58 protein-coding genes are annotated in these 57076 nt (G+C 52.3%); 20 read left to right on the plus strand and 38 right to left on the minus strand.

Features of this window, described 5'->3' with window-relative positions:
• Nucleotides 1-119 precede the first annotated feature (119 nt).
• The 6 genes from hemG to ubiD form a co-directional block, all read right to left on the minus strand.
• On the minus strand, nucleotides 120-680 hold the full coding sequence (hemG, locus tag SJI19_RS04525; protein ID WP_323477083.1) for a menaquinone-dependent protoporphyrinogen IX dehydrogenase: 561 nt from the start codon (nucleotides 678-680) through the stop codon (nucleotides 120-122).
• A 12-nt stretch (nucleotides 681-692) separates the two neighbouring features.
• On the minus strand, nucleotides 693-2144 hold the full coding sequence (trkH, locus tag SJI19_RS04530) for a Trk system potassium transporter TrkH (protein WP_323477084.1): 1452 nt from the start codon (nucleotides 2142-2144) through the stop codon (nucleotides 693-695).
• Nucleotides 2145-2193: 49 nt separating this feature from the next.
• Nucleotides 2194-2805 carry an IMPACT family protein gene (locus SJI19_RS04535; protein WP_323477085.1) on the minus strand — a complete coding sequence of 204 codons (612 nt, stop codon included), beginning with the start codon at nucleotides 2803-2805 and terminating at the stop codon, nucleotides 2194-2196.
• The gene (gene pepQ, locus SJI19_RS04540) at nucleotides 2805-4136 is read right to left on the minus strand and encodes a Xaa-Pro dipeptidase (RefSeq protein ID WP_323477086.1); all 1332 of its coding nucleotides are present in this window, start codon (nucleotides 4134-4136) and stop codon (nucleotides 2805-2807) included. The genes SJI19_RS04535 and pepQ overlap by 1 nt, the downstream gene beginning before the upstream one ends.
• Before the next feature lie 127 nt (nucleotides 4137-4263).
• Complete coding sequence (fre, locus tag SJI19_RS04545) at nucleotides 4264-4965, minus strand: NAD(P)H-flavin reductase (protein WP_323477087.1); 702 nt, start codon at nucleotides 4963-4965, stop codon at nucleotides 4264-4266.
• Between the two features lie 51 nt (nucleotides 4966-5016).
• Nucleotides 5017-6504: a 4-hydroxy-3-polyprenylbenzoate decarboxylase gene (ubiD, locus tag SJI19_RS04550; protein ID WP_323477088.1), complete on the minus strand. Its 1488-nt coding sequence runs from the start codon at nucleotides 6502-6504 to the stop codon at nucleotides 5017-5019.
• A 191-nt stretch (nucleotides 6505-6695) separates the two neighbouring features.
• Here ubiD and rfaH point away from each other — a divergent pair, with 191 nt between their 5' ends.
• Complete coding sequence (gene rfaH, locus SJI19_RS04555; RefSeq protein WP_323477089.1) at nucleotides 6696-7187, plus strand: transcription/translation regulatory transformer protein RfaH; 492 nt, start codon at nucleotides 6696-6698, stop codon at nucleotides 7185-7187.
• A gap of 207 nt (nucleotides 7188-7394) precedes the next feature.
• On the opposite strand, the gene tatC is transcribed toward rfaH, so the two are convergent.
• The 10 genes from tatC to SJI19_RS04605 all read right to left on the minus strand — a co-directional run bounded on the left by tatC (nucleotide 7395) and on the right by SJI19_RS04605 (nucleotide 16132).
• Complete coding sequence (tatC, locus tag SJI19_RS04560; RefSeq protein WP_323477090.1) at nucleotides 7395-8189, minus strand: Sec-independent protein translocase subunit TatC; 795 nt, start codon at nucleotides 8187-8189, stop codon at nucleotides 7395-7397.
• A 3-nt stretch (nucleotides 8190-8192) separates the two neighbouring features.
• Entirely contained in the window at nucleotides 8193-8807 is a 615-nt protein-coding gene (gene tatB, locus SJI19_RS04565; protein WP_323477091.1) for a Sec-independent protein translocase protein TatB, read from the minus strand.
• Between the two features lie 3 nt (nucleotides 8808-8810).
• Nucleotides 8811-9092: a Sec-independent protein translocase subunit TatA gene (gene tatA / locus SJI19_RS04570; RefSeq protein ID WP_323477092.1), complete on the minus strand. Its 282-nt coding sequence runs from the start codon at nucleotides 9090-9092 to the stop codon at nucleotides 8811-8813.
• 52 nt (nucleotides 9093-9144) lie between these two features.
• A complete protein-coding gene (gene ubiB / locus SJI19_RS04575) occupies nucleotides 9145-10782 on the minus strand; it encodes a ubiquinone biosynthesis regulatory protein kinase UbiB (RefSeq protein WP_323477093.1) in 1638 nt (545 codons plus the stop codon).
• Nucleotides 10779-11378, minus strand: coding sequence for a ubiquinone biosynthesis accessory factor UbiJ (locus SJI19_RS04580; protein WP_323477094.1), 600 nt, complete (start codon nucleotides 11376-11378; stop codon nucleotides 10779-10781). Before SJI19_RS04580 ends, ubiB begins: the two co-directional genes overlap by 4 nt.
• A gap of 12 nt (nucleotides 11379-11390) precedes the next feature.
• On the minus strand, nucleotides 11391-12149 hold the full coding sequence (ubiE, locus tag SJI19_RS04585) for a bifunctional demethylmenaquinone methyltransferase/2-methoxy-6-polyprenyl-1,4-benzoquinol methylase UbiE (protein ID WP_323477095.1): 759 nt from the start codon (nucleotides 12147-12149) through the stop codon (nucleotides 11391-11393).
• Between the two features lie 74 nt (nucleotides 12150-12223).
• Entirely contained in the window at nucleotides 12224-13843 is a 1620-nt protein-coding gene (gene rmuC, locus SJI19_RS04590; protein WP_323477096.1) for a DNA recombination protein RmuC, read from the minus strand.
• 207 nt (nucleotides 13844-14050) lie between these two features.
• Entirely contained in the window at nucleotides 14051-14815 is a 765-nt protein-coding gene (gene udp / locus SJI19_RS04595) for a uridine phosphorylase (RefSeq protein WP_323477097.1), read from the minus strand.
• Nucleotides 14816-14930: 115 nt separating this feature from the next.
• Complete coding sequence (locus tag SJI19_RS04600; protein WP_323477098.1) at nucleotides 14931-15440, minus strand: hypothetical protein; 510 nt, start codon at nucleotides 15438-15440, stop codon at nucleotides 14931-14933.
• A gap of 173 nt (nucleotides 15441-15613) precedes the next feature.
• A complete protein-coding gene (locus tag SJI19_RS04605; protein ID WP_323477099.1) occupies nucleotides 15614-16132 on the minus strand; it encodes a hypothetical protein in 519 nt (172 codons plus the stop codon).
• Between the two features lie 518 nt (nucleotides 16133-16650).
• Here SJI19_RS04605 and SJI19_RS04610 point away from each other — a divergent pair.
• A complete protein-coding gene (locus SJI19_RS04610) occupies nucleotides 16651-17478 on the plus strand; it encodes a dienelactone hydrolase family protein (RefSeq protein ID WP_323477100.1) in 828 nt (275 codons plus the stop codon).
• Nucleotides 17479-17520: 42 nt separating this feature from the next.
• Here the strand turns inward: SJI19_RS04610 and metE are convergent, their stop codons facing one another.
• Nucleotides 17521-19797: a 5-methyltetrahydropteroyltriglutamate--homocysteine S-methyltransferase gene (metE, locus tag SJI19_RS04615; RefSeq protein ID WP_323477101.1), complete on the minus strand. Its 2277-nt coding sequence runs from the start codon at nucleotides 19795-19797 to the stop codon at nucleotides 17521-17523.
• 101 nt (nucleotides 19798-19898) lie between these two features.
• Between metE and metR the strand changes: the two genes are divergently transcribed.
• Nucleotides 19899-20834, plus strand: a complete 936-nt coding sequence (gene metR / locus SJI19_RS04620; RefSeq protein WP_323477102.1) for an HTH-type transcriptional regulator MetR — start codon at nucleotides 19899-19901, stop codon at nucleotides 20832-20834.
• On the opposite strand, the gene SJI19_RS04625 is transcribed toward metR, so the two are convergent.
• Entirely contained in the window at nucleotides 20740-21639 is a 900-nt protein-coding gene (locus SJI19_RS04625; RefSeq protein WP_323477103.1) for a carboxylate/amino acid/amine transporter, read from the minus strand. The genes metR and SJI19_RS04625 overlap by 95 nt on opposite strands.
• Nucleotides 21640-21893: 254 nt before the next feature.
• Between SJI19_RS04625 and SJI19_RS04630 the strand changes: the two genes are divergently transcribed.
• Complete coding sequence (locus SJI19_RS04630; protein ID WP_323477104.1) at nucleotides 21894-22190, plus strand: DUF2756 domain-containing protein; 297 nt, start codon at nucleotides 21894-21896, stop codon at nucleotides 22188-22190.
• Between the two features lie 53 nt (nucleotides 22191-22243).
• Here SJI19_RS04630 and ugpQ read toward each other — a convergent pair whose 3' ends face one another.
• The 5 genes from ugpQ to ugpB form a co-directional block, all read right to left on the minus strand.
• Nucleotides 22244-22993 (minus strand): glycerophosphodiester phosphodiesterase, encoded by a 750-nt coding sequence (ugpQ, locus tag SJI19_RS04635; RefSeq protein ID WP_323477105.1) that lies wholly within the window; start codon nucleotides 22991-22993, stop codon nucleotides 22244-22246.
• A complete protein-coding gene (locus SJI19_RS04640; RefSeq protein ID WP_323477106.1) occupies nucleotides 22993-24066 on the minus strand; it encodes a sn-glycerol-3-phosphate import ATP-binding protein UgpC in 1074 nt (357 codons plus the stop codon). The genes ugpQ and SJI19_RS04640 overlap by 1 nt, the downstream gene beginning before the upstream one ends.
• 6 nt (nucleotides 24067-24072) lie before the next feature.
• Nucleotides 24073-24918, minus strand: a complete 846-nt coding sequence (gene ugpE, locus SJI19_RS04645) for a sn-glycerol-3-phosphate ABC transporter permease UgpE (protein WP_323477107.1) — start codon at nucleotides 24916-24918, stop codon at nucleotides 24073-24075.
• Nucleotides 24915-25805, minus strand: coding sequence for a sn-glycerol-3-phosphate ABC transporter permease UgpA (gene ugpA / locus SJI19_RS04650; protein WP_323477108.1), 891 nt, complete (start codon nucleotides 25803-25805; stop codon nucleotides 24915-24917). The genes ugpE and ugpA overlap by 4 nt, the downstream gene beginning before the upstream one ends.
• A 66-nt stretch (nucleotides 25806-25871) precedes the next feature.
• Nucleotides 25872-27191 carry a sn-glycerol-3-phosphate ABC transporter substrate-binding protein UgpB gene (ugpB, locus tag SJI19_RS04655; protein WP_323477109.1) on the minus strand — a complete coding sequence of 440 codons (1320 nt, stop codon included), beginning with the start codon at nucleotides 27189-27191 and terminating at the stop codon, nucleotides 25872-25874.
• A 107-nt stretch (nucleotides 27192-27298) separates the two neighbouring features.
• Here ugpB and SJI19_RS04660 point away from each other — a divergent pair, with 107 nt between their 5' ends.
• The gene (locus tag SJI19_RS04660; protein ID WP_323477110.1) at nucleotides 27299-27436 is read left to right on the plus strand and encodes a hypothetical protein; all 138 of its coding nucleotides are present in this window, start codon (nucleotides 27299-27301) and stop codon (nucleotides 27434-27436) included.
• A 145-nt stretch (nucleotides 27437-27581) separates the two neighbouring features.
• Here the strand turns inward: SJI19_RS04660 and livF are convergent, their stop codons facing one another.
• The 5 genes from livF to SJI19_RS04685 all read right to left on the minus strand — a co-directional run bounded on the left by livF (nucleotide 27582) and on the right by SJI19_RS04685 (nucleotide 32461).
• Nucleotides 27582-28301, minus strand: a complete 720-nt coding sequence (gene livF, locus SJI19_RS04665) for a high-affinity branched-chain amino acid ABC transporter ATP-binding protein LivF (RefSeq protein WP_416347502.1) — start codon at nucleotides 28299-28301, stop codon at nucleotides 27582-27584.
• Nucleotides 28301-29080 carry a high-affinity branched-chain amino acid ABC transporter ATP-binding protein LivG gene (gene livG, locus SJI19_RS04670; protein WP_323477111.1) on the minus strand — a complete coding sequence of 260 codons (780 nt, stop codon included), beginning with the start codon at nucleotides 29078-29080 and terminating at the stop codon, nucleotides 28301-28303. Before livG ends, livF begins: the two co-directional genes overlap by 1 nt.
• Nucleotides 29077-30348 carry a high-affinity branched-chain amino acid ABC transporter permease LivM gene (locus tag SJI19_RS04675; protein ID WP_323477112.1) on the minus strand — a complete coding sequence of 424 codons (1272 nt, stop codon included), beginning with the start codon at nucleotides 30346-30348 and terminating at the stop codon, nucleotides 29077-29079. The genes livG and SJI19_RS04675 overlap by 4 nt, the downstream gene beginning before the upstream one ends.
• Complete coding sequence (livH, locus tag SJI19_RS04680; protein ID WP_323477113.1) at nucleotides 30345-31271, minus strand: high-affinity branched-chain amino acid ABC transporter permease LivH; 927 nt, start codon at nucleotides 31269-31271, stop codon at nucleotides 30345-30347. Before livH ends, SJI19_RS04675 begins: the two co-directional genes overlap by 4 nt.
• 80 nt (nucleotides 31272-31351) lie before the next feature.
• Nucleotides 31352-32461, minus strand: a complete 1110-nt coding sequence (locus SJI19_RS04685) for a branched-chain amino acid ABC transporter substrate-binding protein (protein WP_323477114.1) — start codon at nucleotides 32459-32461, stop codon at nucleotides 31352-31354.
• A gap of 437 nt (nucleotides 32462-32898) precedes the next feature.
• Here SJI19_RS04685 and panM point away from each other — a divergent pair, with 437 nt between their 5' ends.
• The gene (gene panM, locus SJI19_RS04690; RefSeq protein ID WP_323477115.1) at nucleotides 32899-33300 is read left to right on the plus strand and encodes an aspartate 1-decarboxylase autocleavage activator PanM; all 402 of its coding nucleotides are present in this window, start codon (nucleotides 32899-32901) and stop codon (nucleotides 33298-33300) included.
• 253 nt (nucleotides 33301-33553) lie between these two features.
• Here panM and SJI19_RS04695 read toward each other — a convergent pair whose 3' ends face one another.
• The 5 genes from SJI19_RS04695 to ftsY form a co-directional block, all read right to left on the minus strand.
• On the minus strand, nucleotides 33554-34111 hold the full coding sequence (locus SJI19_RS04695) for a hypothetical protein (RefSeq protein WP_323477116.1): 558 nt from the start codon (nucleotides 34109-34111) through the stop codon (nucleotides 33554-33556).
• 158 nt (nucleotides 34112-34269) lie between these two features.
• On the minus strand, nucleotides 34270-35127 hold the full coding sequence (rpoH, locus tag SJI19_RS04700) for an RNA polymerase sigma factor RpoH (protein WP_323477117.1): 858 nt from the start codon (nucleotides 35125-35127) through the stop codon (nucleotides 34270-34272).
• 181 nt (nucleotides 35128-35308) lie between these two features.
• Nucleotides 35309-36283 carry a permease-like cell division protein FtsX gene (gene ftsX / locus SJI19_RS04705; RefSeq protein WP_323477118.1) on the minus strand — a complete coding sequence of 325 codons (975 nt, stop codon included), beginning with the start codon at nucleotides 36281-36283 and terminating at the stop codon, nucleotides 35309-35311.
• Nucleotides 36273-36941, minus strand: a complete 669-nt coding sequence (gene ftsE / locus SJI19_RS04710) for a cell division ATP-binding protein FtsE (RefSeq protein WP_323477119.1) — start codon at nucleotides 36939-36941, stop codon at nucleotides 36273-36275. The genes ftsX and ftsE overlap by 11 nt, the downstream gene beginning before the upstream one ends.
• A gap of 47 nt (nucleotides 36942-36988) precedes the next feature.
• Complete coding sequence (gene ftsY, locus SJI19_RS04715; protein ID WP_323477120.1) at nucleotides 36989-38434, minus strand: signal recognition particle-docking protein FtsY; 1446 nt, start codon at nucleotides 38432-38434, stop codon at nucleotides 36989-36991.
• A 226-nt stretch (nucleotides 38435-38660) separates the two neighbouring features.
• Between ftsY and rsmD the strand changes: the two genes are divergently transcribed.
• Both rsmD and SJI19_RS04725 read left to right on the plus strand, forming a co-directional pair.
• Nucleotides 38661-39266 carry a 16S rRNA (guanine(966)-N(2))-methyltransferase gene (gene rsmD / locus SJI19_RS04720; RefSeq protein WP_323477313.1) on the plus strand — a complete coding sequence of 202 codons (606 nt, stop codon included), beginning with the start codon at nucleotides 38661-38663 and terminating at the stop codon, nucleotides 39264-39266.
• Nucleotides 39256-39534: a DUF1145 family protein gene (locus SJI19_RS04725; RefSeq protein WP_323477314.1), complete on the plus strand. Its 279-nt coding sequence runs from the start codon at nucleotides 39256-39258 to the stop codon at nucleotides 39532-39534. The genes rsmD and SJI19_RS04725 overlap by 11 nt, the downstream gene beginning before the upstream one ends.
• A 12-nt stretch (nucleotides 39535-39546) precedes the next feature.
• On the opposite strand, the gene SJI19_RS04730 is transcribed toward SJI19_RS04725, so the two are convergent.
• Nucleotides 39547-39870 (minus strand): DUF1820 family protein, encoded by a 324-nt coding sequence (locus SJI19_RS04730; RefSeq protein ID WP_323477121.1) that lies wholly within the window; start codon nucleotides 39868-39870, stop codon nucleotides 39547-39549.
• A 223-nt stretch (nucleotides 39871-40093) separates the two neighbouring features.
• On the opposite strand from SJI19_RS04730, the gene SJI19_RS04735 reads away from it, so the two are divergent.
• A complete protein-coding gene (locus tag SJI19_RS04735) occupies nucleotides 40094-40720 on the plus strand; it encodes a lysoplasmalogenase (protein WP_323477122.1) in 627 nt (208 codons plus the stop codon).
• 2 nt (nucleotides 40721-40722) lie between these two features.
• Here the strand turns inward: SJI19_RS04735 and tusA are convergent, their stop codons facing one another.
• On the minus strand, nucleotides 40723-40965 hold the full coding sequence (gene tusA, locus SJI19_RS04740) for a sulfurtransferase TusA (protein ID WP_323477315.1): 243 nt from the start codon (nucleotides 40963-40965) through the stop codon (nucleotides 40723-40725).
• Nucleotides 40966-41188: 223 nt separating this feature from the next.
• Between tusA and SJI19_RS04745 the strand changes: the two genes are divergently transcribed.
• Together SJI19_RS04745 and SJI19_RS04750 are read left to right on the plus strand one after the other, a co-directional pair.
• Nucleotides 41189-41854: a 7-cyano-7-deazaguanine/7-aminomethyl-7-deazaguanine transporter gene (locus SJI19_RS04745; RefSeq protein WP_323477123.1), complete on the plus strand. Its 666-nt coding sequence runs from the start codon at nucleotides 41189-41191 to the stop codon at nucleotides 41852-41854.
• Nucleotides 41855-42020: 166 nt separating this feature from the next.
• On the plus strand, nucleotides 42021-42578 hold the full coding sequence (locus SJI19_RS04750; protein ID WP_323477124.1) for a DcrB family lipoprotein: 558 nt from the start codon (nucleotides 42021-42023) through the stop codon (nucleotides 42576-42578).
• A 236-nt stretch (nucleotides 42579-42814) separates the two neighbouring features.
• Here the strand turns inward: SJI19_RS04750 and SJI19_RS04755 are convergent, their stop codons facing one another.
• Nucleotides 42815-44029: an MFS transporter gene (locus SJI19_RS04755; RefSeq protein ID WP_323477125.1), complete on the minus strand. Its 1215-nt coding sequence runs from the start codon at nucleotides 44027-44029 to the stop codon at nucleotides 42815-42817.
• A 409-nt stretch (nucleotides 44030-44438) separates the two neighbouring features.
• Here SJI19_RS04755 and aegA point away from each other — a divergent pair, with 409 nt between their 5' ends.
• From aegA to SJI19_RS04775, 4 genes are all read left to right on the plus strand, one after another.
• On the plus strand, nucleotides 44439-46451 hold the full coding sequence (gene aegA, locus SJI19_RS04760; RefSeq protein ID WP_323477126.1) for a formate-dependent uric acid utilization protein AegA: 2013 nt from the start codon (nucleotides 44439-44441) through the stop codon (nucleotides 46449-46451).
• Between the two features lie 18 nt (nucleotides 46452-46469).
• Complete coding sequence (locus tag SJI19_RS04765) at nucleotides 46470-46997, plus strand: 4Fe-4S dicluster domain-containing protein (protein WP_323477127.1); 528 nt, start codon at nucleotides 46470-46472, stop codon at nucleotides 46995-46997.
• Nucleotides 46998-47068: 71 nt separating this feature from the next.
• Nucleotides 47069-47965, plus strand: a complete 897-nt coding sequence (locus tag SJI19_RS04770; RefSeq protein ID WP_323477128.1) for a LysR family transcriptional regulator — start codon at nucleotides 47069-47071, stop codon at nucleotides 47963-47965.
• A 130-nt stretch (nucleotides 47966-48095) separates the two neighbouring features.
• Nucleotides 48096-49286 (plus strand): MFS transporter, encoded by a 1191-nt coding sequence (locus tag SJI19_RS04775; RefSeq protein WP_323477129.1) that lies wholly within the window; start codon nucleotides 48096-48098, stop codon nucleotides 49284-49286.
• A gap of 82 nt (nucleotides 49287-49368) precedes the next feature.
• On the opposite strand, the gene SJI19_RS04780 is transcribed toward SJI19_RS04775, so the two are convergent.
• Entirely contained in the window at nucleotides 49369-49836 is a 468-nt protein-coding gene (locus tag SJI19_RS04780; protein WP_323477130.1) for a GyrI-like domain-containing protein, read from the minus strand.
• A gap of 433 nt (nucleotides 49837-50269) precedes the next feature.
• On the opposite strand from SJI19_RS04780, the gene SJI19_RS04785 reads away from it, so the two are divergent.
• A complete protein-coding gene (locus SJI19_RS04785; protein ID WP_323477131.1) occupies nucleotides 50270-51514 on the plus strand; it encodes an ATP-binding protein in 1245 nt (414 codons plus the stop codon).
• Between the two features lie 49 nt (nucleotides 51515-51563).
• On the opposite strand, the gene SJI19_RS04790 is transcribed toward SJI19_RS04785, so the two are convergent.
• Entirely contained in the window at nucleotides 51564-52166 is a 603-nt protein-coding gene (locus SJI19_RS04790; protein WP_323477132.1) for an FMN-binding negative transcriptional regulator, read from the minus strand.
• A gap of 328 nt (nucleotides 52167-52494) precedes the next feature.
• Between SJI19_RS04790 and SJI19_RS04795 the strand changes: the two genes are divergently transcribed.
• The 4 genes from SJI19_RS04795 to SJI19_RS04810 are packed head-to-tail and all read left to right on the plus strand — an operon-like array spanning nucleotide 52495 to nucleotide 56935.
• Nucleotides 52495-53619, plus strand: a complete 1125-nt coding sequence (locus SJI19_RS04795; RefSeq protein WP_323477133.1) for an FIST N-terminal domain-containing protein — start codon at nucleotides 52495-52497, stop codon at nucleotides 53617-53619.
• Entirely contained in the window at nucleotides 53612-54712 is a 1101-nt protein-coding gene (locus SJI19_RS04800) for a sensor histidine kinase (RefSeq protein ID WP_323477134.1), read from the plus strand. Before SJI19_RS04795 ends, SJI19_RS04800 begins: the two co-directional genes overlap by 8 nt.
• Complete coding sequence (locus tag SJI19_RS04805) at nucleotides 54703-55800, plus strand: HDOD domain-containing protein (RefSeq protein WP_323477135.1); 1098 nt, start codon at nucleotides 54703-54705, stop codon at nucleotides 55798-55800. The genes SJI19_RS04800 and SJI19_RS04805 overlap by 10 nt, the downstream gene beginning before the upstream one ends.
• On the plus strand, nucleotides 55793-56935 hold the full coding sequence (locus SJI19_RS04810) for a response regulator (RefSeq protein ID WP_323477136.1): 1143 nt from the start codon (nucleotides 55793-55795) through the stop codon (nucleotides 56933-56935). The genes SJI19_RS04805 and SJI19_RS04810 overlap by 8 nt, the downstream gene beginning before the upstream one ends.
• The last annotated feature ends 141 nt before the right edge of the window (nucleotides 56936-57076 follow it).

Genomic DNA, 57076 nt, shown 5'->3' on the forward strand with positions numbered 1-57076 from the left:
TGGCGTCGCGTTAGCGTTTGTTCCCGGTCAGTGGAGGCGCATTATAGGGAATTAATGATGCGAGACAAGGGCTAATTGCGTATTTTGGTTTGATTGGTTTTTTTTTCAACAAACTGCAGCTATTCAGGTCGATTTCCCGTGGTTTTAGCCGTGAGTGAGGCGAAATCCTTGGCAAAGTTATTTACCTGTTGCCAATCGGTATACTCCACGTCTTTCGTCGCATCGGTTTCGCCGCCGGTCATCCGCATGATCAACTGGATCATGACGCGATCAAGCCAGCCATAGTGAGGATAGCGTAGCGCGCCGGCGAAAACCTCGCATCGATCGGGCCGCCAGGCACTTGATGCAAGAAATTTACGCGTGTACACATTGGTTTGTGGAGTGTGTTTCCCCACCTTGCGCGCCGTCAGATTAACCGAAAAAAAACCGCTGGGTACCGAATTAAGCCACACCAGGTGACGTTTGATAAAAACAGGTAGTGCGGCGGCAAAATGGCCGTAACGGATTGATGCGCCTATTAGCACCCGGTCGTAGCGCGGTAAATCAAGCTGTTCAGCTGCGGCCAAATCCAACACATCGCAATGACTGCTGCCGCTGGAGAGGTCAGGCTGCTCAGCGATAAATTGGGCAATTTTCCGCGTTTGTCCATCCCGGCTAGAATAAAGAATCAGTGTTTTCATAAGCATCCCATTTTACTCGCGCCAGAACGTTGGCGTGAACAAAACCAATAAGGTAAAAACTTCCAGTCTCCCGAACAGCATAGTCAGGATCAGTATCCATTTGGCCACTGAATTCATGGCGGCGAAGTTTTCTGCGACCACACCCAACCCAGGGCCAAGATTATTCAAGGTCGCAGCAACTGCGGTAAAAGCGGAGAAGTTATCAACGCCGGTGGCGATAATGGCCAGCATGCTGATGATAAAGACTAATACATAAGCGGAAAAGAATCCCCATACTGCTTCCACAATACGCTCGGGCAGCGCCCGGTTGCCGAGTTTAATAGTATAGACAGCATTAGGATGAACCAGCCGTTTCAACTCTCTGGAGCCCTGAAGGTATAACAGTAAAATGCGGATAACTTTCAGACCGCCGCCGGTGGAACCGGCGCAACCCCCGATAAATGCGGAGCATAGCAGCAATAGGGGCAAAAATAGTGGCCACTTGGAGATGCTGTCGGTGGCAAAACCGGCAGTAGTGGCCATGGAGACCACCTGGAAAAAAGCATGATTCAGCGTTTGCAACCCACTTTGATAGACATCATGGCGCCACAGGATCAACGTGCAAATCAACACCAGCACAAATTGTACGGTGATAAACATCCGGAACTCTGGATCACGCCAATAGACCCGCAGGTTGCGTCCGCTCAACATGGCAAAATGCAAACCATAATTGCAACCGGAAATCAATAGGAACACCGCCACAATCGTATTGATCATTGGACTGTGAAAATACCCGATACTGGCATCATGGGTAGAAAAACCGCCCAAAGCAATCGTTGAGAAACTGTGGCCAATGGCATCGAAAACGGACATACCCGCGCCCCATAATGCCAAGGCGCACAAGATGGTCAGCCCAATATAAATCAACCACAGCGTTTTCGCTGTCTGTGCAATACGCGGGCGCATTTTGTTATCTTTTAGCGGCCCGGGCATCTCGGCGCGATAAAGTTGCATACCACCGACCCCGAGAATAGGCAGAATGGCTACCGCCAGTACGATGATCCCCATACCACCAAACCATTGGAGCATTTGGCGATAAAACAGGATGGCTTTCGGCAAGCTATCAAGCCCCACCAGCGTGGTTGCACCGGTGGTGGTCAGGGCGGAAAACGATTCAAAAAAGGCGTCGGTTACCGGCAAATCAGGACGTTCGGCAAACAGGAATGGCAATGCACCAACACTTCCCAGCACCGTCCAGAACAAAACGACAATCAAGAAGCCTTCTCGCGGCTTAAGCTCATTCTTCTGCTGGCGATTTGGCAACCAAAGCACCAAACCAATTAATAGGGCGAAAAAGAATGTCTGTGTAAAAGCGCTGCCAGCGCCATCCCGGTAGATCAACGCCACCAGGCCAGGAACAATCATGGTCCCGGAGAACAGCATGACGAGCAGACCGACAATACGGGTAATGGCGCGAAAATGCATTTCAGCACAATCCTTAATGTGTTATCTAACTTGCCCAAGAATGGAACATTTATGGCACGGGCGTTAATTGCAATGCGCCGCGACTGATGGCACGCAGCTTTTCTTCCGCCAGCACAACACGGCTAAAAGGAATTGCCACCTTCAGTATAATGGATTCGCCATAATCGCCGTGTACAATCCTGCCCTCCATCTGTTTAATCACAACCTCTATCGCGGGTTGCTGGTCATATCGACATGACACCATAAATTCCAATAGCGGAATCTTCTCTACGCGGTTAAGCAGCTTCAATGCTTGCTGCACCCCGCCGCCGTAGGCCTTAACCAGCCCACCGGTTCCAAGTTTTACGCCACCATAGTAGCGGACCACCACCGCAACAACGTGCCCAAGACCCGAGCCGGATAAATGCGCCAACATCGGCTTGCCCGCCGTGCCTGGAGGTTCACCGTCATCCGAAAAACCATACTGTTGTGAGTCCCATGGCGCGCCGGCAATAAAAGCCCAACAGCAGTGCGCGGCCCCAGGGTGTTGGGTACGGGTTTGCTGGATATAGGCCTTGGCGGCGGCAATGTCCGGAGACGGTTCCAATAATGTAATAAAGCGGCTTTTTTTGATCTCAACGGCCACCGTAACCGGCGCCGCAGGGACAAAATAGGCGTGCATTATGCCAGTTTCAGATCGCGGGTCATGTTCTCGAACTGCTTTTCATGGATCACAATATTATCTTCAATACGGATGCCACCATACCTTTTGAACATCTCGATACGTTGCCAGTTAAAGTGACGACTCTGAGAACTGTTGCGCCATGGTGCCAGCAGGGTCTCGATAAAATAGAGTCCCGGTTCGATGGTCATCACCATCCGCGGCTGCATGGTACGTGTACAACGCAGATAAGGATAGAGGGCAGGCGCCGCCAGGTGGGCACCGAAATCGTCTTGCAAGAACCCGCCGACATCATGCACCTGTAGCCCAAGCGAATGACCTAATCCATGAGGGAGGAACGGGCCAGTAATATTTTCAGCCACCATAGCTTCCTCACTGAGGTCGGTGACGATGTCGTATTGGTGCAAGAGTTTGGCGATACGCCTATGCATCTGAATATGATACTCGATGTAGTTAACACCCGTTTCGATGGTGCCGATAAGTGCCTGTTGTTCGGTATTCATGGCAGCGACCAATTCGGCAAATTCAGAATCCGGGCGCGCCGCATAAGTACGGGTCAGATCTGCCGCGTAGCCATTATATTCCGTACCGGCATCAATCAAAAAGCTGTATGACTTTTCGGGCAATTGCTGATCGAGCTTGGTGTAATGTAATACTGAGGCATGTTCATTCAGCGCGATGATATTCCCATAGGGTACGTCAAAATCACGATGACCGGTGGCGGAAAGGTAGCTGTTATTGATATCAAATTCACTCATGCCCGAGAGAAACGCTTCATGCGCGGCTCGATGGCCCAATACCGCAGTTTTCTGCGCTTCCCGCATACATGTCAGTTCATAATCGGTCTTATAGGCGCGGTGGAAATGCAGATAGTCCAACACCGGTTGTGGATTGATCCGATCGGTCGCCAGCCCGAGGCTTCTCGCCCGTGCCGGGGCAGAACCCAGATAGGCTACCCGCTCACGCGCTGAGGGCAATAACCCGTCAATATGATCGGGTTGATTGAACGCGATAACATCGACAAAGGGCGTCCAGAAACTCTCCGGCATTGGCTCAACGCTATACCAATAATCCACTGGCGAATAAAACCAGAGTTTGGGCTTGTTAATACCATCTACCCATAGCCAGCAGTGCGGTACGTTGGTTACCGGTAGCCAGGCTTTGAACTGAGGGCTAACTTTAAAAGGATAATCACAATCGTCTAAGAACGCCGTAATCGGCTCGCCGGAGTGAATCAACAACCCATCCAGTTTATGCCGGGAGAGAATTTCGCGAGTCCGCTGCTGTAATGTTGCGAGATGGTCTTGATAAAGAGTAGAAAAAGAGTCCATAAAATGACCTTACTTATACCACTAAATTGTCGCCATCTTAGCATAGCGCCCAGACGGGAACAGCTTAACAGTAGTCAATAAGGATCATTTGGCCCTGCGTTGACCGCAGGGGGGCCTGGAGCCTGGTTCAGATAAAGGCAAAAGCATCGCCGAAAATTCGGCCCGGGGTGGCATCCCGCTCGGCGCAAAAGCGCTCGCGGGCGATTTTGGCCATTTCGAAACGACCAGCGATATAGATATCGTAGTTTTCTAAAGAACCGTAATCCTGTAATACCGCGCTCAGCACCGTGCCGGTTCTGCCCTGCCAAACATCATCGGGTTGCTCGACCACCGGTACGACTTTAAGATGCGGATACTGCAACGTCAGGGTTTCCAATTCAGAGAGATCATAAAGGTGCTGTAGCTCTCTACCCCCCCAATAAATAGCCACTTCACGCTCTGGCTGTTTCTCCAGGACGGTCAGCAGAATTGAGCGCGCGTAGGAAAAACCCGTACCACCGGCAATCAGGATGATTGGCCGGTCGGTATCTTCACGTAACCAAGCCTCGCCATAAGGAATATCAACGGTAATCTCATGATCTTTCAAGATGCGATCCATCACCGCCATCGCATAAAGGTTCAACTCGGAAGCCCCGATATGCAGCTCAATAGTACGGTTTTCCATTGGGGTCGACGCCAGGGAAAAGGGGCGCTTATCGCGCTCATCCATCACTACCATCAGATACTGACCGGCGCGAAAATTAAAAGCCGCTCCCGGTACCAAACATACCCGATATACCGTATCGGTGATGGCATCTACGGAAGTGACCTTACAGGTCAATGTTGTCATGCATTTCCTCTGTCGGGCTGTTAAGCAAAACGGAATAGAGAGCCAGGGAGATCACAGCCCCTTACCACTATCTTTTAATATGGCCAAATCTTCCCAGATATCATCTATACGCGAGCGAACGCCCTGATCCATTTCTATGGGGGTACCCCACTCGCGCTGTGTTTCTCCTGGCCATTTATTGGTGGCGTCCATACCCATTTTGGAGCCTAATCCGGAAACCGGTGAGGCAAAATCCAGATAGTCTATCGGCGTATTTTCCATAAGCACCGTATCGCGCACGGGATCCATCCTGGTAGTGATGGCCCAAATGACGTCTTTCCAATCACGTGCATTAATATCATCATCGCATACGATGATAAATTTGGTATACATGAATTGACGCAAGAAAGACCATACTCCCATCATGACCCGTTTGGCATGACCCGGGTACTGCTTTTTGATCGTCACCACCGCCAGACGATAAGAGCAGCCTTCTGGCGGCAGGTAAAAATCAACGATCTCCGGGAATTGCTTTTGCAAGATCGGCACAAAGACTTCATTAAGCGCTAAGCCCATAACCGCCGGTTCATCCGGTGGCCGGCCGGTATAAGTGGAGTGATAGATAGCATCCCGGCGCTGGGTAATATGGGTGATGGTGAACACCGGGAAGTGATCTTGCTCATTGTAATAGCCAGTATGATCGCCATAAGGTCCTTCGAGCGCTGTTTCGCCGGCCTCAATATAACCCTCAAGAACGATTTCGGCGCTGGCAGGAACCTCAAGATCACAGGACAGGCATTTCACTACCTCGGTTTTGTAACCTCGCAGCAGGCCGGCGAAAGCATATTCCGACAAACTGTCCGGCACCGGCGTAACGGCGCCGAGAATCGTGGCCGGATCAGCACCAAGGGCCACCGCCACCGGGAACCGCTTGCCGGGATGTGCCAATAACCACTCCTGGTAATCCAGTGCACCACCGCGATGCGCTAGCCAACGCATGATAACCTTATTTTTACCGAGCACCTGCTGGCGGTAAATACCTAGGTTTTGCCGCTCTTTGCTCGGCCCGCGGGTAACCGTAAGGCCCCAGGTAATTAACGGCGCAGCGTCGCCTGGCCAGCAGTGCATAATCGGAATGCGACCAAGATCGACATCGTCCCCCTGCCAGATTTGTTGCTGACAGGGCGCTGAGTGCAGCCGTTTAGTGGGCATATTCAATACTTGTCGGAACTGGGGAACCTTATCCAGCAGATCGCGAAAGCCTTTTGGCGGCTCAGGTTCTTTCAGGAAAGCCAGAAGTTTTCCGACCTCCCGCAAAGCCGAAACATTCTCCTGCCCCATGCCCAGGGCTACCCGTTCGGGTGTGCCGAACAGATTGCATAACACCGGCATGGCATAACCTTTAGGGTTTTCAAACAATAATGCCGGGCCACCCGCACGCAAAGTGCGATCGGCGATTTCCGTCATTTCCAAATAGGGATCGATGGGCAGTGTAATCCGTTTTAATTCACCTCGCTGCTCCAGCAAGGAAAGGAAATCGCGCAAGTCTCGATATTTCATAGCGTTGTCAGGTGCCTGGTGAGTAATACATTATAAAGGCTGTTTACCAGCCATGCCGCCTTTTTGTCAAAATTCACTGTAAATTTGCCGTTTTTTTTGCAAAGCATCCCCTATAGAATACCTGGTAGCAGCTATTTATCCCTAAAGGCATTTGATATGCTGGTTTACCGGTAAAATGGGTATTTAAGATTATGGAAGCATGGTATTTATTATATTGTAAACGGGGTCAAATGATCCGTGCTAAAGAACATTTGGAAAGACAGGCGGTCGCCTGCCTTAGCCCCATGGTCACGCTGGAGAAAATCATCCGAGGCAAGCGTGCTGCTATCACTGAACCCTTGTTTCCCAATTATCTCTTTATCGAATTCGATCCTGAACACATCCATACCACCACCATCAGCGCCACGCGCGGGGTCAGCCATTTCGTTCGTTTTGGCAACCTGCCGGTAACCATAACATCGGCGGTTATCGATGAACTTCGCGATCATACCTATGAGGGTGTGACCGATCCCCAAACGCCGCAGATTGGCGACCGGGTCATCATTACCAACGGTGTATTCGAGGGTATAGAAGCCATATATACCGAACCCGACGGTGAAGCCCGCTCGATGCTATTACTTAATTTTCTTAACAAACAGGTGTGCCAAAGTCTGCACAATCGCCAGTTTCAAAAAATAGAGTAATTCTCGTTTCAATACTAACGCAGACCCTGAGCACGACCCTGTAGGTCGGTTATTATCCTCTTCGATGATCATCATGCAGCCACTGCACCACTTTTTTGAGAAGTTACGCATTCGTTAGCAAAACGGCTCGACCACCCAACGGTGGTTCAAGTCTCTGAATATGTTACTACCTGGGCAAGTATCACGGGAACCAAAACCCTTGGACTATTAGGAGTCCTTGGGATCGTCTGTCCTTGCCGACTCGTCTGAATCGTCCGTATCCGTATTTTCCTCGCTACGACGACCTTTGCCGACATAAAAACGCGCGAAGAACAGTCCGATTTCAAACAGCATGTACATAGGAATAGCCAACAGCGTCTGGGAAAAAACGTCCGGAGGCGTAAGCAGCATGCCTACCACGAATGTCCCCACTAGCACGTAGGGTCGTTTTTTCTTCAGTACGTCGGGCGTCACCACCCCAGTCCAACACAGCAACACTATGGCAATTGGTACCTGAAATGACACGCCAAAAGCCATAAATAGTGCCATGACAAAATCAAGATAGTTGTTTATATCAGTGGCTATCTGTACGCCCCGTGGTGCGGTCTGGGTAAAAAAAGTAAAAGCCAGTGGAAATACGATAAAATACGCAAAAGCCATGCCTGCATAAAATAGCAGCGTACTGGAGAACAACAGCGGCATCATCAACCGCCGCTCGTGCTTATACAAAGCCGGGGCGATAAATGCCCAGATTTGATATAACAGCAACGGTGCCGATATAAACACCGAGACGATGATGGTTAACTTAATGGGTGTAAAGAATGGGGATGCCACATCGGTGGCGATCATACTGGCACCGGCCGGCAAATGTTTAATCAACGGTGCCGACACGATCTGGTAGATATCATTGGCGAAATACACTAACGCCAGAAACACTACCACAACGCTGACGATGCAGTTTAATAATCGCTTACGCAGCTCGATTAAATGGCTGATAAGTGGTTGGGTATCTTCAACGGCCATGTTTTAGCGATCATTATGTGAAGGAGGAGTGGGCACCGACGCCGTTTTCTCCAGCGTTGGTTTCGTTGTCACGGGTGGTTCATGCTGTTCGGCGCCGGTGGGCGACGGTTTCGTTGTCACGGGGGGTTCATGCTGCTCATCGCCTGCGGGCGATGCTGTCAACGGCAATTCCGGTGTGGCGCTGGCGAGCTCAGATGGTGCCATTGCCGGCGCGTCAACGTGGTTGGCACCGTCAGCCGGCGTAACACCGTCGTGAACCGCATCGAGATCGTTCATCAGCGGATTATGGATTGTTTGCGGTGGCTGAGCGTCCGGAACCATTTTACTGTTGAAACTCTTTTTCATGGAGTCAGCCGCTTCGCGTAGTTCCTCCATGGAGGCTTTAAGCTCTGGGGAAAGGTTATCCTTGCTGGCTTGTTCGACTTTTTTCAGGCTGTCTTGAAGCTCCTGGAGTTTAAGCTCCTGGCTGATTTCATTTTGCACCGTTAACGCCAGCCCACGCAGTGCCTTAACCCACCCCACCACAGTGCGCACCGCCACCGGTAAACGCTCGGGGCCAAGAACCACCAAGCCGATGACAAACACCAGCGCCAGTTCACCAAATCCAATATCGAACACAGCTTATACCCGCTTGTTATCTTTATTTACCGGTTCTTCCGGCTGGGGCTGTTCAGGTTGCTGCGGTTTTTCTGCGGTGATTTTAGCCGCAAAATCGGCATCCTGCCCCGCGTTTTTTTCCTCAGCGGGTGGCGCGGTGGGTTTGTCGTCGTCTCCCATCGCTTTTTTAAAACCCTTGATGGATGCGCCCAAATCGGACCCCATGCTACGCAGCTTGTTGGTACCAAACAGCAACACCACAATCACCGCGACGATTAACAATTGCCATATACTGATGCCGCCCATAATTTCACCTCTTTCCTAGGGTTGATTGGGGTAGACGTCGAACCCAAGATAATCAAGCTGTCCGCTTCCAGCCGACAATCCAGCTAACAATGCCGGCAGCCATTAACCAGGCAGGGATGGATGACATCTCGTTTCCCAATGATAATAAAAAAGTTCCGCAGAGCAACAAGGTTGCTCCAATACCGAATAAAAACCGCGCTTGTCCTTGCTTAACATGCTGACCTTTTAACTCAACAGTCAGCTTATCCACGCTTTTTTGCAATGACTTATGACGCTTGAGCCCGTCATAAATCAATTCAGGCAGTTCAGGCAACTTCTCAGCCCAAAATGGGGCCTTTTCCTTAAGCGCGCGTAACACCGCCGGAATGCCTACCTGATCTTTGATCCAGGATTCCAGGAACGGTTTGGCTGTCTTCCAAAGATCAAGCTGAGGATAAAGCTGCCGGCCAATCCCTTCTATATACAACAGGGTTTTCTGTAATAACACTAACTGGGGCTGCACTTCCATATTGAAACGGCGAGCAGTATTAAACAGATTTAACAACACATGGCCAAAAGAGATATCCGCTAAGGGCTTCTCGAAAATAGGCTCACAGACGGTGCGGATAGCAAACTCAAAATCTTCCACGTTGGTATCAGGAGGAACCCACCCCGAGTCTACATGAAGTTCCGCCACCTTGCGGTAATCGCGATTGAAAAAAGCGATGAAATTTTCAGCCAGGTAACGTTTATCTTCTTTATTTAACGACCCGACGATACCGCAATCAATACCGATATATTGCGGATTTTCCGGGTGTTCAAAGCTGACAAAAATATTGCCAGGGTGCATATCCGCATGAAAAAAACTATCACGAAACACCTGGGTAAAGAAGAGCTGTACACCACGTTCGGCTAATAATTTCAGGTTGGTACCCTGTTTTTCCAACGCTGCAACGTCGGAAACCGGCACACCATAAATTCGTTCCATGACCATCATGGTTTCACTGCAATAATCCGGGTAGACCTCCGGGATATACAGCATGGGACTGTTTTCGAAATTACGCCGCAGTTGGATGCTATTGGCTGCCTCGCGCAACAGATTCAGTTCATCAAGTAAGGTTTTTTCATACTCCAACACCACTTCCACCGGTCGCAGTCGGCGTCCATCCGGTAGCAGGCGAGGTAACCAACTGGCCAGGCGGTACATCAGTCGCATATCGGCCTTGATAAGCGGCATGATATCCGGGCGGATCACCTTGATGACCACCTCTTTACCATTGGATTTTAATCGAGCGGTGTGCACCTGGGCGATAGACGCAGACGCCAGCGCAACTGGTTCAAAATCGTCAAACCACGCTTCCAGAGGTTGCCCCATGGCTTTTTCGATATGCTTACGGGCCAGCGCACCATCAAAGGGTTTTACCCGATCTTGTAGCATCGCAAGTTGATCGGCAATGGCCGGAGGGAAGAGATCGCGCCGAGTCGACAGCATCTGACCGAACTTAATCCATACCGGGCCGAGTTCCTGCAGAGCTAGGCGCAATCTTACCCCCAGCGGCTCGTCAATATGCTGATTGGGCAACCAAAAAAACAGTTTTCGTCCGAGGCGTAGCGGAAGGGTTAAACGTATCTTGGGGATCAGCTCGTCCAGTCCGTAGCTGAGCAAAACCCGCATAATACTATAAAAGCGGCCTATCTCTCCCACAATCATCGACTCTGCTCCAATTTGTCCAGGCGAGCCGCCAGACGTGTTCCGGCCCGATCAATCACGTCCACTTCGTCGCTAAACCACGCTATTTCCAAGGTCGAAGGGCACAACCGCCACTCTTCGCTCACCGCTTGTCCCAACCGGGCGCGATGTTCAAGCAAGCGACGCCGCAACCCGCAGAACTGTGCATGAACCTTTTGCGTCAAACCTTCGGCAACGATATCACCTAGATAGGGGGCCAGTATTTCAGCAGGATCCTGCTCTGCCATATCAAGCAACGCCGCGAACTGCTGGACCACCTGCAAATCACCTTCGACATCCAGATCCCCTTGCTTGATAAGCGCAGTAAGTCGTTGGCGCAACGCCGGCAGCGTGGCAATATGGGTTTTCAGCGTACAGTCTGCCACCGCATCCCATGCCGTCAGCACATCGACCTGCATTTCGCCGAACACCAGGATCAGCGGGCTGTCCAGTTCTGCCAACTCCATGCGCAGCACTTTACCCTTAAGCCGCTGGCGGGCTGGTTTCATTACACTATCTTGATATAACAAACGGTTCAGTCCGGCTTCCAGCACCGCAGTAACCCATAACATCAACATGTTATTTCCCGATCAAAATTTATATCCGCGATGCAGGGCAACGATCCCTCCGGTCATATTAAAATATTCCGCAGAATCGAAGCCGGCATCGAGCATCATGGCCTTGAGGGTTTCCTGGTCAGGATGCATACGGATGGATTCAGCCAGATAACGATAGCTGCCAGCGTCGCGTGCTATCATCTCGCCAATGCGCGGCAAGACGTGAAAAGAGTATAAATCGTAGGCTTTGTTCAGAGGTTTGAACAATGGTGTGGAAAATTCCAGGATCAGCAGTCGTCCACCCGGTTTTAAAACGCGGTACATGGAACGCAGTGCTTGTTCTTTTTCGGTGACATTACGCAAACCAAACGAAATGGTAATGCAATCAAAGGTATCATCCGGGAAAGGTAATGCCTCGGCGTTGGCTTGTACGTAACGCACATTGCCAATCACGCCTTTATTGCGCAGCTTCTCGCGCCCGACTTTTAACATCGAGTCATTAATATCAGCCAGCACCACTTCGCCTTCCTCACCGACCAGGCGGGAGAACTTGGCGGTCAGATCGCCGGTTCCGCCGGCCAGGTCCAGCACTTTCTGGCCACGGCGCACACCGCTGCAGTGAATGGCAAAACGTTTCCACAGACGATGGATGCCAAACGACATCAGGTCATTCATGAGATCGTATTTTGCCGCGACGGAATGAAAGACATCCGCCACCATGACCGCTTTTTCGTCTTTAGCTACAGTGCGGAAGCCGAAATGAGTCGTTTCACGCTTGTCTTCATCTGCCATGTTTTAGCCCTGCGTTATCAGTTATCAGAGAAGTGTAACAGAAGCGCGCTGAAAGCCCCACTTTGGGCCATCGCTTACCGCTGAGGGGACTGTTCACGCACCCGTGAAGAAGTGTCCCCCTGCGAGACGCCGTCGTCAACCGACGGTGGGAATTGTTCCCCCTCCACCCGGTCTGCTTCCCCGGTCATCACGGTTTCTGGTACCGGGGCGGGCCCAGCGTCATCTTCTGCGCCGGGCCCGTCGGCGTAGAGATGTTCTTGCGCCAGCCCGGACAAGGAAGGATCGATTGGCCGCTTGATTTCCACGCCCAGTTCCCGAAAACCTTCCGCCTGGCTGATGATGTTTCCCCGGCCCTGTGCCAGTTTATTCATCGCCACCCGGTAAGCGGCCTGCGCTTTGTCCAAGCCCGAACCGATGGCCGACATATCATCGACAAACAACCGCATTTTGTCATACAGTCGCGCCGCCCGCTCGGCAATGTGCTGCGCGTTGCGGCTCTGATGTTCATAGCGCCACAAGTTATTAATCGTGCGCAGTGCCACCAGTAGGGTGGTAGGGCTGACCAGCATGATATTTTGCTTTAACGCTTCGTCAATCAATTCAGGCTGCCGATCGATAGCCAGCATAAAGGCTGGCTCAATAGGGACAAACATCAACACATAATCCAACGAGCGTAAACCGGGTAATTGTTGGTAATCTTTTCTGCCCAGCAACCGCATATGGCCACGCAGTGAATTAATATGTTCCAGCAGTGCTGATTGCCGCTCACCATCGTCATCGCTGTTAAAAAAACGTTCATAGGCCACCAGCGACATTTTGGCGTCGATGACCACATCTTTACCCTGGGGCAAACGCACAATCACATCTGGCTGCATGCGGTGGGTGTCGTCGAGTTGAATATTCACCTGAGTCTGATATTCGTAGCCTTCACGAAGGCCGGACGCCTCAAGGACCCGGCTCAATACCACCTCGCCCCAGTTACCCTGGGTTTTATTATCGCCTTTCAGCGCGCGAGTCAGGTTCACCGCCTCACGGGCCATCTCGGCGTTAAGCTGTTGCAAGTTGCGGATTTCATGGGTCAGGGTATGACGTTCGCGCGCCTCCTGGCCAAAACTATCCTGGACCTGGCGCCGAAAACCGTCCAACTGCTCACGCAGGGGGACCAGTAACAGATCCAGGCTCTGGCGATTGAGCTCATCCACCTTGCGCCCGCTTTGCTCGAAAATCCGGTTGGCCAGATTCTCAAACTGCCCGGAGAGTCTTTGCTCGCTATTGATCAGCAAACGTTGTTTTTCTTCAGCGCCCAGACGAGTCTCTTCAAGGCGAATGGTCACTTCGCGCAGCTCCGCTTCCTGGGCGCTGTTCACCTCCCGTTGCGCCCGGAGCTCCTGGTCCAGTTGTTCACACTCCTGGCGCCAATGCGCCAACGGCGCCAGACGCTCCTCGGCGGTGGCCAGGCGCGCGTAAAGATCGCGCATCTCCCGCTCGCCGGTCCGTAGCTGTTGCTCACACTGGAGATAAGCGGACTGCGAGCGTTCAAGTTCCTGCTGCGTTGAGGCCAGCAACTGCGCCTGCAAACGCAGCTCGGTGCGATCTTGTCCCTGCCGTTTCTGGCTGCCGATAACCGCAACCCACCACCCCACCAGCGCGCCGATGGTCGCACCACCGACGGCAAATAACAGGTCAAAATCCATATTACCTCCGCCTAAATAATTCTGACCATCACGGTAAGAGGTAACTGTATAAATGTCCAGCGTATTTTACCAGGCAAACAACAGGGCAAACAATTGAATGCCAAGCGTGCCCGGGGCCAGCAAAGCCAAGGCTCAGACCACGGCGAGCGCCAAATTTGCGACCAGTCAAAACATACCGGCCGCAGGTGATGTTATATTAAGCGAAGATTAGGCTAACAGCAGGCGTGCGGCCGCCACAACGATGGCCACGGCTTGGCTTTCGGTTTGTTGCATCGCTTCGGTGCTGGGAATTTCCTGTTGCGTACGGTTGACTATCACGCCCGCCACCATGCCAGCCCGGAGCCCCTGAGTGGCGCACATGGTGAGCAACGTGGCGGATTCCATTTCATAGTTCATAACACCCAGGTCTTGCCACTCCTGCATGGAGCCTTTAAACCGTCTGATTACCCGGCCGGAGTAGGTGTCATAGCGCTCCTGGCCTGGATAAAAAGTATCCGACGAGGCGGTAATGCCGATATGAACCTTGGCATTGGCGGTATTCGCTGCCGTCACCAGTGCGGTGGTGCAGCTAAAATCGGCCACTGCGGGGTACTCCAACGGCGCGAAATGCTGGCTGGCACCGTCGAGGCGCACAGCAGCAGTGGTGACCAAGACATCACCCACGGCGATGTGGGATTGTATGGCCCCGGTGGTTCCTACCCGAAGGAAGGTCCTAATCCCCAATTGCGCCAGCTCCTCAACGGCAATCGAGGTGGAAGGACCACCAATGCCGGTCGAACAGATGATAACCGGCTTACCAGCCAACTCGGCTCGCCAGGTGGTAAACTCCCGGTGAGTCGCCAAATGGGTCGGTTTGTCCATCAGCCGGGCGATTTTTTCGACCCGCTGGGGATCACCAGGCACGATGGCCAAACTGGCACCCTGTAAATCGGCATGGGTGAGGCCAAGATGGAAAACGTCGGATAAAGACATAGCAGATACCTCGGAAATTAAGCTGTTAGTGCGTAAATAAGCCTGTGATTATCCCCGTTTCAGCTGATAAAGTCCTGTAGACGCTTCACAAACAAAGCGCAATACCCGTTGACTGTCAAACGGCGATCACGTTGGCGAATAAACCGGTAAACATGTTTTTGATTCGAGGATTATCCAACACCGCCCCGATCAGGCTTTTTAACGCCTCGTAGGGCGTCATGTGATACCAGTTATCGTACATATCGTTTAACCAAGCGCCCAGAATCGGCAACGTCTCGTCTTTTAACAGTGACCAGACCTCCATACACAACTGACTGATACCATAGCTGGCCATCTTGAGTGTCGAGTCATAAAGTTCCAGGTAATTAACCTCTCCGGTTTTCCCGATACCGAATAAGTCGGTCACGACATTTCCCGCCGCCTTAAGACCGGCACCGATTTTTTGTAGCCCACCCCAGACAAAACCCGTGATGGACCAGCAGGCGGAAGGTTCCACCTTTAGGTCTTCCGGTGTGTTAGCCGCTGACGTCAGTCGGTCAGTGAATGACTTGTTACCTGCCTCAGGCTTTACTGTTGGATTGAGTAATATTAAGCTGTTTTCAGAGATAACGTTTGATATTGTCATGATTATCCTTCCGTTATGTTGATAACTATTTAAAGTGCTATTTAAATATAGCTATTAATTTTCAGAATAATCATTTTCTAGCTACGTTATTACGGAATAACAATTTCACCTTTATTAAATAGGAAGTTAATTATTAATATACATAATATAGAATACAAAAGACTATTTTATTATTAACGCTGTGTGGGCAAACGATTAAAACGTAAACCGACTTTCAACAATACTTTTTTAACAGAGGGCACAACGTTGCGCTTACATTGCTCGATGGCGCTGACGGCCCCCTTCTTTACAGTGGTTGCCATAAAGCCGGTGATACTCCAGAGCGCGTTTATGATTTTTTTTCGCGCGGCGATCAGCAGCAGACCGGCATTCGCTTTGGCGATATTGCGATAATCCGCCAGACAATCATTGAGTAACTCCGCCGCTTGAGCCGTTGGCGTTTTTGGCACGCTAGCATGCACCCTTGCCTCGGTCGCCATCTTCTCTTGCGCCCTCCCTGCCTGGGGTAAACTTTCGGCGGTTTTCATGGTGTTAACTACGGTGGATAAGCCTTTCTCATGATAATCACTGATCAAAAAACCGATTCCCGCCAGGGTGATGGCGACATTCCTGGCGCCCGCAAAGAATTGAGCAAAAGACCCATATTCCCGCTTAATGCAGAGTTGTTCCATCTCAGATAACAAGTCAGTCATAACGCATATATCCTGGGTGCCGCTTTTTACGTGGTGATAGAAGCCTTCCGTCGCCACTTTGCGTTGTTCATTGGCGATATTCACTACTGCTGTTAGGTTAATTAATAATTTAGAAATAATATTATAAATATTTGATTCCCCTTCAACCTTAACCGGGGCGGGGCATGGACAAGCCGAATGCAGAAAAACATTACTCATCATTTTATCCTTATAGAGAGAATTAGCGGGTATCAATGAATTTACGTGCCGCGATTGTAATATTTTATTACACTTAAACCAATAAAGATTTTAATCTCATTACAAGCCAAGCAAAAATTCAACGAGCAGGTTAAAAACACGCATTGCGCGTGACGCGCGGCTGAGTGAAAATGCCTCAGCAAAAGCGCTTTTTTCTCACGATATTCGTTTATGCTCAATCGATGTCGAGTTGCGCTTAAGTACCGCCTTTACCCCGCACCAGATAAGATAACGGGTCTATACTCAACGCTGTGTGGCTGAAAAATAACAAAGGTAACCCTATGGATAGTGAAAAGTCTTTGGCTGTACCCACAGGTTCTGATGGTTTTGCGCAATCCGCTGGCACACCGGCCGGTACCGTGATTCACACCGATGAGGTGGATTTGGTCGCAGGTTATACCACTATCGCCACCCAAGGCGATCGGATGCCGGCGTATTTGGCCAGGCCTGCCGGGCAAGATCAGCATTTGCCGGTCATATTGGTCATCCAGGAGATCTTCGGCGTACATGAGCATATCCGTGATCTCTGTCGGCGCTTGGCAAAACAGGGTTATTTAGCCCTGGCACCCGAACTCTATTTCCGCCAAGGAAATCCGGACACGTTCCAGGATATCCCAACCTTGAGCAAGCAGTTGGTCGCGAAGGTGCCGGACGCACAAGTCCTGTCCGATCTCGATCATAGCGCCCACTGGGCGGCAAGCCATGGCGGCGATAACCGGCGACTCGGCATCACCGGGTTTTGCTGGGGTGGGCGGATCACCTGGCTGTATGCCGCGCATAACCCGCAGGTTAAGGCCGCCGTCGCCTGGTATGGTAAATTAGTCGGAGAAAAATCGCTGCTTATCCCGCGCTATCCGATAGATGTCGCCGCAGCATTGGCCGCCCCGGTGTTGGGGTTATACGGTGGGTTGGATACAAGCATCAGTTTGGACAGTGTTGAGGCCATGCGCCAGGCGGTCAACTCGGCTAAGTCCGATTCAGAGATCATCGTCTACCCGGACGCGGGCCATGCGTTTAACGCCGATTATCGGCCCAGTTACCATGCGGCCTCGGCCATTGACGGCTGGCGACGGATGCTGGCGTGGTTTGATAAATATGGGGTGAAATAACCGGGTCATGGGCGGCCCGGTTATTTCCGCTGACAAAACGGCTTAGCGGGGAATTTCCGCGCGCAGTCGTTTGGCAGCATTGACCATATTGGCCAGGGATTGGCGAGTTTCTGGCCAAGCACGGGTTTTCAAACCGCAATCCGGGTTAACCCACAAGCGTTCCACCGGGATGCTTTCGGCAGCTTTACGCAATAACGCCACGATCCACGCCTCGCTCGGCACGTTGGGCGAGTGAATATCGTAGACTCCGGGTCCCATTCCATTGGGATAAGCAAATTGTTTAAAGGTGTCCAATAACTCCATATCCGAGCGGGAGGTTTCAATGGTGATCACATCGGCATCCAGCGCGGCAATGGCATCCATAATATCGTTGAACTCGCAATAACACATATGGGTATGAATTTGGGTATCATCCCGCGCAACAGCGGCGTTTAACCGAAAAGCGTCCACCGCCCACGCCAGATAGTCCGGCCATGCTGAACGGCGCAGTGGCAATCCTTCCCGCAGCGCGGGTTCGTCAATCTGTATAATCCCAATTCCCGCCTGCTCCAGATCGGCAACTTCATCGCGCAGCGCCAGGGCAATCTGTTGGGCAATGGTTTTACGGCTGACGTCCTCGCGTAGGAACGACCAGCACAGAATGGTGACCGGGCCGGTAAGCATGCCCTTCACCGGTTTTTCGGTCAAAGATTGAGCATAACGCGCCCATTCTACGGTAATGGGCGCCGGACGACTGACATCACCGATAATGATGGGCGGCTTAACGCAGCGGGAACCATAACTTTGTACCCAGCCGTTCTGGGTAAACACAAATCCATCGAGATTTTCGCCAAAATATTCCACCATATCGTTACGTTCGGCTTCGCCATGCACCAAAACGTCCAGGCCCAAGCGTTCCTGCTCGTTAATCGCCTGTTTGATATGTTCGCCAATACTGGTGCGATAACGGGCATGGTCCAACCGACCCTGTTTAAAGTCCAACCGCAGGCTGCGAATATCGGTAGTCTGCGGAAATGAACCTATGGTGGTGGTCGGCCAGGCAGGAAGGTTAAACCGGCGGCGCTGCAGCTCTGCACGCTGATGATATGGGCTGCGCTGGCTGTCCTGAGGGGTGATCTGCTCCAGCCGTGCTGTAACCTGAGGATTGTTTACCCGGCTGGAGTGACGACGAGCGCGTATCGGAGCACTGTAATCCACCAAACGTTGCACCTGGGCGGCATCCGGATGCGTCAAGGCGTTGCGCAATAGTCCGAGTTCAGCGCATTTTTGCAAAGCAAAAGCAAACCAGCTTTTGGCTTCATCATCCAGACGGGTTTCCGTGACAAGATCGATAGGACTGTGCAGCAACGAGCAAGAGGTCGCCACCCATAAAGGTCGTTGCCCCGCCAGCGCCTTGATTCGGTTATAAACGGCATCGAGGTCGGCACGCCAAACGTTGCGTCCGTTGATCACCCCAAGGGAAAGTAACCATTGCGCCGGCAACCGTCGGTGAAGCTCAGCAGCATCGTCCTTGCCCGCCACTAAATCCACATGCAGACCTTGCACCGGTAAACGACAAATGAGTTCGAGGTGATGACCAATGCTGTCAAAATAGGTGGTCAGCAGCAGTTTTACCGGGCCGTTCAGTGCCTGGTACGCGGTTTGATACGCATCCTGCCACGCCTGGGGCAGCTCCAGCACCAAGGCCGGCTCATCGATTTGTACCCACTCGATACCGCGACTCGCCAGTTGTTGCAAAATGTGCTGATAAACCGGTAGCACACTGTCGAGCAATGACAGACGGTCGAAAACCTCGCCCTTGACTTTACCGAGCCACAGATAGGTTAAAGGGCCTAAAATAACCGGTTTCACGTTATGGCCAAGCGCCAGGGCCTCATCCACCTCATCAAGCAGTTGGGTCCAGGCCAGGCGGAACGATTGACCACGGCTAAATTCTGGTACCATGTAATGATAATTAGTATTAAACCATTTGGTCATCTCGGCGGCGGCGGCAGGTTTGCCGCTCGGAGCCCGGCCGCGGCCAACACGGAATAGCGTGTCCAAATCCACCGATTGATCATCATTGCGATGACGCGCCGGAATATTATCCAGCATCATGCTGGTGGTAAGGACGTGATCGTACCAGGCAAAATCACCCACCGGCAGTAGGTCCACACCGGCATCTTTTTGTTGTTGCCAGTGGCGGGCGCGTAATTCTTTCCCAACTGCCAATAATTCTTGCTGCGAGGATTTTCCTGCCCAGTAATTTTCCTGCGCTTTTTTTAGCTCACGGTGCAGACCGATACGCGGAAAACCTAGTGTGTGATTTAAAATTGCCATTGCCTCTCCCATTTGGACGTCCAGATGTTTACACATCCATAATCACCATGTACTGTGTTATCCACAAGCGCAAATTATTCATATCCAGGTGAAAGACCCTCATGATCGAGCTCAAACATCTGCGGACCCTGCAGGCACTGCGTGATAGCGGTTCGCTTGCGGCAGCCTCGGCCCAGCTTCACCAGACACAGTCCGCGCTGTCCCATCAGTTCAGCGATCTGGAACAGCGGCTGGGTTTTCGGTTATTTGTGCGCAAAAGCCAGCCGCTGCGCTTCACCCCGCAGGGAGAAATTTTGCTGCAACTGGCCGCGCAAATTTTGCCTCAGGTACAGCAGGCGCTGCAAAATTGCCTCGAACCGCATCAGACCACGTTACGGTTGGCCATTGAATGCCATAGCTGCATCCAATGGTTAACGCCCGCACTGAGTGAATTTCGCGATCTCTGGCCGCAAGTAGTGGTTGATTTTCGTTCAGGCGTGACCTTCGATCCGCAGCCTGCGCTACAACAGGGCGAATTGGATTTGGTATTAACCTCAGATATTTTGCCGCGCAGTGGGCTATTTTATACGCCGATGTTTGATTACGAGGTCCGATTGGTGCTGGCGCCGGATCACCCGCTGGCGACCAAAACGCAGATTACGCCGGAAGATTTAAGCGAAGATGTGCTGATGATTTATCCGGTTCAGCGTCAGCGCATGGACATCTGGCGGCATTTTTTGCAGCCCGCCGGCGTAAACCCGGTACTGAAAAGTGTGGATAATACCTTGTTGTTGATTCAGATGGTGTCGGCACGCATGGGTATTGCCGCGTTGCCCCATTGGGTAGTAGAAAACGTCGAACGCCAAGGTCTGATCGTCACCAAAACTCTGGGCAAAGGGGTATGGAGCCGACTGTACGCCGCATCCCGGGACGGCGAACAGCGCCAGCCGGTTATCGAAGCCTTTATTCGTTCATCCCGCCAGCATGCCTGCGCCCATCTGCCTTACGTTCGGGATGCACAACGATCCAGTGTCGATGCACCCATAACGAGGACATAATCACCAGTGCGCCCACGATAAACGTTGGCCAGTGCGGCTGCTGTTGCCAAATGGCAAAGTTAACCAATAGCCCGGCAGGAACGTGAAAGTTGTTCATTATTCCCAGCGTGCCGGCATCAACCTGGGTGGCACCATAATTCCACATAAAGTACCCCAGCGCGGACGCGCCGAGGCCCAGCCATACCAGTACCACCCATTGTATGGAGCTGGTAGGCAGTTGACCCGCATTGCCAAACAGACTCCACCCGATCAACGCCACGATAAACGATCCCAGATAAAACCAGGAAAACGCCGTATGCTGAGGCATGGGATAAACTTCCATCAGCCGCTTGTAACCCACCTGCCCGACGGCGAAAAACAGATTCGCTGCCTGCACCAACAGCAGGCCATGCCAGAAATGCGGGCTAACGCCGTCGTAACGGATGATCGCCGCCCCCGCCACCGCCAACAGCGCGCTGAGTATGTACCCCCAACGCAAACGACGACGGCGCAGTAGATCATAGACCAGCGTGACGTACAGTGGGGTCATCACGGTGAACAACAAAAACTCCGGCACCGATAAATACAGATAAGCCCGGTAGACTATCATGTACATGATACCCAACTGGCAGGCGCCCACCGCCATATATAACAACAACGCCCTCGGCTGATAGCCGCGCCAGCGCAGAAAGGGTAAAAACACCAGCGCTGCCAGAGAGAGTCGCACCAACACAGAAAACCAGCTGTCAACCTGTCCGGCCAGAAATTCGCCAATCAGGCTAAAGGAGAATGCCCATAAAATAGTGGTGGTGATAAGCAGTGGCACGGCAATGACATCCTACAACGCAAAACGCTATTCTAACGGAAGATCGCGCCAATTTAATGATAATGTTGGTTTACATCTGGTTATAATTCAATCAAATCATACTGCAATCTCACCGCAATCGCCCTACACCGACCTCGCCGAGCGGTCGCCGCCGAGTAAAACCGGCCATGCCGCGCACAAATAAGCACGGTTATATCCTGCAGCCACACGACTTTCGGGTTAAAATAATAGCAGGATTCATTCGGGAGATGCCCATGAAGGTCTATACAGGGTTGCTATTATCCGCGTTGCTGGCCTGCGGGTCCGTAAATGCTTTGGCGGCGGTAAAGCCTATCACTTCACAGGGCCAACAGTCCTTGCCACCGAATCAGGCTCAATTGAAGTTGCAACAACAGATGCAAACCAACGCCCAACAACAACAGACCCGCCTACAATTACAGCAGGAAGCCCAGCAGCAGCAGCAACGCAATCAACTGCAATCGCGGATCAACAACGATCGGCAACGCGCCCAACAAAACGCGCCCGAGCCCATCCCTCGCCCACAGCCATAATGGGTATGATGTTGCCAATGACTGGGCCGACGGAAGAGTAGACAGCAGGTTAACTATGAGTGGGCAAAATCCGTGCCGATAAGATCGATGCGATCGGTACATAACGAATTGACGCCCCAGGCTAATAAGGCGCGCGCCCGATAAGGGCTATTGACGGTATAGGCTAGAATAGCGAAACCCGCATCCAGGATGGTGGAGGTCCGGTCTTCGGTCAGGAGCTCATGGTTGAGATGCAACGCGCCACATTGCAGATTGCGCGCCCGTTCAAGACAATTGTCATCCCATTCGTCAAGCAACAGGCCACGCGGCAACTGTGGGGCGGCCTGCAACGCAGCCGCCAGCGCGTCGACAGAAAACGATGACAGTAACGGCGGAACCTCGTGTTCTGACCACATCGCCCCGGCCGCCAGCGCGACCGCGCGGCCGGTCTCGATGTCGGTGCCAACGGTGGGTTTGATTTCTATATTGATCATCATGTGATGCTGAGCGCAACGGGTGGCCACCTCGGCAAGTAACGGCAAGCGTTCACCGCTAAACGCTACGTCAAACCACGAACCGGCATCTAACGGATTCAACTCGTCCCAACGAAGCTTTCCGGCGACCCCATGCCCACTGGTGGTACGTTCCAGCGTATCGTCATGCAATAAAAAAATCTGTCCATCGGCGGAGAGTTTGGCATCAATCTCAACCATTTTATGGCCATAGCGTGCACCGGTATCAATGGCGGCCAAGGTATTCTCCGGTGCTAACGAACCGCCGCCTCGATGGGCGACGATGGTTGGATAAGGCCAAAATGTTGTCATTATTCCACCCGAGATCCACTTATAGGATCAAAAAAGTGCCATGCCTGAGCCGGACACTGTAAATAAAGAACCGATCCGATGACCGGCCGGTCATCATGCAGGAGTCGCACCACCATATCACAAGCGCCCCAACGTCCATGCACCAGATTGTCCGCGCCCAACTGCTCCAGGCTGATAATTTCCATGCCGATACCGCCGGTTGGGGAAGCAGAGTGTTCAATATGCTCCGGGCGGATACCTGCGGTCAACTCACGGCCGCGCCATTGTGTTGCATTCGTGGGCAAAGGAATGGCCGGTCCCCCGGTCACTTCAAACAACGCACCATCGTCGCTGACCCGGCCAGATAACAGATTCATTGCCGGCGACCCCATAAAACCGGCGACAAACAGCGTGGCCGGACGGCGATAAATATCCGTTGGCGTGCCAATCTGTTCTACCCGTCCTTTATTCATCACGATCACTCGCTCCGCCAGGGTCATCGCCTCCACCTGATCGTGGGTCACATACAGGCTGGTGGTCCTCAGGCGACGATGCAACTGCTGCAGTTCCAAACGCATCTGGGTGCGTAATTTTGCATCCAGATTGGACAGTGGCTCATCAAATAAAAATACTGCCGGTTCACGCACCAATGCCCGACCCATCGCCACACGCTGCCGCTGGCCACCGGAGAGTTCGCGGGGTTTGCGTACCAGCAACTCCTGCAGCTCCAGTATTTGCGCCACCTTATCCACCGCATGCCGAATATGCTGTTTACCGAAACCCCGGATTTTCAGGCCATAAGCCATATTGTCATACACACTCATATGCGGATAGAGTGCATAATTCTGAAATACCATCGCAATACCGCGATCTTTGGGCTCGCGTTCGGTAACCCGTTCACCGTCGATATAAATATCCCCACTGCTAACGCTCTCCAAACCGGCAACCATGCGCAACAACGTGGACTTACCGCAGCCTGAAGGCCCGACCAATACGATAAACTCCCCATCCGCAACCTCAAGATTTAACGGCGCGATGATCTGCGTTTTGCCGTCATAGGATTTTTCCACTGCTTGCAAAATTAAATTTGCCATAAATAATTATTTCTCGCTATCAACCAGGCCGCGCACAAACCAACGCTGCATCAGCAACACCACGGCCAATGGTGGGATCATGGTCAGCAACATGGCCGCCATCACATAGTTCCACTGTGTAGGACTGTCACCACTGGCGATCATGCTTCTGATCCCTGCCACTGCGGTGCCCATGGAACTGTCATTGATAATCAGGATCGGCCAGAGATATTGATTCCAGCCATAGATAAAGGTGATGACGAACAGCGCCGCCAGGTTGGTTTTCGACAACGGCAGCACAATATCCCAAAAAAAACGCATCGGCCCGGCACCGTCAATACGCGCAGCCTCGAGCAATTCATGGGGGATGGTCATAAAAAATTGCCTGAACAAAAACGTCGCGGTGGCTGACGCCATCAGCGGTAGCGTTAGACCACTATAACTATCAAGCATATGCAGCTTGGCGATCACATCCACCGTGGGAAAAATTCGCACCTCCACCGGCAACATCAGCGTCATAAATATCAGCCAGAAAAAGAGATTGCGCAGTGGAAAGCGAAAATACACGATGGCGTATGCCGACAGCATCGACACGCTGATTTTGCCAACGGTAATAGCCAACGCCATCACCAAACTATTCAACAGCAGTCGGCTAAAAGCCACCGCCTGATTGCCGACACCCTGGCGCCATACATGTTCCAGGTTTTGCCAAAGATGGCTACCAGGCACCAGACTAAGCGGAACCTGAAACACTTGTTGGTTATCCATGGTTGCCGCTACCAGCGCGACATACAACGGCAGCAAAATAACGGCGACGCCCAAAATAAGCATCGTATGGCTAAACATATCCAGTCCACGACGATTCTCGATCATTGATAACGAACCTTACGCTCGACAAAGCGAAACTGTATTACCGTCAAAAAAATCACCATTATCATCAGCACCACGGATTGCGCCGCTGAACTCGACAGATCCAGCCCGGTGAAACCTTCGCGATAAATTTTGTAGATGAGCGTCGTGGTGGCCTGCACTGGCCCGCCGCCGGTGGCTGCATCAATCACCGGGAAGGTATCGAAAAAGGCATACACCACGTTAATGATCAGCAGAAAAAAACTCACCGGCGTGATCAGCGGCAAGGTCAGGTTAAAAAACCGTCTCACCGGCCCGGCGCCGTCAATGGCGGCGGCCTCCACCAACGAGCGGGGAATGGATTGCAGCGCGGCGAGAAAAAACAGAAAGTTATAACTGACCTGCTGCCACACCGAAATCAGCACCACCAGAAACATCGCCTGGCCAGCGTTCTGCGCATGATTCCAGTGATAACCCAGATGATTGAGTAAATAACTGATAAGTCCCAGACCGGGGCTGAACATAAACATCCACAGCACCGCCGCTACCGCCGGGGCTACCGCATAGGGCAGCAACAGCAGGGTCTGGTAGATTCGCTTAGCGCGCAACACATGATCCACCAGCGCCGCCAGCAACAACGACACAAACAAGCCAATGCCGGTAACCAGGCCGCTGAACCATAAGGTGGTTAAAAACGAATCCAGATAATAATCATCATGGGCCAGCTGAACAAAATTCGCCCAACCGACGAACGTATTGGAAATGCCGAACGGATCGACGCTCTGCACGGAATACCACAATGCCGTAACCGCGGGCCAGATAAAGAAAATCACGGTAATCACCAATTGCGGCAGCATCAGCAGATAAGGCAAGCCGCGTTGGGTAAAACCGCGATGGGGGGTATTAGCCATAAACCGGTTCCCCGAAAGGCAAAAAATCTGCCCGCCGATCGCTCGGCGGACAAAGGATAGGGAAGCTTAGTGCAAAGATTGTTCAAAGCGACGTAATAGCTCATCGCCGCGCTTAACCGCGCTATCCAAGGCTTCCTGCGCCGTGGCCTTGCCGGTCCAAACCCGCTCAAGTTCTTCATCAATCACAATACGGATTTGCTGCATATTGCCCAAACGCATTCCTTTGGTAAACGGCAATGGGGGTTTGTTCAACATCTGGCGGGTGGCAATATCGGCACCGGGGTTTTTATCATAAAAGCCCTGGGACTTGGTCAATTGATATGCTGCGGTGGTGATCGGCAGATAACCGGTTTTTTGATGCCACTCGGCGGCGATGTCCGGTTTGGCCAGGAATTGCAGAAATTCCGCCACACCTTTATAGGTTGCCGGATCCTTACCGTTCATGACCCACAAACTCGCCCCGCCGATAATCGCGTTTTGCGGCGCACCCTTCACATCGGCATCATAAGGCAACATTCCCACGCCATAATTAAACTTGGCGTATTGACGAATAGAGGCCAAAGAACCGGACGATGCGGTGATCATGCCACAAGAGCCGTTATAAAATTTTTCAGTGGACTCGTCTTTACGACCAAAGTAACTGAAATCACCCTTCTTCTTCATATCCTCGAGCAGTTGGATATGCTTAACCTGTATAGGCCCATTAAAAACCAGTTTGGCATCACTACCGTCAAAACCGTTATTTTCGGTTGCCACCGGCAGCCCATGCCAAGCACTAAAGTTCTCAATTTGTATCCAGCCTTGCCAACCACTGGAATAACCGCACGTCATACCACTTTTGCGCAGCTGGGATGCCGCAACCGCCAGTTCCTGCCAGGTTTTTGGCGGTTCGTCAGGATTAAGTCCGGCTTTTTTAAACGCATCTTTATTGTAATACAGCACCGGCGTGGAGCTGTTAAACGGCTGGGAAAGCAAATGACCGGTTTTACTGTCGCTATAATAAGCCGACACCGTCGGCACAAATGCCGACTCATCCTCTTTAATACCGGCCTGCTCAAACACCTTATACACCGGCTTATAGGCCTTACTGGCCATCATGGTGGCGGTGCCCACTTCATACACCTGCAGAATTGCCGGCGCGTTGCCGGTCCGATAGGCAGCAATACCCGCAGTCAGGCCCTGCTCATAATTGCCCTTATAAACCGGCACGATCCGATATTCCGGGTGGGACTGGTTAAACCGTGTGGCCAAAGAGTCCACCTCGGTACCTAACGCACCATCCATTGAATGCCAAAAAGAAATATCGGTAACCGCCTGCGCACTGGTACTAATGGCCAGCGTTAATGCCACGCTCAGCGTAGCGATACGAATAGAGTGCTTCAACATGCCGGGCTCCTGAATAAGAAACTTCATCGGCCTGTAACATGACATGCTCAAATGACAGAAAAATAACAAAAATATGACGAAGAAATGACACCCGGCACACTAACCAAATGGCAAACTTGCTGCAGCAGACCACGTTAAAGGGAAAGCGTACCGTTGGGGTCGAAGCGGGCATGGTTTTCCTGCCCGCCCGAGTGCCCCTAGGTACGCTAAGCCCGTCACCACCCAACCTGCAGCAGGCCTGTTAAAGGGAAAGCGTACCGTTGAGGTCGAAGCGGGCATGGTTTTCCTGCCCGCCCGAGTGCCCCTAGGTACGCTAAGCCCATCACCACCCAACCTGCAGCAGACCACGTTAAAGGACGCGCGCGCCCTAGGAGCGCGAAGCACCCAACGTTATCCCCCCAAATACGCGCTACGCACCGCCTCATTGACCAGCAAAGCCGCACCGGAATCCTCCAGCACCACCCTCCCATTCTCCAACACATAGCCACGATCAGCCAACTTAAGCGCCTGATTCGCGTTTTGCTCTACCAGGAAAATGGTCATCCCCTCCTGCCGCAACTGCTCGATAGTATCGAAAATTTGCGCAATGATAATGGGCGCCAACCCCAAAGACGGCTCGTCAAGCAACAGCAGACGAGGACGGCTCATTAACGCCCGGCCAATAGCCAACATCTGCTGCTCGCCACCGGACATCGTGCCGGCGCGTTGCACACGCCGCTCATAAAGACGAGGAAATAACTCGAATACCCGCTTAATTTGCTGCTGATATTCCCGTTTTTCGATGAAAAAGCCGCCCATGGCCAGATTCTCTTCCACCGTCATACGTGAAAACACCCGACGCCCTTCCGGCACAATAGCAATCGAGGCACGCATAATCCGCGCCGTCGGCCAATCGCTAATCTCGCTACCCTCATAGAGTATTCTGCCGTGTGTTGCTCGTGGATCACCACAAAGCGTCCCCAGCAACGTGGTCTTACCTGCACCATTGGCACCGATAAGCGTCACGATCTCACCTGGATTGATATGCAGGGTCACCTCATGCAACGCCTGAATTTTACCGTAATGCGCCGATACCCGATGCAATGACAACATAGCTGAATCCGTACTCATCAGGCCTCTCCCAGATAAGCCCGAATCACATCCGGGTTATTGCGAATCTCGGCGGGAGTACCGTTCGCCAACGGCATCCCTTGGTTAACGACATAAATGCGATCCGAAATACCCATCACCAATTTCATGTCGTGCTCGATCAACAACACCGACACGTTATGCTGCGAACGCAGTTCCGCAATCAGATCATTCAATTCTTTGGTTTCATTAGGATTCAGACCAGCGGCCGGCTCATCAAGCATCAACAACGATGGCCTGGTCACCATACAACGGGCAATCTCCAGACGCCGCTGTTGACCATAAGCCAAATTACCCGCCTGACGGTTGGCCAGATCGAGCAAACCCACCCGATCTAGCCAGGTGCCGGCATAATCCTGCGCCTGTGCTTCGGCCTGACGAAACGCGCGGGTTTTCAGCAAGCCGGCAAAGACACCGCTTTTAAGATGCTGATGCTGCGCCACCAGCAGATTTTCAATCACCGTCATTTCACGAAATAATCGCACATGCTGAAATGTACGCACCACACCCATACGGGCGATTTTTTGCCCTGGCAGGCCTTCCAGATGCTTATCACCGAGCACAATGGTGCCGCTGGTGGGACGATAGAATCCGGTCAGACAATTAAATACGGTCGTTTTGCCGGCACCGTTGGGACCTATCAGGGAAACAATTTCACCAGGAAACAGATCCAGCTCCACCTGATTGACCGCCAGTAGCCCACCGAAACGCATCGACAGTGCCTTAACGGCCAACAATGGCTTTAACGCGGACGATGTCATGCCTGCGCTCCTTTGCCGGTTTTCATTTTCATTTGCGGACGTTTCATCGGCAGCAACCCTTGCGGTCGCCAGATCATCATCAACACCATCAACGCCCCCAGCAGTAACATACTGTACTGGTTCAAATCACGCATCAGCTCGCGGGAAACCACCAAAATAACCGCCGCCAGGATCACTGCAAATTGCGAGCCCATACCGCCCAGTACCACGATAGCCAACACAAAGGCCGACTCCACAAAGGTGAAGGATTCTGGGCTGACAAATCCTTGACGTGCGGCAAACAGCGTCCCGGCAAAACCGGCGAACGCCGCACTGATGGTAAACGCGGTAAGCTTAATCCGGGTTGGACTCAGGCCCAAAGAACGACAGGCGATTTCATCTTCGCGCAGTGCCTCCCAAGCTCGGCCAAGCGGCATACGCAGCAACCGGTTGATCACAAATAACGTCAGGATCACCAATAGCAACGCCACCAGATACAAAAAGATGATGCGATCGTTGGGATCATAGCTCAGGCCGAAGAAGTGGTGAAAGGTATCCCAACCGCCGCCACGAGAGCTACGGTTGAATTCCAAACCAAAAAGAGTCGGTTTGGGAATTTGACTGATCCCATTCGGTCCACCGGTCAGTGCAGTATTATTTAATAGCAAAATACGCACGATCTCGCCAAACCCCAGGGTCACAATCGCCAGATAATCCCCGCGCAGCCGCAATACCGGAAAACCAAGTAATAAACCAAACCCTGCCGCTACCCCACCCGCCAGTGGCAAGCTTTGCCAAAAACCAAGACCATAATAGTGGTTGAGCAGCGCATAGGTATAGGCACCGATGGCGTAAAAACCGGCATAACCTAATACCAATAAGCCGGATAAACCGACCACCACATTCAACCCCAGGCCCAGCATCACATAAATCAGCGTCAGCGTGGCGATATCCACGGTACCGCGCGACACCAAAAACGGCCAGGCGATAGCGGCAAGGATCATCACCAGCCCCAACCACTTCTGACGCGGCGTCGACCCATCAAAACTTGGCAAAACCCAAGTAGGGCCGCTGATTTTTTTTATCACACGTTGAAAAGAGGGCCGCAGCAGTTGGAAAAAGAATACCACGGCACAACCCGCGCCAATCCAGTACCAACGGACCTTACTCGCCCCGTGTACCACCAGCCCGGTACCCTCCAAGCTCAGGCGCATGCCCATCATAAAGGTGGCCAGCACCAACAGCATAAACGCGCAGAACAGCGCATTGAGTAAATGGGAAATTTTCATACTTTTTCGACCTCCGGACGACCCAGGATCCCGGTAGGTAATACCAACAGCACAACAATCAACAACGCGAAAGAAACCACGTCTTTATATTCACTGCTTAAATAAGCAGACGTCAACGCTTCCGCCACGCCCAAAATTAATCCGCCCAACATGGCGCCGGGGATGCTGCCAATGCCGCCCAGTACCGCTGCGGTAAACGCTTTCATACCTGCCATAAAACCAATATAGGGATTGATGACACCATAAAATTGCCCCAATAAGACACCGGCTATCGCCGCCATCGCCGCACCAATAACGAAGGTTAGCGAAATAACCCGGTCAGTACTGATGCCCAGTAGGCTGGCCATTTTCAGGTCCTCCGCGCAAGCGCGGCAAGCGCGGCCCATACGCGAATATCGGATAAATAATGTCAGTACCAGCATGGATACAAAGGTTACCAACCAGATGATGAACTGCATGGTGCTGATCGTGGTGACAAAACCATTGGCTTGCCCCAGCACCCATCGACCGCTGACCAGATTCGGCAACGCCAAATCACGGGACCCCTGGCTAAGGCTGACAAAGTTTTGCAAGAAAATGGACATACCGATGGCAGAAATCAATGCAATCAATCGCTTTGAGGATCGTACCGGCTGGTAGGCCACTCGCTCGATACTCCAGCCATACGCGCTGGCAATCACAATTGCTGCAATAAATCCGGCGCCGATTAACAGCCAACCGGCGTCAATCCCCATCATCATCAGGGCTGCGATCACAATAAAAGAGACATAACTGCCGATCATATACACTTCGCCGTGGGCAAAGTTAATCATGCCGATAATGCCATAAACCATGGTGTAGCCAATGGCGATCAATGCATAGGTGCTGCCCAACGTCAGGCCGTTGAACAACTGCTGCATAAAATAAAGGAACTGCTCGGACATACCTTTAACCTTCGTAGTCGCTTCCAGTGACTCAAACGTAACCGGAAGCGACATTTTTTAACTAGAGGGGGGCCGGCAGATTACTTGACCGGTGTGGAAGTACCGTCTGCGTGCCATTTAAATACGCCGAATTCAAATCCTTTCAGATCGCCTTTCTGATCCCAGCTCAAGGGTCCCATCACCGTATCCACAGTTTTGGATTTCAGATTTTTAACGATTGCGACCGGATCCATGCCCACGCTTTCCATACCGTTAGCCAGGGCTTGCACCGCTGCATATGTGGTCCAAACGAAAGGTCCGGTAGGATCCAGTTTTTTCGCCTTAAGCTCTGCGACGATAGGCTGGTTGGAGGGCACCTGGTCATAACGTTTCGGTAAGGTCACCAGCATGCCTTCTGACGCGGCGCCAGCGATATTGGATAACGAGGAGTTGCCCACCCCTTCCGGCCCCATAAACTGAATATTCAGGCCAGACTGCTTGGCCTGGCGCAGGATCTGCCCCATTTCTGGATAATAACCACCGAAATAAACAAAATCGACGTTCTCTTTCTTCAGCCGCGCCACCAGGGTGGAGAAGTCTTTATCACCGGCGGTGATACCGTCAAAAAACACAACGTTGCCGCCCTGTTTTTTCAGGCTATCCCGTACCGACCGCGCCAGGCCTTCGCCATATTGCTGTTTGTCATGCACCACGGCGATACGTTTGGGTTTAACCACATCAAGGATATATTTTGCAGCGGTCGGTCCCTGATCGGAATCAAGGCCGGTGGTACGCATAATCATCTTGTAACCGCGGGTGGTCAAATCAGCATTGGTTGCTGCCGGGGTGATCATAAGCACCCCTTCATCTTCGTAGATATCCGACGCGGGCTGGGTTGATGAGGAACACAAATGCCCGATGACGTAACGAATACCGTCATTAATGACTTTATTGGCCACCGCTACCGCTTGCTTAGGGTCGCAGGCGTCATCATATTCAACCGCGACCAGTTTATCGCCCTTTATCCCGCCTTTGGCATTGATATCGGCAATGGCCTGGCGTGCACCGGTAAATTCCATATCGCCATATTGAGCCACCGGGCCGGACATTGCGCCCACTACCGCGATTTTGATGTCCTTCGCCCAGACAGAATGACTCATTGCCAAGGCCATACAGCCGGCCAGCAAAGCGTTACCTTTGTTGATTTTCATCCACTGTTCTCCGTTATTGTTGTGTTTGCCGCCCGTGCGTATCACCGGCTCTTCACTGCTATTTATACCCACCTTTGTGCAACTCAATGTATGGCGGATATAGCATAATTATTATATGTGACAATGCATTACCCTCAGAATCAAGGGATTGTAAAATAAACTATTATTTTTCATATTATTAAACAAAAATATTATGCTGTAAATCAACTTATAGTGTCAGAAATTACCTGTCAGTACAGCACAAAATAATGGTATTATTATCGGTATATTCATGCTGAACTAGCGTGTTGTGCTATATTATGGTATCAGAAGAGATCGTTTGATCGGAAAAGTGCAACGGGTGAAGGTGTTGCAACGTTTCATTTAAGCAAGATTTACACGATCATTTGTCAACAAATTCGCTACATTATATTTTTACGTCTTAAGTGATTACACGCATGAAACTGACTATAGAAAAGCTCACCCACTTTACACCGCAAGATACCCTTGATTTGACTAAAATTTGGCCGGATACGGACATTACCCTGCTTAACGCGCGGCTATCCGGTTCCTTCGCGGTGTTTGCTGCCCGGTTTAACGACCGTCTACTGGCTGCGGTTCAGGTTATCATCGATAATGAGTGGAACGAAGCACGGCTTATCGCTCCGCTAGTACGAGACGTCACCCGGCGCCGTGGTGTAGGACTTTATCTGATCAACGAAACACAGCGCCTGCTCCCTGAAATTAATCACTGGTGGCTGGCCAATAATCAGTCTTTGGGTGATGCCATGATTATGGCTAAATTTATGGCCGCCTGTGGCTTTAGTCAGGAACCGGATGGGTGGCATAAACGGCGGTGAGGCGAGGTAAAAAGCATGCAACGATCGTTTATAACCCTAATACACCTTGAGTAAAACGGTCGTGGTTGCGATAAAGCCTGCACTTTAGTGGCCATCAGTATTATTGCCGCGCCTTGGTATCTACACCAGAATGTATTTTGACATAGACACGTCTAGCAATACTGTGAAATCAGGATTAAAACCATTAATTCATAATGACGTATTTAATGTGGCTTATAGTAATCTGCATATAATAATATATCAGTACACTGCATTACGCCTGTACGTTTAAAGAGTTATGGCGATATTCAGTCAAATATTTTTTTAAAATCGACGTCGCTAATGTTGCTTGAATGACCTCAGAATCAACCGAGCGTAATGCGGTGGCGTAATAATGTGCATCTAAACAACAGGGATGTTTAGCCCATTTCGTTAATATTTTAGTACCAACACGATAAAATTTTTCTTCAGAAACCGTGCATGCGGGCACATGCGTAGCGCCGGACCCGTTATCTGCCAAGGCTAACCTAATGGCCTTGCCGAACTTACTGATCCTTTCACGCAGGATAACGTGATTAAACTCGCTGGAATTTTTTTGCGACGACATGCCTACACCGATCTGGTTTCTTGCAATATACATCTCTAACTGTTTCACATAATCCAGCATAACTTTATTATTAGTGACGTTGGTAAGTTGTATGACGTTATTTTCCGCAGCACGAAACTTTCGTGAATAGGGCGTTTTTTTTAATGCTGCATTAGTGGTGCGACTATTCTCGGCGGTGTTGGTATGTACTGCAGATGATGCATTTATTGCATGGCAAGAAAACATATCGAGCACCTTCTATATATATGAGTATAAATTAATTATCATAAAATACTTTCAGATGTACATGCTTTATTTATTATGATTTATATAATAAATAACTAGCCGGTGAAAAACCGGCTAATGATAAAGAGATGTGCAGTCAGACGATGCAGGTGTGCAGATCAGGCTTCAATGGCCAAACGCATTTTTTTCATGGCGTTTTTTTCCAGCTGGCGCACACGTTCTGCCGATACACCATACTTATCGGCCAGCTCCTGCAGCGTCGACTTATTATCATCGTCCAGCCACCGGGCCCGGATAATGTCCTGGCTACGTTCATCCAGTCCTTCGAGCGCCACACTGAGCTTATCGGCAGCATGATCGTCCCAGTTGTCCTCTTCAATGCCGTCGGCAAAATCAGAGGATTTATCCTGCAGGTATAACATGGGCGACATCGGCTGCCCGTCGCGCCCTTCGTCATCCGGGGTCGGGTCGAAGGTCATATCCTGAGCGGCCATGCGTGATTCCATCTCACGCACGTCTTTGCTGGTCACGCCGAGGGTTTTCGCCACCATTTCGACTTCGTCCTGATTGAACCAGCCCAGGCGTTTTTTGTTTTTACGCAGGTTAAAGAACAGCTTACGCTGTGCTTTGGTGGTGGCAACCTTGACGATGCGCCAGTTACGCAGCACGTATTCATGGATTTCGGCCTTGATCCAGTGCACCGCGAACGACACCAGCCGTACACCGACTTCAGGATTAAAACGGCGCACCGCTTTCATCAAACCGATATTACCTTCCTGAATTAAGTCCGCCTGCGGCAGTCCATAACCGGAATAGTTACGCGCGATATGAACAACAAAGCGCAGGTGTGACAGGATCAGTCGTTTAGCCGCTTCCAAGTCGCCCTGATAATGCAGCCGTTCAGCCAGTGATTGCTCTTCCTCTGCCGTCAGCATCGGATAGGCATTGGCTGCCCGGATATAAGCCTCCAGGCTGCCTTGTGGAACCAGGGCTAAAGCTTGCATGTCTTTGATCATTCAGTTCCTCTCACTAAGTTTCTAGAACTTCGCTATCCTTCAACAACCCATCAACCGGGGTGTGTTTATCGGACAGCCAATATTAGGACCGGCAAGCAGCATGTTAGTTCATACAAACTATTTGAGATAGAACAGCTAGTGCGGTCATAACATTCCATAGTCAATTATAACAAAGAATCCATTAATGTGGTGTAAAACGGCGTAAATGTTGCACCGTTGCCAGCCAAGCTGCCACCCAGCCGATCATGGTGGAAATCAATAACAGCAACAGCGTTTCCGACCAGTCCAGGCCATGGAGCGAAAAAGTAGTACCAAACACAGCGGCAACTTTCGCCACCATCGATTCCAGCCTCCACACCAGCGTTTCCGACAAAATCAGCGATAAAATAGCGCCTCCCAGGCCCAGCATGGCACCGCCGTTCAGGAACGGGCGCAAGATAAAACCATCGGTGGCACCCAGCAATTTCATCACGTTGATCGTATCGCGGCGGCTGAAAATACTTAACCGGATGCTGTTACCAATCACCAGGAATACCGCGACGATCATCAACAATCCGATGGTGGCCGCAACCTGTCCCACGAGCCCGGTTAACGCCGCCAGCCGGGCAAACCAACTGTCATCCATTCTGACTTCATCAACTCCGGTAACCGCAGCCACCCGATCGCGCAATGTCTTGAGAGTGTCGGCGCTTTGAAAATCCAGTTTTGGCGTAATGATGGCCACCGCTGGCAGTGGATTTTGCTCCAGCATATCCAACGCGCCGCCAAACCCGGACCAGTTGCGAAATTCACCCATCGCTTCTTCGCGGGACAGGTAATTCACCTTTTCCACACCCGGTTCCTGTTTTAAAAGGTTCAGTACCTTTAACGCAGCGTCATCATCCAGGGTTTTATCCAGATAGATGGTGAGCTGCGGCGTCGGATACCACTGCTCCGCTGCCTGACTCACATTTTTCCATACCAGATAACATACACTGGGCAACGTCAACGAAATGGCAATTACCGCAACAGTTAATAAGGTGGCCAAGGGCTGTCGGCGTAGATCCCCCAGCGCATCTTGCCAGGCATAGCTCCACTGTTCGCGCCAGCCGCCGCGCAACGCTTTGCTCTTGGCGGAATTGGCGCGATGTTTGGGCCGGTTTAATTTATTCGCCATCGATGCCCCCGGAAATTCTTCCCTGGCTGAGAGACATAATGCGATAACTCCGTCGGGCAATAAGGCTAAGGTCGTGGGTGGCCATCAGTACCGTCACACCGACCCGGTTAAACTCCTCGAACAACCGTAAAATGTCTTCCGACAAGGCATCGTCCAGGTTACCGGTAGGCTCATCGGCCAAGAGTACCACTGGCTTATTTACCACCGCGCGGGCGATACCCACACGCTGTTGCTCACCGCCGGACAACTGGATCGGAAAGTTCCGCGCCTTGTCGAGCAACCCGACTTTATCCAACGCCGCAGACACACGCCGCCGGATATCTTCAACACTCGCGCCAGCGATAATCAGCGGCATCGACACGTTATCGTAAACGGTGCGGTCCATGAGTAGATGGTGATCCTGAAAAATCATGCCGATCTGGCGGCGCAGGAAGGGTACTTCACCACTTTTCAACCGGCTGATATCATGGCCGCCAAAAAATATATGACCCGCGCTAGGGCGTTCTATGCCACAAATCAGTTTCAGCAGGGTACTTTTCCCCGCCCCTGAATGGCCGGTCAGAAAGGCCATCTCAGCCGGACGAAGATGGAAATTCACACTTTGCAGTGCCTGTCGTCCGCCCAGATAGGCTTTGCTGACTTGTTCAAAGCGAATCATCCTTTTTAATCCTCTCGGGCAACCTACTTATCTTTTGGGGCAACGCATTACTCTTCTTGCGAGAACAACGCTTCGATAAAATCAACGGCATTAAACGGCCGCAAATCTTCAATACCTTCCCCTACACCGATATAACGAATCGGAATGGCAAAACGATCGGCTAAGGAGAAGATCACTCCCCCCTTAGCGGTGCCATCCAGTTTAGTCAGGGTTATCCCGGTCAGAGGTACCGTTTCGTTAAATAATTTTGCCTGGCTGATGGCGTTCTGCCCGGTACTGGCATCAAGCGTCAGCATAACCTCATGAGGGGCATCCACGTCCAGTTTTTTCATGACGCGGACAATCTTCTTGAGTTCGTCCATCAAATGGCTCTTGTTCTGCAAACGCCCCGCCGTATCAGCAATCAACACATCAATGCCGCGGGCCTTCGCCGCCTGGATAGCATCAAAAATGACTGAGGCGGAGTCGGCGCCGGTGTGCTGCGCCACCACCGGAACGTGATTGCGCTGCCCCCAGACCTGTAATTGCTCCACCGCCGCAGCGCGGAAGGTATCGCCGGCTGCCAGCATGACGGTTTTACCTTGCGCTTGATACTGACGCGCCAGTTTACCGATGGTCGTCGTTTTGCCGACACCGTTAACCCCGACCATCAGAATGACGAATGGCGTTTTGCCACCGACGTCCAGCGGACGATCGACTTTGGCAAGAATAGCGGCCATCTCTTCTTTGAGTTTGCCATAAAGCGCATCCGCGTCTTTCAGTTGCCGGCGATCGGCGTGTTCAATCAGGGTAGCGATAATCTTGCGGGTGGTTTCCACGCCCACATCGGCAATCAACAATTGCTCTTCCAACTGCTCGAACAAATCATCGTTGATCTTCTTGCCCGTAAACAATCCGATAAATCCGGAACCCAGATTTTGTCTGGTTTTAACCAGCCCTCGCTTCAAACGGGTAAAAAAGCCTTCCCGTGTCGGACGTTTGCGCTCAGTTTCCGCGTCATCTGTGGGCTCAATGACCTCGGAACCCCCCAACGAGGAGTGCAATACTCGATCCGATCCGTCAGCGTCGAGCGTTGCCCCAGTGTTGTCATCAGCAAGGCCCTGCACCGCCTGATCACGGATGACCAGGGAAGTGTCCTCCTCGGCAGCAGGCTGAGCGTCGTCAGGTTCAACTGCCGGCACAGCGGCGTCAGGTGTAGCGTTGGCGCTCACCACTTCGCCGGATTCGGCTGACGACGTGTCCAACGAAGAGTACCCGGCGTTTTGCCGTGTCGCGACCTGTTCGCTGATGTCCACAATATCCAAGGCGGTTTCCCTGGCAGCATCGGCGGAGATAGTGTGGTCTATGGCAGGTGCGTCCGGTTGCCCGGCGATAGCATCAACACCAGTACCCGTTTCGGCGTCCTGATGGTCCTCTGGTTTCCGTTCTTGGGCATCGTCGCGCTGCTTAATGCCCAACCACGATAGGAAACCGCGTTTTTTCTCTTTTGCCATATGCGACTGCACTCCTCGCCGAATAATCATGGCGGATGAATAACGTGACTGATAAACCTGATAGTTTACCACTTTCTCTGGATCTCAACACGCATGGCGTTGGGTTTTCCCTGATACATTCAAACAACTGATAATTAACATTCCCCCCGAGCCAGCGGGCCGGTAGAATAGGACATTCTCGCTCCTACGTGGTTTTTTTACTGATTTGGCAAATAATAAGACATCCATAGCGAAAAAAATCCCTTCGCGCCCGGCTGGACAAATCCGGCTGATCGGCGGCCAATGGCGCGGGCGTAAGTTGCCGGTGCCCGATAGCCCAGGCCTGCGGCCGACCACCGATCGGGTACGGGAAACCTTGTTTAACTGGCTGGCGCCGATGATTCAAGGCGCACGCTGCCTAGACTGTTTTGCCGGTAGCGGTGCGTTGGGTCTCGAGGCCCTTTCACGCTATGCCGCCACCACCATGTTGCTCGAGCAGGATCGGGCGGTGGCAGTTCAATTGGAAAAAAATCTGCGCCTGCTCTGTGCCGATCGTGGGCAGGTCATTCATACCGATAGTCTGCGCTGGTTGGCAACCCAGGGAACGCCCTATGATTTGATTTTTTTGGATCCGCCATTTCATCAAGGATTTATTGAGCGAACAGTGCTATTACTCGAAGAGCATGGTTGGCTGGCGCCGGAGGCTTGGATCTATATTGAAACAGAAATAGACGGCCCTACAGTGTCCATACCGCCACACTGGCGACTGCACCGGGAGAAGGTTGCCGGCCAGGTTGCCTACCGGCTGTTTATCCGCCAAGATAGTCAACGGGAGCATGATGATGGGAATTAATTTTGGCCGTTTTTTGATGTTACTGATCTGGGTTTTTTTGCTGTTCAACCTGATTCACCCCTTCCAAAGGCCGTTAAATTTCTTTTTCGACTTCGCGCTATTTTTTATGGTGGCAATGCATGGGCTGCAGCTGATATTGTTAAAAGCAACCCTGACGCGGGATGAACCAAAACTTAGCCGGGTATTTCAGGCGAAGATGTTTTTATTCGGCGTGTTTGAAATGCTGGCATGGCAAAAAAAGCAGCGTTCGCAAAACCGGGTCGGTTAAGCGGTCGCGCTGTCAGGTTGGCTTCTTGCCAGGAGAATAAGGGAAAGCGGTAACATTATCGCCAAGATCGGATATGCGTGCGCTGCCCTTTTCCGTGACCACATCGATGCGGATCACCGCCTGCAACGGAATATAACTGCGGCTAACGCCGTCAAATTCCGTTCTTAGTTTTTCTTCTGACGGGTCCACTAATACGGCACTTTGGCTGTAAAAAACAAAGTCGCCGATCTCAATGAAACCGAACATGGTGCTCTGATTCAGCTCACGCACGTAAAGCTGATAGTTTTTGCCATTATTGATAAATTGAATGCGATATAATGGCTGTTCGCTGCTCATAACCCGGCTATCCCCCACAATTCTGGGCAAATGTGTTTTGCTTGGATAAAATCTGGCGCTAACATACCATGAAGTAAGCTGGCCGCACATCTCCCTGACTAAATCTTGGTTAAACGCGGGGCAATCCCCTAAAAAGAGGTTCATCACCCGCCGCAATCCGTCCCTATTGTCTCCATCGTTTGTTCAGGGAAGGCCATCTCACCGCACAATTAAGGATAAAAAAATGCTTTGGTCATTTATCGCAGTGGTTTTTTCCGGTTGGCTATTTGTCGATGCCACCTATCGCGGGCCGGTGTGGCAGCGCTGGTTATTTAAACCGGTCACCTTATTGCTGTTGTTGGCCTTGGCTGCTCAGACCCCCGTGTTAACCCCAGCGGGATACCTGATAATCCTGGGTCTGGTGGCGACCATGGTCGGCGATGCATTACTGCTGCTGCGCGACGAGCGGATCATTTATGTGATCGGCGCTTATTTTCTGTCCTATCTGCTCTATACCATAGGCTTCGCCAGTCAAATGACATTCAGCGTATTCTGGCCTTTGCCGATCCTGCTGCTGATAATCGGCGCGGCACTGATCGCTGTACTATGGCAACATCTGGCGGAACTGCGTTGGCCGGTATGCACTTATATTGGCATGACATTATTAATGGTCTGGATTGCCGGGGAGCACTATTTTGCCCGCAGCAGCGATCATAGTCTGTCCCTGCTGGCGGGCACGGGATTTTTGCTGATCTCCACCGTCTTGTGGTTGGTCAGCCGTTTCCGCTATCCCTTTAACGCGGCCAGAGCAATCATCGCAGCCAGCTATTTTGCCGGACATTTTTTAATCGTTCGGTCATTATACTTCTGAGATTATCCTTTGCGTACCAGGTAACGATAGGGCAATTGCTCCGTGACCTGGGCCACCAATGTGTGCTGCATATAGCGGCAGAAACCGGGAATGTCGCGCGTAGTGGCGGGATCGTCGGCGATAATCAACAAAGTTTGACCTGTTTCCATTTGACGCACGGTCTTACGCACCATCATCACCGGCTCGGGGCAACGCAGCCCCTGGGCATCAAGAGTGAGATCGGCAGCAGCGAAGGGATCTGACATAAGCATTTTCAGCTTCCGGTGGTTTATATACAGCCAATAGATTTAGCGTTATGAGTCTACGCCAGTGATATTTATCAGCAAGCTTCGCTGATAATGATGGTAAACTCAACTCTTGCAATCTTCGGCCGCTCGCGTATTATGCCGCCGCGTCATTATCCGCGTTGGTTGTTACCGATCGGTAGTTCTGGGTTCCCTCACCCCATTCGTTAAAAAAGGCCACAGAATGTTTACATTTACCCCCCGTCAGCGGCTGCATGCGCTGATCTGGCTAGCGTTATTTCATCTCATTATCATCACGTCGAGCAATTATTTAGTACAATTGCCGGTCAGCATCTTTGGATTCCATACCACTTGGGGTGCGTTTACTTTCCCCTTTATTTTCCTTGCTACCGATTTGACGGTGCGGATTTTTGGCGCGCCCCTGGCTCGCAAGATTATTCTGGCGGTCATGGTGCCGGCGCTACTGGTATCCTACGGCGTATCCTGCCTGTTTTACCAAGGTACGTGGCAGGGTTTCGCCACGCTCAGCCAGTTTAATGTGTTTGTCGCGCGCATTGCCTGCGCCAGCTTTATGGCCTACGCGCTGGGGCAAATCCTTGATGTGCATGTCTTCAACCGGTTACGGCGCGGTTTTCGTTGGTGGGTAGCGCCCACGGCATCAACGCTGTTTGGTAATATCAGCGATACGCTGGCGTTCTTTTTTATCGCTTTTTATCACAGTACCGATCCCTTTATGGCCACCCATTGGGTAGAGATTGCCTTGGTGGACTATAGCTTCAAGCTACTTATTAGTATGGTATTTTTCCTACCGATGTACGGTGTTCTGCTGAACATGCTCCTTAAGAATCTGGGGAAACCGAGCCACAACGCATTTTTCCAACCCGGTTGAGGTAGGTTTTGCGTTATCCTTAGCACATAGGCATCACATAAAGAGCCTAAAAAAAACGTAACTGCGTTCAGGTGATACTATTTTTCTTATATCAAATCGTGTTTGATTAACACGCCTTGACGCGCTTCGGCAGATCGGCTGAACATATGGAGTATTAAGGAAATTTATGCAGAAAGTAGCGAAGTACCTGGGCATTAGCCTGTTGATTATCGGGTTGGCGGCCTGTGACAATAAAAATGACGCTGCCACCCCGGTTGACAATGGAGCAGCGCAGACCCAGTCGGAAAATAAAGTCTCTCTGCTGGATGGAAAACTGGTTTTTACCTTGCCGAGTGATATGAGCGACCAAAGCGGTAAAGTCGGTACCCAAGCCAATAATATGCATGTCTACGCCGACAATAGCGGGCATAAGGCAATTATCGTTATCCTCGGCGACAGTACCACCGTAGGATTGGATGTCCTGGCCCAGCGGCTTGAAGAGCAGCAGCGCGCTCGTGACCCGGATTTGCAGGTCGTGACCAACAAGGCCGTCATCGTTAATGGCCAGACTCTGCAGCAGTTTGACAGTATTGTTTCCAGCGGCGGTAAACCCGCCTACTCCTCGGTCATTTTCGCTAAGATGGCTGACCATCTGCTTACGATGCAAATCACCTTGCCCGCCGACAACCAGCAAAAAGCGCAAAGTGCCGCCGAAGCCATATTGAATACCATCGTCATCAAATAGCCACTTTCGCGTGGCAGGAAGGCGGCAAGCACATGAACCCGATGAGCTTACATAAGTAAGTGATTCGGGTGAAAGCGTGTAGCCAACGCACCTGCCGCGGGAAAGATGACGGGTGCTACCCTATAGATTTCGCGTGGCAGGAAGGCGGCAAGCGCATGAACCCGATGAGCTTACATAAGTAAGTGATTCGGGTGAAAGCGTGTAGCCAACGCACCTGCCGCGGGAAAGATGACGGGTCAGCTCACTTGACCTGACGCCCGGTTACGCAACACCCGCCGCCGAAGCATTAACGTCATGATCAAACCCGCCAGTACCAGCACTGCCGCCACCAGGTAGATGGAGGATACGCCGGCATGGGCCATTAATACCCCTGCCAGCGGGCCAACCACGCCTAACGATAGATCCATAAAGGCGGTAAAGGTCGCGAGGGCACTACCCTGGTTTTGCGGCGGTACCGCTTTCATTGCCACCACACCCAGGGCGGGAAAGACCAGGGAAAATCCGGCACCGGTCAACAATGCGCCTATCTGCGCCATCCAGGGTGTCACGGCTTGCCAGACCAGGAGTAAACCGGCGATCTCAACGATAAAACACAGCATAGATACCCGTAACCCACCGTGGCGATTAATGCTGTTGGGAAAGAGCAAGCGGGCGCCGACAAACGCCAGACTAAATAGCGTCAAGGCAAAGGCCGCACCACTCCAGCCTTTATCTTCATAAAATAGCGTGATGAACGTGGCGATGACACCGAAGCCGCAGGAGGCAAACGCCAATACCAACCCATAACGCCAAATAAGTCCCACTACTGCGCTAAAGGGGATTTTTTTACCCCCGGCGGTCTTAACCGGTTGGCGAGGGATGGCGGCCATAATGGCCAACACACATACCGCAATGATTACCCCTGACAATAGTCCTAATCCACCGAGGAAAAATAACCACACGCCCAGAGGTGCCCCTACCGCCAGCGCACCGTAGCTCGCAACACCATTCCAGGAAATGACCTTGCCGATATGTAATGACCCCACGGCACCTACTCCCCAGAGCGTTGCACCGGTCCCGACAAAACTCTGACCGACGCCCAGGATCACCCGACCGGTGCATAACATGCCCATCGCGAGTAGCGGTATCGTGTCGCCAAGCAGTGATAAAAAATAGCAAATGCCACTCAGCAGGCAACCAAATAGCCCTAGCACCACAATACGTTTTGCCCCAACCCGATCTGCATAACGTCCGGCCCAGGGTCGGCTAAGCAGGGTGGCCAGATATTGTAAGCTGATTACCAGACCGGCCCAAAACGCGCTATAGCCCATGTGGTTATGGACATAACCTGGTAAAACCGCCAACGGCAAGCCGATAGTCAGGTAGTTAACAAAATTGAACACCACGATAGACAAGATATTCAGATTGAGACGCCATCCACTGGCGGTCGGCTGAGGTGAAGGACCAGACATGGATATCATTCTCACTGCGAGGGGCGTCGTAATCAGGAACCGCCCTGTGAACAAATGTTACTGACTATAACGAAATCTTTGGTAGGGATCATGGTACAGATGACCAAATCTACAGGCGTATGCCCAAAATCGCATTTTTTGCCTGGGTCTACCTCAGACCACAAAATGATTTCGCAATTGGGCATTTACCCCAAGCTAGACGGTTATTTTTCACAGCCTGCACAAGCACTCCACGCCGAGTTCATATAACTGAGAACAAAATTCCGGGTGGATAAAAAAAGGATTGCATTGCAGAAAGAGTAACCATTATAACTATAGGGCTTTTAGGCAGTACACCGAATGACCACAAACCAAGCAACAGCTCCCTACATTGATGCGCCGTTGGGCATGCCCCGGCAGGAAAAGAGTGATGAATCGTTTTATCGTTGCACAATCCGAGGCCTGTATTGGCTGCCGTAGTTGTGAAGTGGCTTGCGTGGTCGCCCACCATGGCGGCCTGTTTCCCAGTAAACGTGAGGACTTCACACCCAGGCTTCGCGTCATCAAAGGCGTAAAAGCCAGCATCGCGATATCCTGCCACCATTGTGAAGATGCCCCTTGCGCCAGTGCCTGTCCTAATGACGCCATTATCCGGAGCCACGATTCCATTCAGGTGTTGCAGGAGCGATGCATCGGTTGTAAAGGATGCGTGATCGCCTGCCCGTTTGGCATGATGACGGTGGTGACCGAAACCGTGCAGCCTGCGAGCCAGCGGTTGGCGGAAGCTTATGAAAGAACCGAAGCGCAGAAATGTGATTTATGCGTCGATCAGGACTACCAGCCAGCCTGTGTTAGCGCTTGCCCGACACAGGCGCTGCAGTTGGTCGACGAACAGCAAATTGCCGCGGAGCAACAGCAAAAACGTTTTGCTGCCGCGCTAAAAGATCCGGCCAGCTATCTGATTGCCGGTGCCCGCCCCCTCGGCGAGTTACCCATGCCGAACGCCCGTAGCACTCAACCGCGGATCAATTTGCTGGATCTACCGCGGACGCCCCGGTTAGAGGCGGTTAAAATTCCGCTGGAACTACGCAAAACCGGCTTTGCCGAAATCTACCAGCCGTTTAGCGAAACGCAGATTATCGAACAGTCCGAACGCTGCCTGAGCTGCGGTGAAAAGACGATTTGCCAATGGACCTGTCCACTGCATAACGCAATTCCACAGTGGATCACACTGGCTAATCAGGGGCGGATCGTTGAAGCGGCTGAACTCAGCCACCAAACCAGCAGCCTGCCGGAAGTCTGCGGCCGCGTCTGTCCTCAAGACCGGCTATGCGAGCAGTCATGCACGCTCAACGAGCGCCATGGTGCGGTGACTATCGGTCATATTGAGCGTTATATTACCGAAACAGCGTTTGCCATGGGATGGCGGCCAGATATGTCTCAGGTTGTTCCTACCGGCAAACGGGTGGCTGTCATCGGTGCCGGACCGGCCGGGCTTGGCTGTGCCGATATTTTGGTGCGCAACGGAATAACGCCGGTGGTGTTCGACCGTTATCCTGAAATTGGCGGACTGCTCACCTTTGGCATTCCGGCCTTTAAACTGGACAAAAGCGTCATGACCCGGCGGCGGGAGATCTTTAGTGCCATGGGCGTGGAATTTCGGCTCAATACCGAGATTGGACGTGATATCACTATGGAACAATTGCTCAGCGAGTTCGATGCCCTGTTTTTAGGGGTTGGCACTTACCAATCGATGCGTTCAGGACTAGAGAATGAGCAGGCGGAAGGGGTACTTGATGCCCTGCCCTTCCTGATCGCCAATACGCGTCATCTGATGGGTTATCCAGATTCCGACGAACATACTTATGTCAGTATGCAGGACAAAACCGTGCTGGTGCTGGGCGGCGGCGACACTGCCATGGACTGCGTGCGGACCTCGCTGCGCCACGGTGCCACGCGGGTGATCTGCGCCTACCGTCGCGATGAGAAAACCATGCCCGGCTCCAAACGTGAGGTGAAAAACGCTCGCGAAGAAGGAGCAGAGTTTATGTTCAATCAACTGCCGCAACGCATCGAGACGTCGCCTGAAGGCCACGTCATCGGGGTGACCATGGTCAGTACCGCCATGGGTGAACCTGACGAAAATGGGCGTCGTCAGGCGGTGGCCATACCCGGTTCAGAGCATATGATAACCGCCGACGCGGTGATCATGGCCTTTGGTTTCCGTCCACATCGCATGACCTGGCTGGCCGATCACAATGTGGTACTGGATAAACAGGGGCGGGTCGTGGCGCCGACGGTATCGGGCTATCCTTACCAGACCAGCAATGCCAAGATATTTGCCGGCGGAGATATTGTCCGTGGTGCCGATCTGATTGTGACTGCCATTGCCGAGGGCCGCAAAGCGGCGGAAAGCATCAGCTGTTATCTGAATGTGTTATAACGCCGGCGGGGAGCGAAAATGAATCAGTTTATCGTCGTCGACAGTACGCAATGCATCGGTTGTCGCACCTGCGAGATTGCCTGTGCAACAGCACATAGCCCGGAGAGGACAGTCTCGCCGGCGACATTTAGCCCCAGGCTTAAGGTGGTAAAAACCGCCATGATCACCATGCCGGTATTGTGCCGGCAGTGTGAAAATGCACCTTGTGCCAATGCCTGTCCGGCGGGAGCGATTGTTTATCAACAAAACAGTGTCCAGGTGCGGCAGTCCTTATGCATTGGTTGCAAAGCCTGCACCTTGGCATGCCCGTTTGGCATGATAAGCGTTAGCATCATCGGCACGGCCGTCGCGGATACGCGTCCTGCAGCCCATTATGCCACGGCACTAAAATGTGACATGTGCAGCGGGCGCAGCCAAGGCCCGGCCTGTGTGGAAATGTGCCCTACCGGGGCACTAAACGTCATGCGACCGGAGATGCTTGAGCATAACCAGCAGCAAAAGCAACGGCGTGTGGCAAGCGGGATAATATCGGGCCTGAACATCTAATAATTGTTTTTGCCGCGATCTGCATTGGCTGGTTACACTGTGGACCAGACGTTATTCCCCGGAGGCATATTGTGGATCGACTCGCCGCAATGGAAACATTTGTCTATGTTCTGGAAACCGGCTCGTTTTCCGCCGCTGCGCGACGGCTCAATATTGGTCAGCCGGCTGTTTCCAAAACGATTGCGCAGCTTGAGGAGCGTCTGGGTGTCAGGCTGTTGATTCGCTCAACGCGCGGGCTTACCCCCACCGAAGCAGGAGAAACGTTTTATCAACGCGCCAAACGAGCCATCGAAGATATCAACGAGGCAGAGGTGGCCGCGCGCGGCTCGGGCAGCGGATTAACCGGGCGATTACGTCTGTGTGCGCCGGTGACCTTCGCCCGAATGCATATCCTGCCACAGTTGGGGCCGTTTCTGGACGCACACCCCAAGCTGATCATCGATGTGGTTCTTGACGACCGCCATATCGATTTGGTGGCCGAGGGGATCGACGTGGCACTGCGCTTGGGTGCGTTAAATGATTCCAGCCTGGTGGCACGTAAGCTGTGCACACGGCGCCTGGTTATCGTGGGCACACCGGCTTATTTTGCCCGTTATGGCGAACCACAAACCCCGGAGGATCTGCTAAACCATCAGGCGGTGGTATATACCCAAAGCCGGGGCGGCGGTGCCCGATGGGTGTTTAACCGCGCACAAGAGCAGCGGGTGATCAATGCACAAGGCCGGATACAGGTCTCCGCCGCTGAAGGCATCCGCACCGTTGTGCTCTCCGGGCTGGGGCTGGCCATGGCCTCGCAGTGGATGTTCGAGCCCGAGGTGGCCAGTGGCGACGTCGTGACGGTGCTTAACCAATGGCAAATGCCGACCATGGATCTTTGGGCCATTTTCCCCACCGGCCACCTGGCCAGCGCTAAAGCCCGTGCTTTTGTCGACTATTTTGCCCAGATTTTCGGCACAGCTTCGGCTTAAACCACCAATTATTCCTCGAAGGAATAAAAGCTATAGTTACACGCGGCCTTCCGGCCGAGGCACCCTCGCCTTATGCTTAGCCCTATCGGCCGTCCGTCGTGGTGACGGCACCTCATCAAGCGGGAAAAAAATGTCAAGTATAGCCAGCATACCTCAACGCCAAACCGGCATTATTAGTCCATCGCTGATCTTTTCCATGGCGGCGGCCTGCGGCATCGCCGTGTCGAATATTTATTACAATCAACCCATGATGGTGGTGATATCGGCCAGCTTTCCCAGCCAGTTTGGTCCGGCGCTGGTCCCGACAGTGACGCAGTTAGGCTATGCTGCCGGATTGTTGCTGCTGGTTCCTTTGGGTGATCTGTTTGAACGCCGTACGCTTATCGTGGCGCAGTTTATGATGCTAGCGCTCGCGTCGCTGCTGGCGGCGGTAGCGCCTACCGGCTGGGCGCTATTGGCAGCGTCGTTGTTATTGGGTATCGGCGCCACGGCAGCACAACAGATCGTGCCGGTGGCAGCCTCCCTGGCCAGTCCTGCCCGGCGTGGTGCGGTGGTGGGCAGCGTCATGAGCGGGCTGCTGAGCGGAATTTTACTCAGCAGAACCTTGGCCGGTCTGGTGGCTGCCTATGCTGGCTGGCGCGCCATGTTTTTACTAGGCGTGCCGCTAGCGTTGCTGGGTGCCATTATAATGGCACGAATGCTGCCTAAGGCCACAGCGCCACAACAGATCACCTTGCGTTATCCAGCGCTGATGGCATCGATGGTACATTTGTGGCGTGAAGAACCTCAGCTACGGCAGGCGACACTAACCCAGGCAGCGCTGTTCGCCTCATTCAGTGCTTTTTGGACCATATTGGCTCTTTATTTGGATCACTCGGTTTATCACTTAGGTTCCAGCATTGCCGGGTTATTCGGCATCGTCGGCGCGGTGGGCGTGTTCGCTGCTCCCGCCGCCGGTAGGCTGGCCGACCGCATCGGCGGCAGGCCCGTGATTATTCTGGGTGTCTCGCTGACCCTGGCTGCCTGGCTGTTGTTTATCGGTTGGACGTCGCTAGTAGGTCTGACGCTGGGAGTGGTATTGCTCGACCTTGGTGTGCAAAGCGCGCTTATTGCCAACCAGCATGTAATTTATGGTTTACGTGAAGAGGCCAAGGGCCGGGTAAATACGCTGTTTATGGGCGGCATGTTCCTTGGTGGCACTCTGGGATCGATGGGGGCAATGATGGCCTGGCAAAAAAGTGGCTGGCTTGGCGTAGGTTATTTTGCTATCGGACTGACCATCCTGGCAGGGATCAGCATGGTGGTAAAACCACGCCGCTAATGCCCGCGGTAATGCATCAACGGTCGGCCCTCCCCCTGGAACAACTTATACCACGGGGGAGCGACCCACCGGGCGAGGTGGATCAATCGTTTTTCGCAATCGACTGATAAATCTCAATCTCATAGGTTCCGGAACGACCATCATCTAAATAGCGTTCAAAGCACGCCCCTTTCACCGGGTGATATTCACTACCTGCCAACGCCGTATAAAAATCTTCCCACGCTTGAGAGAAATTGTCCTTGGTCACCTTGGTGTGATAGACAGCAAATAATCCCCCCGGAATCGTTTGTTTAACCATCGTCACCGCACTATCTTCAGGCAGTACCGCCTCCGCGGGGAAGCCCACCGCTACGTCAGCCCGCAACGCTTGAGGCGCCACTTGGGAGGGATCGTCCCAATATAGCGCCACCCAATCCTTGGCGTCGATAGCATGACGCTCAACCCAACGGGAAAGCGCGTCGAAACCCAACGGAATAGACTCGGCATAAGGGCCGGTAACCCGTATTCCCGTGATAGGCAGAGAGGCTTTACTAACAAATTTTATACTCATGTGATCCCCTTATTAACATATTGTTATTAAAAGAATAATAAACTTTTTTATCGCCTAAACAAAGATAGATAAAACTAATAACTGTTTATTTATACAGACAAATAAAACAAAAAACAATCTGTTAAACAATCGACTTCCGGCTGAACCTGTCAAGGCCAACACTGAACCTGATTCCCCATACGTCCTCGCAATGACAGCCCGCGACGTCGATCAATTTAAGCAACAAGGTTACGCTAGCATAACCAGCAATTGGACGGAGAGTTAACCAGCAATTGGACGGAAAGTTAACCAGCAATTAGACGGAAAGTTAACCAGCAATTGGACGGAGAGTTAACCAGCAATTAGACGCTACTATAACCAGCAATTAGCCGCTATAATAACCCGTAAATAACCGGAGAAACCACCTTACTCAGGTGAAGAACGCGGACTTGCCATGACCGACTTATCGATACATCCACGCTTATTGACGCCCCAGATTCTCGAAGCATTACAAGATACGCCCGCCGTTTGCCTGCTGGGGCCACGCCAGGTAGGTAAGACCACACTTGCGAAGAGGATTGATCCTGCCAGAGGCTATATTAGCCTTGATGATTCAACGCTGCTCAATGCAGCAAGGCTAGATCCAACCGGTTTTATCCAGGGGCTACCCGAGCGAGTGATCCTGGATGAGGTACAACGGGTACCGGAACTCATGCCCGCGCTTAAAGGTGCCATCGACGCCAATCGCCAACCAGGTCGATTCATTCTTACCGGGTCGGCCAATCTCCTGCTGTTACCAGGCGTGCAGGAATCGCTAGCCGGCCGTATGGAAGTGATTTATCTGCAACCACTATCGGAGCAAGAAAAACAGCACACCAATAAATCATTGCTACAAAGGCTTATCGACGGCGAAATAACGGCAAAAATCCAAGGTCAACAAAGGCAGATCCAGAACGTGGCAGAAGCCGTGATTAGCGGCGGTTATCCTGAGCCTAACACCCGTACGCCGGATCGAGCCCGTCAATGGTATAGACAGTACCTCAATGCCATTATCCAACGTGACGTTAAAGATATTGCCAACATCCGCGATGGCAATGAATTACGCCGTCTTATCGAGCTGTTCTCCCTTCGGACCGGTAATTTACTTAATCTAAGCGGCTTGGCAAAAGACCTGGGGGTGCAACGGGAGACCGTGGATAAATACCTGACTATACTTGAGCAGTTATTTTTGGTGCGGCGCCTACCGGCTTGGCATAAAAACCACGCCAAACGGTTAGTGAAAGCAGCAAAGATCCATATGATAGATTCTGGTTTAGCCTGCGCGCTGCGTAACCTGAAAACAGGAGATTGGCATAATCAAAGCGACGCATTTGGTGGGATGCTGGAAAGCTTCGTAGTACAGCAATTGATTTGCCAGTCGGGATGGGTTGATAACGAACTGCGGTTTTCCCATTATCGCGACAAAGATCAAATAGAAGTTGATTTAGTGATTGAGCAAGGTCGCTATGTTTGGGGGGTTGAAGTTAAAAAAGCGGCCAGCATTCAGGCCAAAGACGGAGCAGGACTGGCCCATCTAGCGCAACAGGCCGGCAGTGATTGGCAGGGTGGCATCATGCTTTATACCGGCAATAATATACTGCCGCTAAAACATGTCCCAAATGGATTGGCGGTGCCAATGGACATGCTATGGCGCGATTAAGTGCCATCCATTATTCACTCTTTCAGCCCCCCATACAGTATTGGATAAATCACCGAGCTGCGGGATCCGTTATTAGCACCGAGGGGCGGTAGGTGGCCAACCAGTCCTGAGCAAAACGGGCATAACATCGATTTTCTTCTGATCCTTTAGCCAGTTGTTCGAATACATTGCCTTGGTCTGCCGCAGAGCGGTGCTGCCCTAGCTTAAGTTTCCCATTCATTTCTCTCAAGTCGATCTTTACGCCAGTAATAGCAGACATCAGTTTTTGTCTGAATTCATCGGGAAGAGTTTGCTTATCCTGAATAAGTTCTGGCTGATACACCCCCAGCATTTTATCCAGCGACAAGCTCAGTTGTTGGGAAGACATCAGCGTAGCGATCCCTTTGAGGTTCACCGAAGCATAGTTCCACGTCGGTACTGCTGGTTTGGTGAGGTAATAATGTGTTGGAATAAACGCATGAGGGCCTAAGACATTCAGCAGGCACATTTCGCCCTTTAGTGAAGTCAATTGTGGATGACCTGATGCCAGATGAATCTCTACAATATTCTCTTGTGCAAAAATAAAGGGAACGTGGCTGATTTGAAGATCCGCAGTGATCAGCGAGCCAAAAGAATAACTGCTGAGAAAATGTCTGCATTCCTCAGCAGTCATGGTGATATCCTTAGGGTTAACCATATGAAACCTTTATATTTTTAATTATCGAGAATGTGTATAATTCATTATATAGCAGGTTTTCGTCCCTATTAACACCGCCCTGTGCCGGGATAATAAGTGCTGTCAATACGCATTCGGTGAAATACAACATAACTATTGGCGTTAGCAGGTTTACGGGGTACATCGACAAAATAAAAGTCTACATATTTGCTATTTGCGACACAAGCACCTAATCTCTTCGCATCAGAATAACGTACAAAATTTTCAATCGAACAAACGCAGGATCGCAGACGAAAGCTTCTACTTAACATCAGGAGAACTTGTCGTGAATATCCAACCCAAATATGCCAGTAGCGAATCACCGAATCCGGTCCAGGCTGTCGCCGAGTTTGCTAGCCAGATTGGCCATGAAGGCATTGATACCGTCATTTTTTTCTGCTCTCCAGACTACGATCTGGATGTTTTGGGTCGGGAGTTGAAGAACGCGTTCTCCTGCCCTTGCATAGGTTGCACCTCCTCTGGGCAAATTGGCACCGAAGGTTTCCAGCACTCTGGACTATTGGGTCTTGGATTGGGCGAAAACTTCCGCACCCGCGCCTTCATGATTCACCCTTTACTCAACCACACCGCAGTAGTGGCCGACATTGCCGAAGCCATTCGTCACGACAGTGAGGTCAGACCGAACCTGCAACGCTTCGGTCTGCTGCTGGTAGACGGCCTTTCTATGGCCGAAGAACGCCTGGTCGCGAACCTTTACCAGCAGATTGGTAATGTTCCCATCATCGGTGGTTCCGCTGGCGATGACCTGCGTTTCGAAAAGACCTATGTTTATGATGGAAATGGGCAGTTTATTTCCGACGCCGCGATATTCGCCGTCGTTGAGACCCATTCGCCCATCACCACTTTTAAGGTCCAGCATTTCGAGGCCGGCGGGGTGGAGTTGGTCATCACCGAGGCCGATCCAGAGAAGCGACTCATCTTGGAGATAAACGGCGAACCTGCCGCTCAGGTTTACGCACAAGCCTTGGGCCTCACGGTGGACGAATTGACGCCGACCGTATTCTCCCGCAACCCGCTGGTGCTCTCCTTCGGCGATGAGCCCTACGTCCGTTCCATCCTGAAATGGAACGAAGACTTCTCCCTCACGTGCTATTGCGCCATCGAGGAAGGATTGATCGTCGCCATCGGCAAAGCAAAGGATCCCGTGCGAACCTTAGAGCAGGCCTTTGCCAAGGTTCATGAGACCATTCCTGAGCCTGCGGTAATCATCGGCTGCGATTGCATCCTGCGCCGTATCCAGTTCGAACAGGAAGGGCTTGAGCAGCAGATCGGCGGCATAATGAAACACAACCGGGTAGTGGGTTTTTCCACCTACGGCGAGCAATACAACGGATTGCACGTGAATCAAACGTTCACGGGCGTCGCCATTGGAGGACCACGCATTGCCTGAAGAAACCTTGCTCGAAACATCTGCCGCCGAATACGAGCGCAAGCTCGCCGCCCGGGATAAGACCATTGAGGTACTCAAGCGACGCATCGCACAAGAGGCGAGGCCGGGCAACGCTACGCCTTTTGCTATCCTGGAGCAAAATATGGGCCTGGAGAAGGTGGTTGCCCGCAAGACACTAGAGTTGCAAAACGAACGGCATGAGTTAGAAAAAGCGCTGGCCGAGTTACGTTTAACCCAAGCTCAGTTGCTTCAGGCTCAGAAGATGGAGTCCATCGGTCAACTCGCCGCCGGCATTGCCCACGAGATCAACACGCCAACCCAGTACGTCTGCGATAATGTGGGTTTCGTTAAGACCGCCACCGTTGCTCTAATAACCCTGTTGGACGCCGCCCTGGCACTGGCCGAGGTCGCGCGGGGGAAAATGGCCGCAGAGCCCGTCGTGGCCGAATTCGACGCGGTCATTAAACGCACTAAAGTGGAATTCCTACGCCATCAGATCCCAAGCGCCTTAGACGAATCACTGGAGGGCCTTGGCCATATTGCCAAGATCGTCGGCGCCATGAAGGAATTCTCCCACCCCGCCCAAAGCGAGAAAGAATGGGTGGATGTACGCGAAGTTATCAACACGACGGTGACCGTGGCCCGCAACGAATGGAAATACGTGGCAGAACTTGAGACCCACTTTGAGGACAACTTGCCGCAACTGCCGTGTCTGCGCGACATACTCGGCCAAGTCATTCTCAACCTGGTCGTGAACGCCGCCCACGCCATCGCAGACACCATCAAGGAAGGCGTCAAGGAGAAAGGCCGCATTATCGTATCCGCAGCGCAAAACGGCGCGTATATGGAAATCCGGGTCGAAGACGACGGAGGTGGCATTCCAGTGGGGATCCGCGACCGTATCTTCGAACCTTTCTTCACGACCAAAGCCGTAGGCAAAGGTACGGGCCAAGGTCTCGCTATTGTCTATTCGACCGTGGTGGACAAACATGATGGGCAGATCCGTTGCGAGTCGCAAGAAGGCGTGGGCACGACGTTCATCATGCAACTGCCCCTCCACTGCGATAAAGAAGAGGAACCTGCATGCAAGTGATGTTCGTCGATGACGAAAGTCGGGTGCTCTCCGGTATTGAGCGGGCTCTCATGATGCAAGACAACGAATGGGAATGCCGCTTCGCCACAAGTGGTCAGGAAGCCCTTGCGATGCTGGAGGACGAACCGGCCGACGTGGTGATATCCGACATGCGCATGCCCTTCATGGATGGCGCTGAATTGCTGACGCAGGTACGCAACCGTTGGCCTAGCACCATAAGGATCATCCTGTCCGGCTACTCTGAGCCCAGCGCCACCTTGCGTATGGTGGACGTGGCTCACCGGTTTGTCGCCAAACCCTGCGACAGCTCGGTGCTGCTGACGATGGTAGCAAACGCTCTGGCCCTGCGCGACATGTTCCAAGACCCCATCGTGGTCGAGGCCGTGGGCCGCATCAGCCGACTCCCTGCCGCGCCCAAAGTGTTCACCGAAGTATGCCGCCTCCTTGCCGATCCCAGCAACGATACCCGACATATCGCCGAGCTTCTAGGCAGTGACCCAGCCCTGAGTGCCAAGATTATGCAACTGGCAAATTCGGCTTATTTCACCCGGGGTAGTCACGTTCATGACGTCGTAAACGCCATCACCCGGTTGGGTCTGGATCAGGTGAAACTGCTCGTGCTGGCTTCTCAGGTGTTTGCGGACGCAAAGACAGACCCCTATGTAGACCGGTTGCAACGCAATGCCCTGCTCGCATCTACCCTGGCCGCCCGCATTTCCGGCCACCAGGGACTGGAACCGACTGCGGCCCTACTCGCCAACATTGCTCGGCTTATTCCCGAACTGAGGGATTCCGACACCGAGACAACCACAACGCGCGGCAATACCCCCTTACACGCCGCAGTCGGCGCGTACTTACTCGCCTTGTGGGGTTTGCCCATGGACATTGTGGAAGCCGTGGCACATCACGTGCAGCCCTCCTGTTGCGCGGATAAAACCTTCGGCGTGATCGGTGCCGTGCATGTCGCGGTCGCTCTCGCCAACAACGGTGTCCTCGACATGGACTATCTCGAACACACTGGCGTGCTGAACCAACTGCCCCTGTGGCAGCAGATGCTCGCCCACACGCAGGAAACTCTTGATGACTGAAACCGCCTTACCCCGGGTACTGTGCGTAGACGATGAACCTAATGTGCTTGCTGCGATGGAGCGAAACCTCTTTGACGAATTTGACGTAGTGGTGGCGCTCAGTGGTGAAGCCGGCTTGGAGGCGGTTTCCCGGGGCGAGCATTTTGCCGTGATCATGTCCGACATGCGCATGCCAGGTATGGACGGTGCCACTTTCCTATCCAAAGTGCGGGAAGTCTCACCCGACAGCGTGCGTGTCCTCCTCACTGGGCAGGCCGATCTGGAATCCTCCATCGCGGCCATCAACAAGGGGGCTATCTTCCGCTACCTTTGCAAACCTTGTCCCAAGCAGGAACTGGTTTCGGCGCTTAACGACGCAGTCAGTCAACACCGTCTCATTTGCGCGGAAAAGGAATTGCTGGCAACGACCCTCACCGCATCGGTCAAAACGTTGACTGAAGTGCTCGCCATGGTTGCGCCATGGGCTTTTCAGCGGTCGGCTTTCGCTCAGTCCGGTGTGCTCCACGCGCTACCCAAGCTGGGGTGGCCTGATGAATGGATATATACCATCGCCGCGTCATTGAGCCAGATTGGCTGCGTTGGCGTCCCCGCCGACATCATCCAGGCCGACGTGGCCCAGCGAAAACTCTCGCAGGACGAGAAGAAACTCATTCAGGAACACCCGGATGTCGCCGGCCGATTGGTGGAACGCATCCCCCGCCTTGGTCTGGTGGCCGAAATCATCCGCCACCAGGCCAAGGCGGCCTCGCCCGGCGCACCCATAGAGGTCATCCGCGGCGCTCATCTCTTGCGCGCCACCCTCGAACTAGAGCGCCACGCGGCCCGGGGACGGAGTCTGGAACGTCCGTGGGAAATCCTGCGCGCGGTGCAGCCGGCAATCCCTGAGGACATCATCAAAGCCTTGGCTGATTTTCGCGCTAACGTGGCTGGCGTGCGCACGGCACACTTTAGCGAATTGATGCCTGGCTGGGTGGTAGATGAAGATATCCTCACCACCAACGGTTTGATGGTGCTCTCCAAGGGCCATGAACTCACCGATACTGCAATCTCCGCGCTTCAACGCCTGCTCGCCGCCAATGCCGTCAAGGAGCCGATTCAGGTGCGTGGACTTCCGGACACTGCAGCGTCTTCATGACGCCATGGCGGGTGCGGACATGAGAATGGGCCAAACCTGCATCCTGATGATAGGCAAATCATATTACGACACGATTCTACCTAACGAGTCTCCCGCTTTATGGGGGGATTATCCTGAACCTGCTAATAACCCAAATGTAGT

It is taken from the genome of Acerihabitans sp. TG2 (assembly GCF_035013185.1).
Taxonomy (GTDB): domain Bacteria; phylum Pseudomonadota; class Gammaproteobacteria; order Enterobacterales; family Enterobacteriaceae; genus Acerihabitans.

Excerpts from the sequence above, each read along its gene's own strand:
- fre (WP_323477087.1), bottom strand. The coding sequence starts at position 4,965 with ATGACAACATTGACCTGTAAGGTCACTTCCGTAGATGCCATCACCGAT.
- SJI19_RS04750 (WP_323477124.1), top strand. The coding sequence starts at position 42,021 with ATGCAGAAAGTAGCGAAGTACCTGGGCATTAGCCTGTTGATTATCGGG.
- ftsE (WP_323477119.1), bottom strand. The coding sequence starts at position 36,941 with ATGATTCGCTTTGAACAAGTCAGCAAAGCCTATCTGGGCGGACGACAG.
- SJI19_RS04780 (WP_323477130.1), bottom strand. The coding sequence starts at position 49,836 with ATGAGTATAAAATTTGTTAGTAAAGCCTCTCTGCCTATCACGGGAATA.
- SJI19_RS04660 (WP_323477110.1), top strand. The coding sequence starts at position 27,299 with ATGGCAAACTTGCTGCAGCAGACCACGTTAAAGGGAAAGCGTACCGTT.
- SJI19_RS04580 (WP_323477094.1), bottom strand. The coding sequence starts at position 11,378 with ATGTTGATGTTATGGGTTACTGCGGTGCTGGAAGCCGGACTGAACCGT.
- ugpB (WP_323477109.1), bottom strand. The coding sequence starts at position 27,191 with ATGTTGAAGCACTCTATTCGTATCGCTACGCTGAGCGTGGCATTAACG.
- udp (WP_323477097.1), bottom strand. The coding sequence starts at position 14,815 with ATGTCTTTATCCGACGTTTTCCATCTTGGCCTCACCCATGCCGATTTA.
- trkH (WP_323477084.1), bottom strand. The coding sequence starts at position 2,144 with ATGCATTTTCGCGCCATTACCCGTATTGTCGGTCTGCTCGTCATGCTG.
- ftsY (WP_323477120.1), bottom strand. The coding sequence starts at position 38,434 with ATGGCAAAAGAGAAAAAACGCGGTTTCCTATCGTGGTTGGGCATTAAG.
- SJI19_RS04755 (WP_323477125.1), bottom strand. The coding sequence starts at position 44,029 with ATGTCTGGTCCTTCACCTCAGCCGACCGCCAGTGGATGGCGTCTCAAT.
- ftsX (WP_323477118.1), bottom strand. The coding sequence starts at position 36,283 with ATGGCGAATAAATTAAACCGGCCCAAACATCGCGCCAATTCCGCCAAG.
- SJI19_RS04790 (WP_323477132.1), bottom strand. The coding sequence starts at position 52,166 with ATGACTGCTGAGGAATGCAGACATTTTCTCAGCAGTTATTCTTTTGGC.
- SJI19_RS04810 (WP_323477136.1), top strand. The coding sequence starts at position 55,793 with ATGACTGAAACCGCCTTACCCCGGGTACTGTGCGTAGACGATGAACCT.
- metR (WP_323477102.1), top strand. The coding sequence starts at position 19,899 with ATGATCGAGCTCAAACATCTGCGGACCCTGCAGGCACTGCGTGATAGC.
- hemG (WP_323477083.1), bottom strand. The coding sequence starts at position 680 with ATGAAAACACTGATTCTTTATTCTAGCCGGGATGGACAAACGCGGAAA.
- SJI19_RS04805 (WP_323477135.1), top strand. The coding sequence starts at position 54,703 with ATGCAAGTGATGTTCGTCGATGACGAAAGTCGGGTGCTCTCCGGTATT.
- ubiE (WP_323477095.1), bottom strand. The coding sequence starts at position 12,149 with ATGGCAGATGAAGACAAGCGTGAAACGACTCATTTCGGCTTCCGCACT.
- SJI19_RS04725 (WP_323477314.1), top strand. The coding sequence starts at position 39,256 with ATGGGAATTAATTTTGGCCGTTTTTTGATGTTACTGATCTGGGTTTTT.
- ubiB (WP_323477093.1), bottom strand. The coding sequence starts at position 10,782 with ATGATTGTGGGAGAGATAGGCCGCTTTTATAGTATTATGCGGGTTTTG.
- SJI19_RS04745 (WP_323477123.1), top strand. The coding sequence starts at position 41,189 with ATGTTTACATTTACCCCCCGTCAGCGGCTGCATGCGCTGATCTGGCTA.
- metE (WP_323477101.1), bottom strand. The coding sequence starts at position 19,797 with ATGGCAATTTTAAATCACACACTAGGTTTTCCGCGTATCGGTCTGCAC.
- tatA (WP_323477092.1), bottom strand. The coding sequence starts at position 9,092 with ATGGGCGGCATCAGTATATGGCAATTGTTAATCGTCGCGGTGATTGTG.
- aegA (WP_323477126.1), top strand. The coding sequence starts at position 44,439 with ATGAATCGTTTTATCGTTGCACAATCCGAGGCCTGTATTGGCTGCCGT.
- SJI19_RS04605 (WP_323477099.1), bottom strand. The coding sequence starts at position 16,132 with ATGACTGACTTGTTATCTGAGATGGAACAACTCTGCATTAAGCGGGAA.
- pepQ (WP_323477086.1), bottom strand. The coding sequence starts at position 4,136 with ATGGACTCTTTTTCTACTCTTTATCAAGACCATCTCGCAACATTACAG.
- SJI19_RS04785 (WP_323477131.1), top strand. The coding sequence starts at position 50,270 with ATGACCGACTTATCGATACATCCACGCTTATTGACGCCCCAGATTCTC.
- SJI19_RS04695 (WP_323477116.1), bottom strand. The coding sequence starts at position 34,111 with ATGTTTTCTTGCCATGCAATAAATGCATCATCTGCAGTACATACCAAC.
- SJI19_RS04685 (WP_323477114.1), bottom strand. The coding sequence starts at position 32,461 with ATGAAAATCAACAAAGGTAACGCTTTGCTGGCCGGCTGTATGGCCTTG.
- livG (WP_323477111.1), bottom strand. The coding sequence starts at position 29,080 with ATGACATCGTCCGCGTTAAAGCCATTGTTGGCCGTTAAGGCACTGTCG.
- rfaH (WP_323477089.1), top strand. The coding sequence starts at position 6,696 with ATGGAAGCATGGTATTTATTATATTGTAAACGGGGTCAAATGATCCGT.
- rmuC (WP_323477096.1), bottom strand. The coding sequence starts at position 13,843 with ATGGATTTTGACCTGTTATTTGCCGTCGGTGGTGCGACCATCGGCGCG.
- livH (WP_323477113.1), bottom strand. The coding sequence starts at position 31,271 with ATGTCCGAGCAGTTCCTTTATTTTATGCAGCAGTTGTTCAACGGCCTG.
- ugpA (WP_323477108.1), bottom strand. The coding sequence starts at position 25,805 with ATGGCTAATACCCCCCATCGCGGTTTTACCCAACGCGGCTTGCCTTAT.
- panM (WP_323477115.1), top strand. The coding sequence starts at position 32,899 with ATGAAACTGACTATAGAAAAGCTCACCCACTTTACACCGCAAGATACC.
- SJI19_RS04600 (WP_323477098.1), bottom strand. The coding sequence starts at position 15,440 with ATGACAATATCAAACGTTATCTCTGAAAACAGCTTAATATTACTCAAT.
- SJI19_RS04765 (WP_323477127.1), top strand. The coding sequence starts at position 46,470 with ATGAATCAGTTTATCGTCGTCGACAGTACGCAATGCATCGGTTGTCGC.
- livF (WP_416347502.1), bottom strand. The coding sequence starts at position 28,301 with ATGAGTACGGATTCAGCTATGTTGTCATTGCATCGGGTATCGGCGCAT.
- SJI19_RS04730 (WP_323477121.1), bottom strand. The coding sequence starts at position 39,870 with ATGAGCAGCGAACAGCCATTATATCGCATTCAATTTATCAATAATGGC.
- SJI19_RS04735 (WP_323477122.1), top strand. The coding sequence starts at position 40,094 with ATGCTTTGGTCATTTATCGCAGTGGTTTTTTCCGGTTGGCTATTTGTC.
- SJI19_RS04610 (WP_323477100.1), top strand. The coding sequence starts at position 16,651 with ATGGATAGTGAAAAGTCTTTGGCTGTACCCACAGGTTCTGATGGTTTT.
- ugpQ (WP_323477105.1), bottom strand. The coding sequence starts at position 22,993 with ATGACAACATTTTGGCCTTATCCAACCATCGTCGCCCATCGAGGCGGC.
- SJI19_RS04535 (WP_323477085.1), bottom strand. The coding sequence starts at position 2,805 with ATGCACGCCTATTTTGTCCCTGCGGCGCCGGTTACGGTGGCCGTTGAG.
- SJI19_RS04775 (WP_323477129.1), top strand. The coding sequence starts at position 48,096 with ATGTCAAGTATAGCCAGCATACCTCAACGCCAAACCGGCATTATTAGT.
- tatC (WP_323477090.1), bottom strand. The coding sequence starts at position 8,189 with ATGGCCGTTGAAGATACCCAACCACTTATCAGCCATTTAATCGAGCTG.
- SJI19_RS04630 (WP_323477104.1), top strand. The coding sequence starts at position 21,894 with ATGAAGGTCTATACAGGGTTGCTATTATCCGCGTTGCTGGCCTGCGGG.
- tusA (WP_323477315.1), bottom strand. The coding sequence starts at position 40,965 with ATGTCAGATCCCTTCGCTGCTGCCGATCTCACTCTTGATGCCCAGGGG.
- ugpE (WP_323477107.1), bottom strand. The coding sequence starts at position 24,918 with ATGATCGAGAATCGTCGTGGACTGGATATGTTTAGCCATACGATGCTT.
- SJI19_RS04640 (WP_323477106.1), bottom strand. The coding sequence starts at position 24,066 with ATGGCAAATTTAATTTTGCAAGCAGTGGAAAAATCCTATGACGGCAAA.
- rpoH (WP_323477117.1), bottom strand. The coding sequence starts at position 35,127 with ATGATCAAAGACATGCAAGCTTTAGCCCTGGTTCCACAAGGCAGCCTG.
- SJI19_RS04675 (WP_323477112.1), bottom strand. The coding sequence starts at position 30,348 with ATGAAAATTTCCCATTTACTCAATGCGCTGTTCTGCGCGTTTATGCTG.
- ubiD (WP_323477088.1), bottom strand. The coding sequence starts at position 6,504 with ATGAAATATCGAGACTTGCGCGATTTCCTTTCCTTGCTGGAGCAGCGA.